The 56,932-nt window shown below is 67.9% G+C and carries 56 protein-coding genes and 1 pseudogene (1 of these 57 cut by a window edge); 25 read left to right on the top strand and 32 right to left on the bottom strand.

The window, feature by feature from the left end:
* The 3 genes in view from AC0IX4_RS13620 to AC0IX4_RS13610 are tightly spaced (each overlapping or abutting the next) and all read left to right on the top strand, a layout consistent with a single transcriptional unit that may run on beyond the window.
* Positions 1-361: the end of a hypothetical protein gene (locus tag AC0IX4_RS13620; RefSeq protein WP_471829381.1), read on the top strand. It extends 1,967 nt beyond the left edge of the window; only the last 361 of its 2,328 coding nucleotides appear in the window; its start codon lies off the left edge, out of view; it ends in the stop codon at positions 359-361.
* The gene (locus AC0IX4_RS13615; protein WP_471829379.1) at positions 361-1,020 is read left to right on the top strand and encodes a phage upper tail fiber protein; all 660 of its coding nucleotides are present in this window, start codon (positions 361-363) and stop codon (positions 1,018-1,020) included. Before AC0IX4_RS13620 ends, AC0IX4_RS13615 begins: the two co-directional genes overlap by 1 nt.
* Complete coding sequence (locus tag AC0IX4_RS13610) at positions 1,020-1,520, top strand: hypothetical protein (RefSeq protein ID WP_471829377.1); 501 nt, start codon at positions 1,020-1,022, stop codon at positions 1,518-1,520. Before AC0IX4_RS13615 ends, AC0IX4_RS13610 begins: the two co-directional genes overlap by 1 nt.
* On the opposite strand, the gene AC0IX4_RS13605 is transcribed toward AC0IX4_RS13610, so the two are convergent.
* From AC0IX4_RS13605 to AC0IX4_RS13585, 5 genes are all read right to left on the bottom strand, one after another.
* Positions 1,517-1,954, bottom strand: a complete 438-nt coding sequence (locus AC0IX4_RS13605) for a hypothetical protein (RefSeq protein WP_471829375.1) — start codon at positions 1,952-1,954, stop codon at positions 1,517-1,519. The genes AC0IX4_RS13610 and AC0IX4_RS13605 overlap by 4 nt on opposite strands.
* A gap of 9 nt (positions 1,955-1,963) precedes the next feature.
* Positions 1,964-2,803, bottom strand: coding sequence for a tyrosine-type recombinase/integrase (locus AC0IX4_RS13600; protein ID WP_471829373.1), 840 nt, complete (start codon positions 2,801-2,803; stop codon positions 1,964-1,966).
* 198 nt (positions 2,804-3,001) lie between these two features.
* Positions 3,002-3,754 carry an AIM24 family protein gene (locus AC0IX4_RS13595; protein WP_471829371.1) on the bottom strand — a complete coding sequence of 251 codons (753 nt, stop codon included), beginning with the start codon at positions 3,752-3,754 and terminating at the stop codon, positions 3,002-3,004.
* Between the two features lie 16 nt (positions 3,755-3,770).
* Positions 3,771-4,448, bottom strand: a complete 678-nt coding sequence (locus AC0IX4_RS13590) for an AIM24 family protein (protein WP_471829917.1) — start codon at positions 4,446-4,448, stop codon at positions 3,771-3,773.
* Entirely contained in the window at positions 4,445-5,092 is a 648-nt protein-coding gene (locus tag AC0IX4_RS13585; protein WP_042573869.1) for an AIM24 family protein, read from the bottom strand. Before AC0IX4_RS13585 ends, AC0IX4_RS13590 begins: the two co-directional genes overlap by 4 nt.
* Before the next feature lie 282 nt (positions 5,093-5,374).
* Here AC0IX4_RS13585 and AC0IX4_RS13580 point away from each other — a divergent pair, with 282 nt between their 5' ends.
* From AC0IX4_RS13580 to phoU, 4 genes are all read left to right on the top strand, one after another.
* Positions 5,375-6,340 carry an acyl-ACP desaturase gene (locus AC0IX4_RS13580; protein ID WP_042573870.1) on the top strand — a complete coding sequence of 322 codons (966 nt, stop codon included), beginning with the start codon at positions 5,375-5,377 and terminating at the stop codon, positions 6,338-6,340.
* A 126-nt stretch (positions 6,341-6,466) separates the two neighbouring features.
* Entirely contained in the window at positions 6,467-7,606 is a 1,140-nt protein-coding gene (gene dusB, locus AC0IX4_RS13575; RefSeq protein WP_042573916.1) for a tRNA dihydrouridine synthase DusB, read from the top strand.
* A gap of 60 nt (positions 7,607-7,666) precedes the next feature.
* On the top strand, positions 7,667-9,637 hold the full coding sequence (locus tag AC0IX4_RS13570) for an LCP family protein (RefSeq protein WP_471829369.1): 1,971 nt from the start codon (positions 7,667-7,669) through the stop codon (positions 9,635-9,637).
* Between the two features lie 75 nt (positions 9,638-9,712).
* Entirely contained in the window at positions 9,713-10,390 is a 678-nt protein-coding gene (gene phoU / locus AC0IX4_RS13565) for a phosphate signaling complex protein PhoU (RefSeq protein ID WP_042573872.1), read from the top strand.
* 75 nt (positions 10,391-10,465) lie between these two features.
* Here the strand turns inward: phoU and pstB are convergent, their stop codons facing one another.
* The 6 genes from pstB to AC0IX4_RS13535 all read right to left on the bottom strand — a co-directional run bounded on the left by pstB (position 10,466) and on the right by AC0IX4_RS13535 (position 16,321).
* Positions 10,466-11,242: a phosphate ABC transporter ATP-binding protein PstB gene (gene pstB / locus AC0IX4_RS13560; RefSeq protein ID WP_042573873.1), complete on the bottom strand. Its 777-nt coding sequence runs from the start codon at positions 11,240-11,242 to the stop codon at positions 10,466-10,468.
* Between the two features lie 17 nt (positions 11,243-11,259).
* Positions 11,260-12,183 (bottom strand): phosphate ABC transporter permease PstA, encoded by a 924-nt coding sequence (gene pstA / locus AC0IX4_RS13555; protein ID WP_042573874.1) that lies wholly within the window; start codon positions 12,181-12,183, stop codon positions 11,260-11,262.
* 3 nt (positions 12,184-12,186) lie between these two features.
* Positions 12,187-13,224 (bottom strand): phosphate ABC transporter permease subunit PstC, encoded by a 1,038-nt coding sequence (pstC, locus tag AC0IX4_RS13550; protein ID WP_471829367.1) that lies wholly within the window; start codon positions 13,222-13,224, stop codon positions 12,187-12,189.
* Positions 13,225-13,303: 79 nt separating this feature from the next.
* Positions 13,304-14,401 carry a phosphate ABC transporter substrate-binding protein PstS gene (pstS, locus tag AC0IX4_RS13545; protein ID WP_056070404.1) on the bottom strand — a complete coding sequence of 366 codons (1,098 nt, stop codon included), beginning with the start codon at positions 14,399-14,401 and terminating at the stop codon, positions 13,304-13,306.
* Between the two features lie 212 nt (positions 14,402-14,613).
* A complete protein-coding gene (gene mshD / locus AC0IX4_RS13540) occupies positions 14,614-15,519 on the bottom strand; it encodes a mycothiol synthase (protein ID WP_471829365.1) in 906 nt (301 codons plus the stop codon).
* Between the two features lies 1 nt (position 15,520).
* Positions 15,521-16,321: a winged helix-turn-helix transcriptional regulator gene (locus AC0IX4_RS13535; protein ID WP_056070410.1), complete on the bottom strand. Its 801-nt coding sequence runs from the start codon at positions 16,319-16,321 to the stop codon at positions 15,521-15,523.
* Between the two features lie 170 nt (positions 16,322-16,491).
* Between AC0IX4_RS13535 and AC0IX4_RS13530 the strand changes: the two genes are divergently transcribed.
* The 5 genes from AC0IX4_RS13530 (at position 16,492) to AC0IX4_RS13510 (ending at position 19,646) form a co-directional block, all read left to right on the top strand.
* Positions 16,492-17,271: an LmeA family phospholipid-binding protein gene (locus AC0IX4_RS13530; protein WP_042573879.1), complete on the top strand. Its 780-nt coding sequence runs from the start codon at positions 16,492-16,494 to the stop codon at positions 17,269-17,271.
* The gene (locus AC0IX4_RS13525) at positions 17,268-17,714 is read left to right on the top strand and encodes a TlpA family protein disulfide reductase (protein WP_471829364.1); all 447 of its coding nucleotides are present in this window, start codon (positions 17,268-17,270) and stop codon (positions 17,712-17,714) included. Before AC0IX4_RS13530 ends, AC0IX4_RS13525 begins: the two co-directional genes overlap by 4 nt.
* 278 nt (positions 17,715-17,992) lie before the next feature.
* Positions 17,993-18,460, top strand: a complete 468-nt coding sequence (locus AC0IX4_RS13520; RefSeq protein WP_471829363.1) for a DUF4395 domain-containing protein — start codon at positions 17,993-17,995, stop codon at positions 18,458-18,460.
* A 40-nt stretch (positions 18,461-18,500) separates the two neighbouring features.
* Positions 18,501-19,334, top strand: coding sequence for a sulfurtransferase (locus AC0IX4_RS13515; protein WP_042573882.1), 834 nt, complete (start codon positions 18,501-18,503; stop codon positions 19,332-19,334).
* Positions 19,335-19,337: 3 nt separating this feature from the next.
* Positions 19,338-19,646: a DUF1416 domain-containing protein gene (locus AC0IX4_RS13510; protein ID WP_471829361.1), complete on the top strand. Its 309-nt coding sequence runs from the start codon at positions 19,338-19,340 to the stop codon at positions 19,644-19,646.
* A gap of 63 nt (positions 19,647-19,709) precedes the next feature.
* Here the strand turns inward: AC0IX4_RS13510 and AC0IX4_RS13505 are convergent, their stop codons facing one another.
* Positions 19,710-21,188: a cutinase family protein gene (locus AC0IX4_RS13505; protein WP_471829360.1), complete on the bottom strand. Its 1,479-nt coding sequence runs from the start codon at positions 21,186-21,188 to the stop codon at positions 19,710-19,712.
* Between the two features lie 283 nt (positions 21,189-21,471).
* Between AC0IX4_RS13505 and AC0IX4_RS13500 the strand changes: the two genes are divergently transcribed.
* Positions 21,472-22,149 (top strand): heme-binding beta-barrel domain-containing protein, encoded by a 678-nt coding sequence (locus AC0IX4_RS13500; protein WP_056070418.1) that lies wholly within the window; start codon positions 21,472-21,474, stop codon positions 22,147-22,149.
* Positions 22,150-22,152: 3 nt separating this feature from the next.
* Here AC0IX4_RS13500 and AC0IX4_RS13495 read toward each other — a convergent pair whose 3' ends face one another.
* The 6 genes from AC0IX4_RS13495 to AC0IX4_RS13470 form a co-directional block, all read right to left on the bottom strand.
* Complete coding sequence (locus AC0IX4_RS13495) at positions 22,153-22,458, bottom strand: hypothetical protein (RefSeq protein ID WP_471829359.1); 306 nt, start codon at positions 22,456-22,458, stop codon at positions 22,153-22,155.
* 300 nt (positions 22,459-22,758) lie between these two features.
* Entirely contained in the window at positions 22,759-24,489 is a 1,731-nt protein-coding gene (gene cydC, locus AC0IX4_RS13490; protein WP_471829358.1) for a thiol reductant ABC exporter subunit CydC, read from the bottom strand.
* On the bottom strand, positions 24,486-26,162 hold the full coding sequence (gene cydD, locus AC0IX4_RS13485; RefSeq protein WP_471829357.1) for a thiol reductant ABC exporter subunit CydD: 1,677 nt from the start codon (positions 26,160-26,162) through the stop codon (positions 24,486-24,488). Before cydD ends, cydC begins: the two co-directional genes overlap by 4 nt.
* Positions 26,159-27,193, bottom strand: coding sequence for a cytochrome d ubiquinol oxidase subunit II (gene cydB, locus AC0IX4_RS13480; RefSeq protein WP_042573919.1), 1,035 nt, complete (start codon positions 27,191-27,193; stop codon positions 26,159-26,161). The genes cydD and cydB overlap by 4 nt, the downstream gene beginning before the upstream one ends.
* A gap of 12 nt (positions 27,194-27,205) precedes the next feature.
* Positions 27,206-28,681, bottom strand: a complete 1,476-nt coding sequence (locus tag AC0IX4_RS13475) for a cytochrome ubiquinol oxidase subunit I (RefSeq protein ID WP_056070428.1) — start codon at positions 28,679-28,681, stop codon at positions 27,206-27,208.
* A 106-nt stretch (positions 28,682-28,787) separates the two neighbouring features.
* Positions 28,788-29,648, bottom strand: coding sequence for an aminodeoxychorismate lyase (locus AC0IX4_RS13470; RefSeq protein ID WP_471829356.1), 861 nt, complete (start codon positions 29,646-29,648; stop codon positions 28,788-28,790).
* A 54-nt stretch (positions 29,649-29,702) separates the two neighbouring features.
* Between AC0IX4_RS13470 and ygfZ the strand changes: the two genes are divergently transcribed.
* The 3 genes from ygfZ (at position 29,703) to AC0IX4_RS13455 (ending at position 31,809) form a co-directional block, all read left to right on the top strand.
* Entirely contained in the window at positions 29,703-30,839 is a 1,137-nt protein-coding gene (gene ygfZ / locus AC0IX4_RS13465) for a CAF17-like 4Fe-4S cluster assembly/insertion protein YgfZ (RefSeq protein WP_471829355.1), read from the top strand.
* 38 nt (positions 30,840-30,877) lie between these two features.
* On the top strand, positions 30,878-31,498 hold the full coding sequence (locus AC0IX4_RS13460) for an MOSC domain-containing protein (RefSeq protein WP_471829354.1): 621 nt from the start codon (positions 30,878-30,880) through the stop codon (positions 31,496-31,498).
* Between the two features lie 122 nt (positions 31,499-31,620).
* Positions 31,621-31,809, top strand: coding sequence for a DUF3073 domain-containing protein (locus AC0IX4_RS13455; RefSeq protein WP_042573921.1), 189 nt, complete (start codon positions 31,621-31,623; stop codon positions 31,807-31,809).
* Between the two features lie 162 nt (positions 31,810-31,971).
* Here the strand turns inward: AC0IX4_RS13455 and purM are convergent, their stop codons facing one another.
* The 7 genes from purM to purF form a co-directional block, all read right to left on the bottom strand.
* The gene (gene purM / locus AC0IX4_RS13450) at positions 31,972-33,057 is read right to left on the bottom strand and encodes a phosphoribosylformylglycinamidine cyclo-ligase (RefSeq protein ID WP_056070442.1); all 1,086 of its coding nucleotides are present in this window, start codon (positions 33,055-33,057) and stop codon (positions 31,972-31,974) included.
* 71 nt (positions 33,058-33,128) lie between these two features.
* The gene (locus AC0IX4_RS13445; protein WP_471829352.1) at positions 33,129-34,793 is read right to left on the bottom strand and encodes an ABC transporter ATP-binding protein; all 1,665 of its coding nucleotides are present in this window, start codon (positions 34,791-34,793) and stop codon (positions 33,129-33,131) included.
* Positions 34,790-35,749: an ABC transporter permease gene (locus AC0IX4_RS13440; protein ID WP_042573893.1), complete on the bottom strand. Its 960-nt coding sequence runs from the start codon at positions 35,747-35,749 to the stop codon at positions 34,790-34,792. Before AC0IX4_RS13440 ends, AC0IX4_RS13445 begins: the two co-directional genes overlap by 4 nt.
* Positions 35,749-36,837, bottom strand: coding sequence for an ABC transporter permease (locus AC0IX4_RS13435; protein ID WP_082042958.1), 1,089 nt, complete (start codon positions 36,835-36,837; stop codon positions 35,749-35,751). Before AC0IX4_RS13435 ends, AC0IX4_RS13440 begins: the two co-directional genes overlap by 1 nt.
* Positions 36,838-36,840: 3 nt before the next feature.
* The gene (locus tag AC0IX4_RS13430; RefSeq protein WP_082518331.1) at positions 36,841-38,466 is read right to left on the bottom strand and encodes an ABC transporter substrate-binding protein; all 1,626 of its coding nucleotides are present in this window, start codon (positions 38,464-38,466) and stop codon (positions 36,841-36,843) included.
* A gap of 113 nt (positions 38,467-38,579) precedes the next feature.
* On the bottom strand, positions 38,580-39,164 hold the full coding sequence (locus AC0IX4_RS13425; protein WP_471829350.1) for an ASCH domain-containing protein: 585 nt from the start codon (positions 39,162-39,164) through the stop codon (positions 38,580-38,582).
* A gap of 14 nt (positions 39,165-39,178) precedes the next feature.
* Positions 39,179-40,750 (bottom strand): amidophosphoribosyltransferase, encoded by a 1,572-nt coding sequence (gene purF, locus AC0IX4_RS13420; RefSeq protein ID WP_471829348.1) that lies wholly within the window; start codon positions 40,748-40,750, stop codon positions 39,179-39,181.
* 163 nt (positions 40,751-40,913) lie between these two features.
* On the opposite strand from purF, the gene AC0IX4_RS13415 reads away from it, so the two are divergent.
* Both AC0IX4_RS13415 and AC0IX4_RS13410 read left to right on the top strand, forming a co-directional pair.
* Positions 40,914-41,429, top strand: a complete 516-nt coding sequence (locus AC0IX4_RS13415; RefSeq protein ID WP_471829346.1) for a DUF427 domain-containing protein — start codon at positions 40,914-40,916, stop codon at positions 41,427-41,429.
* Positions 41,429-41,752 carry a hypothetical protein gene (locus AC0IX4_RS13410; RefSeq protein WP_056070453.1) on the top strand — a complete coding sequence of 108 codons (324 nt, stop codon included), beginning with the start codon at positions 41,429-41,431 and terminating at the stop codon, positions 41,750-41,752. Before AC0IX4_RS13415 ends, AC0IX4_RS13410 begins: the two co-directional genes overlap by 1 nt.
* A gap of 3 nt (positions 41,753-41,755) precedes the next feature.
* On the opposite strand, the gene AC0IX4_RS13405 is transcribed toward AC0IX4_RS13410, so the two are convergent.
* Both AC0IX4_RS13405 and AC0IX4_RS13400 read right to left on the bottom strand, forming a co-directional pair.
* Positions 41,756-42,142 carry a sterol carrier family protein gene (locus AC0IX4_RS13405; RefSeq protein ID WP_042573898.1) on the bottom strand — a complete coding sequence of 129 codons (387 nt, stop codon included), beginning with the start codon at positions 42,140-42,142 and terminating at the stop codon, positions 41,756-41,758.
* Between the two features lie 99 nt (positions 42,143-42,241).
* Positions 42,242-43,948 (bottom strand): helix-turn-helix domain-containing protein, encoded by a 1,707-nt coding sequence (locus tag AC0IX4_RS13400; protein WP_471829344.1) that lies wholly within the window; start codon positions 43,946-43,948, stop codon positions 42,242-42,244.
* A 127-nt stretch (positions 43,949-44,075) separates the two neighbouring features.
* Between AC0IX4_RS13400 and AC0IX4_RS13395 the strand changes: the two genes are divergently transcribed.
* From AC0IX4_RS13395 to AC0IX4_RS13365, 7 genes are all read left to right on the top strand, one after another.
* Positions 44,076-45,569, top strand: a complete 1,494-nt coding sequence (locus tag AC0IX4_RS13395) for an aldehyde dehydrogenase (RefSeq protein ID WP_222641151.1) — start codon at positions 44,076-44,078, stop codon at positions 45,567-45,569.
* Positions 45,570-45,616: 47 nt separating this feature from the next.
* Positions 45,617-47,002 (top strand): MFS transporter, encoded by a 1,386-nt coding sequence (locus AC0IX4_RS13390; protein ID WP_308014264.1) that lies wholly within the window; start codon positions 45,617-45,619, stop codon positions 47,000-47,002.
* Entirely contained in the window at positions 46,999-48,189 is a 1,191-nt protein-coding gene (locus AC0IX4_RS13385; RefSeq protein WP_471829342.1) for an FAD binding domain-containing protein, read from the top strand. Before AC0IX4_RS13390 ends, AC0IX4_RS13385 begins: the two co-directional genes overlap by 4 nt.
* A 32-nt stretch (positions 48,190-48,221) precedes the next feature.
* Entirely contained in the window at positions 48,222-48,659 is a 438-nt protein-coding gene (locus AC0IX4_RS13380; protein ID WP_222641146.1) for a cupin domain-containing protein, read from the top strand.
* Positions 48,656-49,666, top strand: a complete 1,011-nt coding sequence (locus AC0IX4_RS13375; protein WP_471829341.1) for an amidohydrolase family protein — start codon at positions 48,656-48,658, stop codon at positions 49,664-49,666. Before AC0IX4_RS13380 ends, AC0IX4_RS13375 begins: the two co-directional genes overlap by 4 nt.
* The gene (locus AC0IX4_RS13370; protein WP_471829339.1) at positions 49,663-50,784 is read left to right on the top strand and encodes an NADH:flavin oxidoreductase/NADH oxidase; all 1,122 of its coding nucleotides are present in this window, start codon (positions 49,663-49,665) and stop codon (positions 50,782-50,784) included. The genes AC0IX4_RS13375 and AC0IX4_RS13370 overlap by 4 nt, the downstream gene beginning before the upstream one ends.
* A gap of 141 nt (positions 50,785-50,925) precedes the next feature.
* Positions 50,926-51,339, top strand: coding sequence for a VOC family protein (locus AC0IX4_RS13365; protein WP_471829337.1), 414 nt, complete (start codon positions 50,926-50,928; stop codon positions 51,337-51,339).
* On the opposite strand, the gene AC0IX4_RS13360 is transcribed toward AC0IX4_RS13365, so the two are convergent.
* The 5 genes and pseudogenes from AC0IX4_RS13360 to AC0IX4_RS13340 all read right to left on the bottom strand — a co-directional run.
* Positions 51,308-51,658 (bottom strand): lysostaphin resistance A-like protein, encoded by a 351-nt coding sequence (locus AC0IX4_RS13360; RefSeq protein WP_471829336.1) that lies wholly within the window; start codon positions 51,656-51,658, stop codon positions 51,308-51,310. The two genes, AC0IX4_RS13365 and AC0IX4_RS13360, sit on opposite strands and share 32 nt — an antisense overlap.
* Positions 51,655-53,448 (bottom strand): alpha/beta hydrolase, encoded by a 1,794-nt coding sequence (locus AC0IX4_RS13355; protein ID WP_471829334.1) that lies wholly within the window; start codon positions 53,446-53,448, stop codon positions 51,655-51,657. Before AC0IX4_RS13355 ends, AC0IX4_RS13360 begins: the two co-directional genes overlap by 4 nt.
* Before the next feature lie 22 nt (positions 53,449-53,470).
* Positions 53,471-55,780 (bottom strand): phosphoribosylformylglycinamidine synthase subunit PurL, encoded by a 2,310-nt coding sequence (gene purL, locus AC0IX4_RS13350; protein ID WP_471829332.1) that lies wholly within the window; start codon positions 55,778-55,780, stop codon positions 53,471-53,473.
* Between the two features lie 114 nt (positions 55,781-55,894).
* Positions 55,895-56,446, bottom strand: coding sequence for a dihydrofolate reductase family protein (locus tag AC0IX4_RS13345; RefSeq protein ID WP_042573902.1), 552 nt, complete (start codon positions 56,444-56,446; stop codon positions 55,895-55,897).
* A gap of 78 nt (positions 56,447-56,524) precedes the next feature.
* Positions 56,525-56,932, bottom strand: a pseudogene (locus AC0IX4_RS13340) (hypothetical protein); the annotation flags it as partial.

Below are 56,932 nucleotides of genomic sequence, written 5' to 3'. Positions count from 1 at the left end.
CGAGTATTCGGTCGAGCGGCAGTCCGTGAACCGGCTGCGCCTCACCGCGACCAAGCCGCTGCATCGCGTGCTGATGGCGAAGTTGCAGCCGCTCGACGCGGTGGTGGTGCGGTTCGGTTCCGATGCGCAGGTGTGCCGAATCCGCAAGGTGGAGCACAAGATCGCGCCGAACAAGTGGACGGTGGACCTGTCGTTCGGTGCCAGCCGCGACCAGACGTACTGGCTGCCCGCGACACCGCTGCCGGTCCTCACCCTCGGGGACACCGACGCCGGCACCGTTGCCGAGCCGTCCCTCACCATCATCGACGGCGGCGCACCCGGCGACACCGTGACAGCACTTCTCGACGGAGGCGAAATCTGATGGCAGCACGCGCACGAATCCAACAGCTGCGGGGTACCGCCGCGGAGTGGGCGCAGAAGAATCCGGTGCTGATGGCCGGCGAGGTCGGCGTCGAACTGGATACCGGGTTCCAGAAGGTCGGCAACGGCGTGCAGGCGTGGAACGACCGCCCCTACCAGCGCGGTCCGATCGGACCCACCGGGCCGGCCGGACCCACCGGCCCTGCGGGGGCGACCGGACCCACGGGGCCGACCGGCGCGACCGGGCCGAAGGGCGACACTGGCACCAAGGGCGACACCGGTACCGGCCTCCAGCTCACCGGACGAGTCGCCACGTATGCGGCACTACCCGCGGGCGCGGCCAACGGTGCGCAGTACCTCGTGGACGCGGACGGCCTGGTCTACATCAAGGCCAACAACGCCTTTCCAGCCAGCGGTGCCGGCGTGCAGTTGCGCGGCCCGAAGGGCGACACCGGAGCGGCCGGCGCGACCGGACCCACCGGGCCGAAGGGCGACACCGGCGCGACCGGCGCGACCGGACCCACCGGGCCGGCCGGCACGGTGCCGAACAACGTTGTGCTGAACGGTGCCGGCGTTGCCACTCTCGTGAGCCTGACTCAGGCGCAGTACAACGCGCTCGCGTCGAAGGTGGCGACGACTCTCTACGTGATCGTCGGCTGATGGCGCTCGCACTCGGCGGCAGTGCCGCGGCGCGTGCCTACCTCGGCGCTGCCTCAGTGGCGCGCCTGTACCTCGGGACAGCGATGGTGTGGGCGGCGCAGTTCCCGCTCGGCATCACCAAGTCGACGGCGCAAGAGCTGCCGTCCAACACGACCGCGGCGACCGCGGCGCTCATCACGGGCTGGACTGTGGACCCGGCCGCACCGGGCACGCCTCTGGTGAGCGACGGCATACAGCCGCCGTTCACCGCGGCCGGCACGATCACGGCGTCGATGACGCTGAGCTTCTCGTCGGTGAACCACCTGCGCGGGTTGCAGCTCGTGATCGACGGCGCGGTGGTGGCCACGGACAGCATCACCGGATCGCGGACAGCGTTCACCATCACCTACCCGGCGACGGTGACCACGACGACGCTCGTCCAGCTACGGGCGTTCGCGAACGCCGGCCAGGTCGGCAACCGCACGGTGACGGCGGCATCGCTGGCGTTCACCCCGAGCTAGCGCATTCCGAAGCCGAGGCCGAAGCCCTTGGTGCGCACATCGGCAGCAGACTTCGTGACCGGATCTCGGCCGGCCACGGTGATCGAGTAGAACGGGCTGCCTGGTGTCAGCTCGGCGGTGGCGGGGAACGAGCATGCGCCCGACCCGTCCAGGTATCCGGTGCCGAGCGTCGTCGCCCCGGCGGTGGTGCCGGTCGCGTCGGTGAACGACACGAACGTGTTCGCGCCGAGGTCCGAATACGGGAACAGGGTGGTGCAGCTGCTCCCCTGCGGCACGGTGAAGCGAGCGTCGACTTGGACGAGTATCTGCGTCACGAGTGCCGGCGGGGCGGCCGGTGTCGTGGTCGTGGTGTCCGGAGCCGCGACGGGTGTGCCGCCGCTTGCGCCGCACCCGGCGGCGAGTAGGGCGGCGAGGACGATGAGAGCGGCGCGCATGCGCCGATGTTAGGCGACCGCCCGGTATGGGTCGAGTGTCCGGATGGCGGCGTGCATGCGGGCGTCGGTCGCCTTGGTGTAGATCTGCGTCGAGATCAGTGAGGCGTGGCGCAGCAGCTCCTGGACGACGCGAATGTCCGCGCCGTCCTCCAGCAGCGTCGTGCCGTACCAGTGCCGCAGTTGGTGGGCGGTGGCCTCGACGCCGGATCGGCGGATGGCGGTGGCGACCATGTCGGAGACGGACTTGCTGCGCACGCATTGACCGGGCCGCGACGAGTTCGACGGGAACCAGTATCCGCGGGCGGGCATGGTCTCGGCGGTGGTGGCGAGGATCGGATGCAGCGGAACGTATTTGACCGACTTGTGCTTGCCGGCCACGAGGAATCGGCCGCGCTCGAGGTCGATGTGTTCGCCCTTGAATCGGGCGATTTCTGAGCAGCGCAGGCCACCGAGGCCGGCCAGCAGGATCATGACGCGGGTGCGGTGGTGCATGTTGGACTTGAGGATGGTGAGCATGGCGGTGTCCGCGATCGGGCGAGCGACACGCTCGGGTGCACGCGGCGAGCCGACCTTCAGGAGCGGGTTGTCGAGACGGAGATCCTGGAGTTGGAGCCACTTGAAGAACACCGACAGGTACGAGTGGTAGGTGGCATGCGAGCTGTCCGACCAGTCGCCCGAGTGGGAGGCGTACCAGCGCACGATATCGAGCGGCCGGATGCTCACGAGGCTGCACTCGGATTCGGTGGCAAGGAGGTTGAGCACGCGCACACGCTCGACGATGGTGCTCTCGGACAGACGGGCGGCGTACTGCCAGACCTCCCACTCTTCGACCAAACCGTTCGTTCCCATATGTCCCATTAGTAACACATCGCTGGTCAGAGGTCCGCAGGACTGCACGCTGAGCAGATCACGCTGCGGCAGGAGACGCAGCAGCGAGGACCGGTCGGAGGGGTCGAATCGCCGGACTTGTAATCCGCAGGTCGTAGGTTCGAGCCCTACTGGGGGCACCACGCGCGAGTACCGACGACGCACCGCAGGACGATCCGGTCACGGATTCTGCGAGAGCCTCGACCCGATGCTCTGATGCAGCGCACGCAGGGCGTTCTGCCCCAACGCGGCAGTCTCGGATTCGATATGTCGCAGCAGGTGCGTGTCGCTGACCACCTTCTCCGACGACTGGATCAACACGGTTCCCGCACCGGTGAAGTCGAACTGCCGCTCCTCCCCCGTGTTCGCGCCGAGCAGCATCCCCTGAGCCGCGCCGAGGAAGCTCTGCATCCACGCAGCGTCGAAATGATGCGACGGCGCCGGGCAGTCCGCCCACCCCACCAGCGCCTGCGGGTCGACTCGCACGGGCGGTTCGGCGAAGACCACCGCACCGTTCGACGACGCCAGGAACTTTCCGGTGCCCAGCAGGGTCAGGAAACCGGGGACGATCGACTGTTTCAGCTCCAGCCCCGGCTCGAACGCCAGCAGATTGGCCGCACGAATGGTGAGATTGCCGTCGTCCAGGTCGTAGGAGTTGATTGCGAACCCGCGATCTCCCAGGATCACCTTGCCGTGTCCACTCGCCAGGACCCAGTCGTCCGCGTACAGCGGAGACGAGAATCGACTGGCCACGATCGCCGCCATGGACGTCCGACCGAGGGGCTCGAACTGGATGGTCCCGTAGTAGGCGATCATCGCCCCCTTGGCGGTGAACCACGGTCGGCCGTCGAGTTCGATGCAGAACGCGTAGTCGTTACCGGGCACGTTGTCGTTCACCGGCAGCGTGTAGGGGTTGTGGACGACATCGGTCATGATCTGCGTACTCCTGTCAGAACTTCTGCTCGGACGCCTGGACCCAGACCGTGCCCTGCCCGCCGACGGCGAGCTGCACCGCTTCGCCGGACCCACGACCCACCGCATCCCGCCACCCGACGCTCGCCGAGATGTCGATGGTCAGATGTCCGCGATGGCAGACGTAGGCCTGCGGATCCACCACCACCTGCGGCCGGTCCGGCCCCACCTCGAGCGCCGTCATACCTCCGTGGGACAGCACTGCCACCTGCCCCCGCCCGGCGACCTGCGTCGTGAACATGCCCTGACCGGTCATCGCGCCACGGACGACGCCTCGGGCGCCGCCCTGCTGGGTGAGCGGGACGACGGATGTGGACAGGTGCCCGATGTGCACCAGCAACCGCGACGCCTCGACCGACAGCGGCATCGACCCGTCGAGGTCGATGACCGCCACGTGCAACCCGGCGTGGCCGTAGTGGACGGTGCCGGACCCCTCCGCGGCCATCGTCGCCACGTGCTCGCCGGACATCATCCGACCCGCCATTCCCGCGAGAGCGCCGACGCCCGGCATCGCGCCTGCCGCGCCGCCCATGCTGTGGGGGACGAATCGGACGTCGCCGGTATAGAACAGCATCGATCCTCGTCGGGCGAAGGCCGGAAGTCCCGGCGTCAGCGTCGCGGCGACGACCTTGCTGTTGACGACCTCGAGCATCAGCGCTCCTCGGGCTGGACGTAGACGACACCCGTGCCGTCGAAACGCAGGGAGAACGCCTCGCCGCTTCCGCCGCCGAGGGCGGACCGCCACGTGACGTCGGTGACGAAACTCTGGGTGACCTGTCCGCGGTGGGCGACGAAGGCGTCGGGATCGACGACCAGTGGGAACTGCGGCGATACCTCCAGCGCTATCAACGGCCCACCGGCCGACAGCAGTGCGACGTCACCCTGCCCGCTGACCACGGTCGTGAACAGGCCCTGACCCGACGATGCTCCGCGCAGTCCGGCGAACGCGACGTCCGACCGCAGCGAACCGGACAGCGCCAGGAGTTGGGACGACTCGACGTGGATGGCGTCGCCCGACAGCGGGACGACCGACACGTGCTGGGCATCCACCGCCAGTCGGGCCACACCCGAACCGCCGATCTCCATCAGCGACAGGGACTCCCCCGTCACCTTCTGTTTGAGCGCAGCGCGCAGACCGCCGCCACCGCCCACGCCGGCGTTCTTGAACGTCAACCGGCCCTCGTAGGCGACCATCGATCCCGTGATCGCGCGTATCGTCTCGTCGCGCAGTTCGACGACCAGAACACGGTGTCCCTCTGTTCTCAGGTGAGCCACCGGGACAGGATGGCAGAACGACATCGGAAACGGGGGCCGTCCGGTGATCCGGACGCCCGTCGTGCACTCGAGTGACGTACAGAACATCCATACCGTTTCGCCCACAACTCACAAAGCCCGTTCCCCGGTCGCTGCGGCATATAATAGGAACCAGTCCACGTCTGTGGAGGTAACGAACTTTCACCCCTGTTCGATACTCGTTTACCGGACGGTACGTCAGCAGCCCCGGCGCGCATCGAAGCGATTCACAACAAACTTACGGTGCCGTAGGCTCGAACGAACCGACATCATTCTTGGAGGACACGCATGGCACGGGATCTGACACAACTCGAGCTGCTCGACGAGCTGCAGCCGGTTGCGGAAGAAAATCTGAACCGGCATCTCTCCATGGCCAAGGAGTGGCACCCCCACGACTACGTCCCGTGGGACGAGGGTCGCAACTTCGCTGCTCTCGGCGGCGAGGACTGGTCGCCGGAGCAGTCTCGTCTCGACGAGGTCGCCAAGGCCGCGATGATCACCAACCTCCTCACCGAGGACAACCTGCCCTCGTACCACCGCGAGATCGCGGAGAACTTCTCCCAGGACGGCGCCTGGGGAACGTGGGTCGGTCGCTGGACCGCCGAGGAGAACCGCCACGGCATCGTGATGCGCGACTACCTCGTCGTCACCCGTGGTGTGGATCCCGTCGCTCTCGAGCAGGCCCGCATCGAGCACATGACCAACGGCTTCTCCTCCGCCGCCGCCGGCGGTCACGACGAGATGGGCTTCCTCCACTCCGTCTCGTACGTCACGTTCCAGGAACTCGCCACGCGCGTCAGTCACCGCAACACCGGCAAGGTCTGCAACGACCCGATCGCCGACCGCATGCTGCAGCGCATTGCCGCCGACGAGAACCTGCACATGATCTTCTACCGCAACCTGTGCGGCGCGGCCCTCGACATCTCCCCCGACCAGGCGCTGCGTGCCATCGCCGACATCGTGCAGAACTTCCAGATGCCCGGCGCCGGCATGCCGAACTTCCGTCGCAACGGCGTCCTGATGGCCAAGCACGGCATCTACGACCTGCGTCAGCACCTCGAGGACGTCGTCATGCCCGTCCTGCGCAAGTGGAACATCTTCGACCGCACCGACTTCACCGCCGCGGGCGAGCAGACGCGCGAAGAGCTGGCAGCCTTCCTCGAGAAGCTCGAGAAGGACGTTCTCAAGTTCGAGGAGCAGCGCGACCGGATGCTCTCGCGCGAGGCCGCGAAGCGTCAGGCGCAGGCGTCCTGACACCGCTCACGCCGACGGCGTGATTGGCCGAGTTCCGACTCGGCGGATACTCTCGATGTGCCCGGCAACCGTGTCTGCGGATGCCGGGCACATCGCTGTTTCCACTACTGACGGGTGACACTGGCCATGACTCTGCAGATCGGATCTCTGACCCTGCGCAGTCCCGTCGTGCTCGCCCCGATGGCCGGGGTCACCAACGTCGCGTTCCGCACGCTGTGCCGCGAACTCGAGGAGCAGCTGACCGGAAGCACGTCCGGCCTCTACGTGTGCGAGATGGTCACCGCGCGCGCCCTCGTCGAGCGCCAACCCGCCACGCTGCACATGACCACCTTCGGGCCCACGGAGACACCGCGCTCGCTGCAGCTCTACACCGTGGACCCCGACACCACGTACGACGCCGCGAAGATGATCGTCGACGAGAACATGGCCGATCACATCGACATGAACTTCGGCTGCCCGGTGCCCAAGGTCACCCGCAAGGGTGGCGGTGCCGCTCTTCCGTACAAGCGCTCACTGTTCGGGCGGATCGTCGCAGCTGCGGTCAAGGCGACCGAGGGAACGGACATCCCCGTCACGGTCAAGTTCCGCATCGGCATCGACGACGAGCACCACACCCACCTCGATGCCGGCCGGATCGCCGCCGGCGAAGGCGCCGCGGCGGTCGCCCTCCACGCACGCACCGCCGCTCAGCGGTACTCCGGCACCGCCGACTGGTCCGAGATCGCCCGACTCAAGGACCACGTCCGGGACGTGCCCGTCCTCGGCAACGGCGACATCTTCGATGCCGGCGACGCCGCGCGCATGATGACGGAGACGGGCTGCGACGGAGTCGTCGTCGGCCGTGGATGCCTGGGCCGCCCATGGCTTTTCGCGGAGCTGTCCGCCGCGCTCCGGGGCACCACCGCGCCGACTCCGCCCACCCTCGGCGAGGTGTCGGTCATCATGCGTCGTCACGCGCAGCTGCTCGCCGATCACCACGGCGAAGGACGCGGTCTGCGCGAGATGCGCAAGCACGTCGCCTGGTACATGCGCGGCTTCCCGGCCGGCTCGGATCTGCGGGTCCGGATGGCGACGGTGTCCACGCTGACCGAGCTCGACGACCTGCTCGCTCGACTCGACCCGACGGTTCCGTTCCCCGCCGACGCCGAGGGTCCCCGCGGCCGCCAGGGGTCGCCCGGGACGGTATCGCTCCCGGACGGATGGCTCGACGATCCGGACGACTGCGCGGTGCCCGCGGGCGCCGATCTGATGCACTCCGGCGGATGATCAGTAATATGGCGTCAATCCGTCGACCGCTCGTCGACGCGCGGACGATGGGAACGACAAGTGGGTGACGACGACGACTCGGGGTCACCCACACCCGGACGTCGAGCCCCCTGGGAACGGCCCATTTCCCGCGTTCCCCGTTCGGATCAGGATTCGGGTCCCCGGCCCCCGGTCGAGCCCGTTCGACCTGACAGCCCGACCCCCCCGGACTCTCGGCCACGGCCGGACGACCCGAGGCCGGTAGCACCCACCCCCAGCCCTCCTTCCGACGACGAGGACAAGCGCCTGTCCGTCGCCGAGCTGGTGGACAAAGTGTCGAAGATCGCGTCGTCCCGGAATCGACGGACCGACGAGCACCCGGCGCGCTCAGCTCCGCCCGAGCCCGACGCCGAGACCGACCCGCCGACCGTCGTCATTCCGCCGGTACCCGCCCCTTCCCGGGAGAGCTCGGACAAGGATCGGCCCGCCCCGGAAGCCGTGGGCCCGATCCCACCGCCCGCGTTGACCAGGCTCGCCTTGAGCCGGGCCCGCAAGCGCCGACGCGTTCGCGTGTTCGGCCGCATCGGAGTATCGATGGTGTCGATCATGGCGCTCCTCGTCACGGGTGTCGTCTGGGGTTATCTGCGAGCCACCGACCGCGGATTCGAACAGGTCGCCGCGCTGGACACCGAATCGACGGACGTGGTCGACGCCCCCGGCCAGTACGGCGACGAGACGTACCTCATCGTGGGTACCGATACTCGCGCAGGTGCCAGTGGTGAGATCGGTGCCGGCACGGAGGCCGACGCCGAGGGTGCGCGCTCCGACACCGTCATGCTGATCAACATCCCCGCCGACCGCAGCCGCGTGGTCGCGGTGTCGTTTCCCCGAGACCTCGACGTCGAACGCCCGGAGTGCGAGGGATGGAACAGCACGACGGGCGACTACACCGGTGAGATGTTCCCGGCCGCGGACGGCGACAAGCTGAACGCCACCTATGCCCTCGGGGGGCCGAAATGCCTCGTCAAGATCATCCAGAAGATCTCGGGACTCCGGATCGGACACTTCGTCGGCATCGACTTCGCCGGCTTCGAGTCGATGGTCAACGAGGTCGGTGGCGTCGACGTCTGCACGCCCGTTCCGTTGGTCGACGACGAACTCGGGACGGTCCTGGCCACGACGGGTGAGCAACGCATCGACGGACGCACCGCGTTGAACTACGTCCGCGCCCGCAAGGTGGAAGCCGAAGGCACCGGCGACTACGGACGCATCAAGCGTCAGCAGCTGTTCCTGTCGTCGTTGCTCCGCTCGGTGCTGAGCAATCGGGTGCTGTTCGATCCGGGCGCGCTGAACGGCTTCGTCACCGCGTTCACGAGGGACACGTTCGTCGAGAACGTCAAGACCTCGGACCTGCTCACTCTCGGCAAATCGTTACGGGGCGTGGCCGCCGGCGCGGTCACGTTCCTGACGGTGCCGACGTCGGGAACGACCGATTACGGCAACGAGATCCCGCGGACCGACGACATCAAGGCCATCTTCCAGGCCATTATCGACGACCAACCGCTGCCCGGTGAAGAGCGCGCCGCGGAGGTTCCCGGGGCTCCCGTGACGACGGCGCCTCCCATCACGTCCGAGCCGCAGATCGCGGTCGATCCCTCCACGGTGTCGGTGCAGATCTCGAACGGGTCCGAGATCAGCGGACTCGCTGCCACCACGGCCGACGAACTCGCCGCGTACGGGTTCCAGATCATGGGCACGGGCAACGCCGAGGTGCCGGGATCTGCCGCCACCGTCGTGCGCTACGGCACCGGGTCGATCGCCGAGGCCGAGACCGTCGCGAGCGCCATTCCGGGAGCGGTGCTCGAGGAACTCCCGAGCCTCGGAGGCATCGTCGATGTGGTGCTGGGATCGGAGTACCAGGGGTTCACGTCCGTTCCCACCGCCGTCGGCGAGGTTCTTCCGACCTTCCAGGTAGGAACATCCGGGGCCACCGAGGTCGCTCTCCCGAGCGATCTCACGGTCACGAACGGCGCCGACGACGCCTGCGTGTGAATCGATAACCCGCATTCACCGCCCGTTCACCGCCTGCATGCCCGTTGCCCATGTCGAGCCGAGTAAAATCGGACCATGCGCGTGGCTTACAACGAACAGATGACAGAACTCGCCGACCTGCTCGGCGAGATGGCCGCATTGGCCGGTAGTGCGATGGAGCGTGCCACGCAGTCCTTGCTGCAGGCCGACCTCCGTATCGCCGAGCAGGTGATCGGCGAACACGAGAGGATCACCGATCTCAGCTCCCAGGCCGAGGAGCGTGCGTTCGCCCTCCTCGCCCTCCAGGCCCCCGTCGCCGGCGATCTCCGATCGGTGGTCTCCGGCATCCAGATCGTCGCCGACATCGACCGCATGGGCGCCCTGGCTCTCCACGTCGCCAAGATCGCGCGTCGTCGCCATCCTCAGCACGCTCTGCCCGAGGAAGTGAACGGCTACTTCGCCGAGATGGGCCGCATCGCCGTGGCTCTCGGATCGTCGGCACGCGAGGTGCTCGAGACCCGTGACCCCGAGCGCGCCGCGAAGCTCCGCGAGGAGGACGAGGCGATGGACGACCTGCACCGTCACCTCTTCAGCGTCCTGATGGACAAGGAGTGGAGCCACGGAGTCGCTGCGGCCGTCGACGTCACGCTGCTCGGACGCTTCTACGAGCGTTTCGCCGACCATGCCGTGGAGGTGGGCCGTCGAGTGATCTTCCTGGTCACCGGCAGCCTCCCCAGCGACCTGCCGACTCCCCCCGCGCAGCACGTCTCCTGACCCACACGCACACGGACGAAAGGGCGCCCTCCTGACCGGAGGGCGCCCTTTCGTCTGTGCGGAGGTTGTCGGTGTTTATCCGAAGCGGCCGGAGATGTAGTCCTCGGTGGCCTTCTGCGTCGGGTTGGAGAAGATCTTCTCGGTGTCGTCGATCTCGATGAGGTTGCCGGGCTTACCGGTGGCCTCGAGGTTGAAGAAGCCGGTCTGATCGCTCACACGCGCAGCCTGCTGCATGTTGTGCGTGACGATCACGATGGTGAAGTCCTTCTTCAGCTCGCCGATCAGGTCCTCGATCGCGAGCGTGGAGATGGGGTCCAGCGCGGAGCACGGCTCGTCCATGAGCAGCACGTCCGGCTGCACCGCGATGGCTCGTGCGATGCACAGGCGCTGCTGCTGACCACCGGAGAGACCACCACCGGGCTTGTCGAGGCGGTCCTTGACCTCGGTCCAGAGGTTCGCGCCCTTGAGCGACTCCTCGGCGATCTCGTCGAGCTGCTTCTTGTTCTTGCCGCCCTGGAGCTTGAGGCCGGCGACGACGTTGTCGCGGATCGACATCGTCGGGAACGGGTTGGGACGCTGGAACACCATGCCGATGGTGCGCCGGACGCCGACGGGGTCGACACCGGAGCCGTAAATGTCCTCGCCGTCGAGAAGCACGGAGCCTTCGACGCGGGCACCGGGGGTGACCTCGTGCATGCGGTTCAGCGAGCGCAGGACGGTGGACTTGCCGCAGCCCGACGGTCCGATGAAGGCCGTGACACTACGAGGGGGGACGGAGAGCGTCACATTGGATACGGCGTGGAACTTGCCGTAGAAGATGTTGACGTCTTTCAGATCGAGTCGCTTGGCCATGTCGAGAATCCTTCAGGTCAGAAGTTCTTGGGGGCGAAGAAGCGGGACACCAGCTTCGCGCCGATGTTGAGGACCGCGACGATGAGGATGAGGGTGAGAGCTGCTCCCCACATCCGCTCGCTGGTCAGCGCGGCCGTACCGGCCTTCTGCAGATCGACCATCATCAGCGGCAGCGAGGTCTGCGGGCCGGCGAAGAGGTTGAAGTTGATGGCGGTGGCGGATCCCACGAGGATCAGCACCGGCGCGGTCTCTCCCATGACGCGGGCGAGAGCGAGCATGATTCCCGTGACGATGCCCGAGAGTGCCGTCGGGACGACGATCTTCGCGATGGTCTTCCACTTGGGCACACCGAGTGCATACGACGCTTCGCGGAGATCCTGCGGAACGATGCGCAGCATCTCCTCCGCGGACCGCACGATCACCGGGATCATCAGCAGCACCAGGGCGAGGGAGACGGCGAGACCGGAGCGGTCGAAGCCGAACGTCGCGATCCAGAGACTGTAGATGAACAGAGCCGCGACGATGGACGGGACACCCGTGAGGATGTCGACCATGAAGGTCGTGGCCTTCGCGAGCCGCGTTCCGACGCCGTACTCCACCAGGTAGATGGCGACGAAGATGCCGATCGGGATGGAGATGACCGCGCAGAACAGTCCTTGCAGGAGCGTGCCGACGATGGCGTGGTAAGCGCCGCCGCCCGGCTTGAAGGGGGTGACTCCGGCTTGCGAGAACTGCCACCAGTCGGCCGTCGCGACGGCGCCGATGCCCCGTGAGACGACTGTGTAGAGGACCCACACCAGCGGGATCAGAGCGATCACCACGGCCAGGGTCACCAGCACGGTGGCCAGGGAGTCGGACACCTTGCGGCGGGAACTGACGCCCTGGAACGTCGGCTGCTTGACCGGCCGATCCATGGTGGCCGTCGAGGCGTTGTCGGCCATGGGTCAGTCCTTCTTTCCGGCGATGGCGGCGCGGGCGCCGGCGTTGACCACGAAGGTCAGGACGAAGAGAACGAGTCCCGCGGCGATGTACGCACCGGCCTGCAGCTGGTTGTTGAACTCACCGGCTGCCAGTGCGATCTTGGTGGCGAAGGTGTTGCCGCCGTCGAAGAGCGTCCACCCGAATGTTTCCTGGGTGCTGCGGATGATGATGTAGAGCGCGATGGTCTCACCGAGCGCGCGGCCGAGGCCGAGCATCGAACCGCTGACGAATCCGGACTTGCCGAACGGAATGACGGTGGTGCGCACCACTTCCCAGCGAGTTGCACCGAGTGCGAGCGCAGCTTCGATGTGGCCCTTGGGTGTCTGGACGAACACCTCGCGGGTGACCGCGGCGATGATGGGCAGAATCATCACGGCGAGGACGATGGCACCGGTGAAGATGGTGCCGCCGCCGGCGATGGACACCGAGCCGGTGGCGAACAGCGGGAACCACGCCAGGTTGGTGTTGAGCCACTCGGCTGCCGGGGAGATGGCCGGCGCGAGGACGTAGAGGCCCCACAGGCCGAACACGATCGACGGCACCGCGGCCAGCAGATCGATGACGTATCCCAGAGGACCCGCCAACCGCTTCGGCGCGTAGTGCGTCAGGTAGATCGCGATACCCAGCGCCACCGGCATCGCGAGGATCAGCGCGACGATGGACACGGTGGCGGTCACGAGGAATAGGTCGCGGACGCCGAACAGCATCGCCGACGTGTCCGACGTGCTCCACTGGCCGTCGTACGTGAAGAAGTTGACGGTGTTGTTCTGCAGCGCGGGGATGGCCCGCCACAGGAGGAACCCACCGATCGCGGCGATCAGAACGATGACGAAGACACCGGACCCGGTGGCGAGCGTCGAGAAGATCCGGTCGCCCGGGCGGGTGACCGTACCTGTGGCTTTCTTGTCGGGCACTGGTGTCGGCGCTTCCGTCTTACGAGCGGCGTCGACGGCTGGGCTGGTAGCCGGGGTGACGCCGCTGATCGAATGGGTGTCGCTCATACCGCTCACTGTCTCGTGTGGTGGGGTACTTGCGTCGCCTGCATCACTCCGAGGAGCGATGCAGGCGACGACCAGTGTGTCAGGAAATGGCGTTGATCGCCGTCACCAGACGCTCCTTGAAGCTGTCCGGGAGCGGCACGTAACCGGCAGCCTCGAGGCCTTCCTGGCCCTCGTTGGCAGCGCTGAGCAGGAACGACTTGACGCCCGCGGCGGTCTCCGCGTCGTAGCCCTTGGAGCAGACGATCTCGTAGGTCGAGAGCACCAGCGGGTAGGAATCGGCGTCCTTACTGGCGAACAGTGCGTCGGTGTCGAGCGCGAGGTCGTTTCCGTCACCGGAGAAGGTGACCGTGTCGATCGCCTTGGCGGCGGTCTCGGTGGTGAGCTCGACGGCACCGGCGCCGAAGTCGATCTGCGCCGCGGTCAGGTTCTCCTGATCGGCGAAGCCCTTCTCGACGTAGGTGATGGCGCCCGGGGTGGCGGCAGCGGCCTGAGCGACGCCCGACGAACCGTTGGCGCCCTCGCCCACTCCACCGGCCCAGTCGGAGCTGTGGTCCAGCGTCCAGGACTGCGGTGCGGCGTCGGACAGGAAGCGCTGGAAGTTGTCGCTGGTGCCCGAGGAATCCGAGCGGTAGATCGGCGTGATAGCGGTGGTCGGGAGCGTCGCGCCCTCGTTCAGCGCGGCGATGGCCGGATCGTTCCAGGTGGTGATCTTGCCGGTGAAGATCTGGGCGATGACGTCGGGCGTCAGGACCAGGTCGTCGACACCGTCGAGCGTGTAGGCCACGGCGACCGGGCCGAACACGAGGGGAAGGTTCCACGCCGGGTTGCCGGCGCAGCGCGTGGCAGCCGCGTCGGCCTGCTCTTCCTTGATGGACGAGTCCGAGCCCGCGAAGTCCACGAGACCGGCGACGAACTGGGTACGGCCGTTACCGGAACCGCTGACCGTGTACTCCACTGCCTTGCCGGAGCACACACCCGAGTAGACGGACGTGAAATTGGACATCGCGTTCTGCTGCGCCGACGACCCTTCGCCGGTGACGGGACTCTTGCCCTCGCATGTCGCGGCGGAGTCACCACTGCCGGTGGCCTCGACGTTCGCGTCGGAACCACATGCAGCCAGCGTCAATCCGCCGACAGCCAGTACGCCCATGAGGGCAATGCTGCGCTCGAGCTTCACCTGTCTCCTCCAGAAACAGCCCGTCGCGACCGATCGGTCGGCGGGCGAGAAAAGGATGCGATCACTCGATCGCAACGGTTAGCGTGCGCTACCCGAGGGAGAACGTAAGCGCCGGTGGTGGACGGTGTGCCGCGCCTCCGTGAACGGAAGGTGAACAAGGCGACCGGATGCCCGGAAAGGCATGAGATATCGGTCTCGAGAACGCCGGACGATCAGGCGCGGGCGAACGCCGCATCGACGTGGAACGTGGTGAAACCGAGCTTGCTGTACGTGTGGACGGCGGCCGTGTTGTCCGACTCGACGTAGAGCAGTACCGCGGGCAGTTCGCGATCGGCGAGGTAGCGCAGGCCGGCCAGGGTCAGCAGTGCGCCCAGACCCTTGCCCTGCGCGTTCGGGTCGATGCCGACGACGTAGACCTCCCCGAGTTCGGGGTCGTCGCCGGTCGGGGGGTGGACCTTGGTCCAGTGGAAACCGAGAATCGTGTCGGGATCGTCCGCGGACGTGGCGACGAACAGACCCTCCGGGTCGAACCAGTCCTCGGCTCGACGCTCGTCGATGTCGGCGCCGGTCCAGCCGCCCTGCTCCGGATGCCACGCGAAGGCGGCGTTGTTGACGCGCAGGATCTCGGCGTCGTCGCCGTCGCGATAGGTGCGCAGTGTGATGCCCTCGCGTACGGGCAGTTCCGGAAGTGGGGTGTCCGAGTCCAGGGGGCGACGCATCTGCAGCAACTCCCGGACGACGGTCAAGCCCAGCTTCTCCGCGACGCGATCCGCCGACGGCAGCCTGCCGTGTGCCCACACGCGTGCAGTAGGTGACGGCAGAGCTCGCTCGACCAGCTGCGTTCCGACGCCTCGACCGCGCGCATCGGGGTGGACGACGACCTCGGCCATCGCCGGGGTGTCGCCGTGCTCGGGCGCCAGCGTGGCGTAGCCGACGAGTGAATCCCCGTCGAGAGCGAGGAGATGCTCGTCGTCACGGGGTGACTCGACGGCCCGTTCCGCCTGCTCGGACAGCGGCGGAGTGCCGTCGACGACGGTGGCGCGCGCGATCGCGTCGCGGATCGATTGCGCTTCCTCCGGCGTCGGGCGACGGGAGTCGATCGAGATGTCTGCGGCCATGTCAGGAACCCGACCGATCGGACGGCGCGAACGAGCTCGAGGCGGAGGACGACACGGGCTGGGGAGCGTCGTCGACGGGCATGTCCGCGTCCAGGTCCGAGGTGTCGTCGGCAGACGACGACCCCTTGCCCGCGCGGCTGGGACGGACGGCCTTGTAGCCGACGTTCCGGACGGTACCGATCAGCGATTCGTACTCGGTGCCGAGCTTCGCACGCAGTCGACGCACGTGGACGTCGACCGTGCGGGTGCCTCCGAAGAAGTCGTATCCCCAGACTTCCTGCAGGAGCTGAGCCCGGGTGAACACCCGTCCCGCGTGCTGCGCCAGGTACTTGAGCAGCTCGAATTCCTTGTACGTCAAGTCGAGCGGACGGCCGCGAAGACGTGCGGTGTACGTGCCCTCGTCGATGACGAGCTCGCCGAGGGTGATCTTTCCCGACGCCTCGGGACTGCTCACTCCGCCGTGACGGCCGACGAGCAGACGGAGCCTGGCGTCGAGTTCGGCGGGCCCGGTGGTGGGAAGCAGGATGTCGTCCAGGCCCCACTCGGCGTTGACCGCGACCAGCCCACCCTCGGTGAGGACGGCGACCACGGGAATCGAGGAGCCTGCGCTGCCGAGGAGCCTGCAGAGGCCACGAGCGGCCGCGAGGTCGGTGCGGGCGTCGACGAGCGCGATGTCGGCACTGCCGGCTTCCAGGAGAGAGGAGACCTCCGTCGGCGCCGGGCGGACCGTGTGCGCGAGCAGGACCAGGGACGGCAGAACGGACTCCGGGTCCGGGTCGGAGGTCAGCAGCAGTAACTCCACGGGGCCTCCTCGTCTCGTCGGCGGGTCCCACGACCTGCGGTGGGCGGTTGTCGCTGGATCACAGACTAACCTGTCCGGAGTCAGGAACCCTCGCCCACGACGTGCGTCGCGCGGACGAGGGACCTCGATCCCCCGCTGTCATCGCCGTCCGACCGCCCGAGAGGAACTCCGTGCGAAAACTGATCGTCGGGCTCGTCTTCATCCTGGCGCTCGCCCTCGCCGCCGACTTCGGGACCGCTGCGTACTCCGAATATCGGGTTTCACGCGCGCTCCGTGAGGGTGGCGACCTGGTGTCCGACCCCCAGGTGACCATCCACGGGTTCCCGTTCCTGACCCAGGCGGCAGAGGGCAGCTATCGCCGTGTGGAGATCCGCGCCCAGGACGTCCCGACGGAGTATGTCGAGAAGACCACCATCGAGGCGACGCTGCGTGACGTGCGGATTCCGCCGTCGGACCTGCTGGACGGGTCGGTGCGCACGGTGCCGATGCGCCAGCTCGATGCGCGCGTCCGTATCGACGCGACGGACCTCGGGCGCTTCCTGCAGATCCCGGATCTGCAGGTGTCGACACCTCCCGCCGACCGATCGGACGGAACCGGCGGATCGGGCGGCTCCGGGGAGACCACGGCCGGGGCCGTCGTGCTCACCGGCACGGTTCCCGTCGGCCCGGTGGATGCGGCCGTCAGTGTCACCGCGGAGCTGGTCCTCGACGGGGACGGCGTCTCGATCGTCGCGTCCGACCTGTATTTCGGCCCGGAGGGTGAGGCGGATTTCACCATTCCCGACTTCCTGAAGCCCGCGGTTCTGGGTCTGTTCACGAAGAAGATCGATGCGCAGCAGCTCCCCTTCGGCATCCTGCCGTCGACGGTGTACGCCGAGGGCGGCCAGATCGTCATCGAGGGCAGCGCTCAGGACGTCACGATCGATCTCGACGAGATCCGCGCACCGTGACCGCCGTTCTCGTCCTCGTCGTCGCACTGGTGCTGGCCGGAGTGGTCGGACTGTGGCTCAGGCGGCGCGAAGGCGCCGTCCGGTCGACCGAACCCGGCACCGCGTCCGCGAGTCGCGCGCACGCCCTCCGCGCCGTCGGCGTGCGCGACGGCGCGGTGACGGTGCTGCACTTCTCGGCCACGTGGTGCGGTCCGTGCGCGGCCGTGCGCCGGGTGGTGGCCTCCGTGGTCTCCGATCTCGACGAGTCCGGGCGCGCAGTGTCCGACGTCGAGGTCGACATGGACGAACAGCCGCAGCTCGCCCGGGAGTTCGGTGTCATGTCGTTGCCGACGACGTTCGTGCTCGACCCGTCGATGCGGGAGCGCTCGCGTGCGTCCGGGGTGCCGTCCGTCGCCGACCTGCGTACCGCGATCCTGGCTGCCTCCGGACCCACGACTTCGTGATCCTCGCCATCGTGCGTACGATGGCCTGCGTGACCGCCAGCCACGAGCTTCTGCTCACCCGACGCCGCACAGTCGATCTGTGCCGCCTCGGCGGCTGTTGCTGCCGTTGCCGCTGACGACGGTCCTTCCCCAGCGCTGATCCGCTCCCGCGCCGCGTGCACCTCACGCCGCCGGTAGAGACGTATCCCGAGGAAGACCATCGGCCGCCCGCGTATCCCGCGTGCCCCGGCCTTCCGCGCCCGGTCCCACCACTCTTTCCTCACCGCAGGAGCATCTCGATGCCAACTCCCACCGCGAGTCCCACACAGGTCGACGTACGGGGTCCCCGGTTCGTCGCCTGGGTCACCACCGTCGTCCTGGTCGTCACTCTCCTCGTCTCCACCGTGTCCCTCCCCGCAGCCGCGATCATCCTGGGTGTGCAGACTCTCGTCTTCGCCTACGGCGCTGCCGCAGGTCCGGCCGCGCACCCCTACGGCCGCGTCTACGCCGCAGTGGTCGCACCACGGCTCGGGCCGGTGCAGGAGAAAGAACCGGCGACACCTCTACGGTTCGCGCAGGGCCTGGGATTCGTGTTCGCGGTCGTCGGCACGGCAGGCTTCGCTCTCTCCTCCACCGCCGTCGGGACGATCGCTACCGGACTCGCCCTGTTCGCAGCCGTCCTGAACGCCGCCTTCGGTATCTGCCTGGGCTGCAAGATCTACCCACTCGCGAGCCGGCTCATGCCTGCTCGACAAGCCATCTCCTGATCCACCCGTCACCTGTAGAAGAAGAATCGAAAGGAACCACATGGCTCGCTCCGACGTCCTGGTCACTGCCGACTGGGCCGAGCAGAACCTGCATGCTCCCAAGACCGTGTTCGTCGAGGTCGACGAGGACACCAGCGCCTACGACACCGGCCACATCGAGGGTGCCGTGAAGCTCGACTGGAAGTCCGACCTCCAGGATCCGGTCCTTCGCGACTTCCTCAACCAGGAGCAGTTCTCCGACCTGCTGTCGACCCGCGGCATCGCCAACGACGACACCGTGATCCTCTACGGCGGCAACAACAACTGGTTCGCCGCGTACGCGTACTGGTACTTCAAGCTGTACGGCCACAAGGACGTTCGTCTGCTCGACGGCGGCCGCAAGAAGTGGGAACTGGACGGTCGTCCGCTCAGCACCGACGCCGTTTCGCGGGAGACCACGTCGTACAAGGCCGAGGCTCCCGACCTGTCGATCCGCGCGTTCCGCGACGAGGTCATCGCCGCCATCGGCACCAAGAACCTCCTCGACATCCGCTCCCCCGACGAGTACTCCGGCAAGATCCTCGCGCCGGCGCACCTTCCCCAGGAGCAGAGCCAGCGTCCGGGCCACATCCCCGGAGCCGTCAACGTTCCGTGGAGCAAGGCTGCCAACGAGGACGGCACCTTCAAGTCCGACGAGGAACTGAAGGAGCTCTACGACGGTGTCGGCATCGATCCCGCCAAGGGCACCATCGCGTACTGCCGCATCGGCGAGCGTTCGTCGCACAGCTGGTTCGCACTGACCCAGCTGCTCGGCTACGACAACGTCAAGAACTACGACGGCAGCTGGACCGAGTACGGCTCCCTCGTCGGAGCACCGATCGAGTTGGGAGCGTAAGACATGTGCGGAGCACCAGTTCAGGGACAGACCCTTCCGGCCGGCGTCGACATCGAGAAGGAAACGGTCATCACCGGCCGCGTCCTCGCGAAGTCGGACGGCCAGCCCGTGGGCGGCGCGTACGTGCGTCTGCTCGACAGCACCGGTGAGTTCACCGCCGAGGTCGTTGCATCGGGAACCGGTGACTTCCGGTTCTTCGCTGCGCCGGGCACGTGGACGCTGCGCGCCCTGTCCGCCAGTGGCAACGGCGACATCACCATCTCCCCCGAGTCCGCCGGACTTCACGAGGCAGAGATCGCCATCGGCGCCTGACCGCCTCCGATCGACGAGAGCCCCGCCCGAGCAGTTCTCGGGCGGGGCTCTTCGCGTTCGTCTCTACTTGCCGGGTTCGGGCGGCAGTCCGAGCGACTTCAGCACTTCTTCCCATGTCGACGGCACGGTCTCCGTCGGCGTGGCCGGCGGTGCGAGGTACCCGGGGGCCACCGGGGGGATCACCCGGGGAGCCCCGACGCCGTCGGCTGCCGGCGGGACGGCCGGCTCGGTCACCGGCGGCTTCCCACTCTCGTCCCTCGCGATGTCCGTGATCCACCGGATCAGCTTCTCGCTCTCCCAGTCCCTACCGTTGTCCGGGAAGTTGTCCCAGTAGTAGAGGTGCTGGAGGAACCCGAGCTCGATGTACGGCTTCTCCCACAGCTGCGGGATGTCCGCGTTGTCCGCGGCGAAGCCCTTCGCTTCGGCCGCCAGCTTCGCCTCGACGACACTGCGGCCCGGTCCCATGGCCCACTGCGCGGCGTCGAACATCTCCTGCGGCGACGGCGCAGGCTCGTCGGCGGTGGGTTCGGTCCGGTCGGACACGCGCAGCATGACGTCGAGAACGGACTCGTCGGACGTCGCGAATCCGGGGTCGGAGAACACGTGCGCGATGGTGCGCGCAGCCACGTCGGACGACACGGCGGCGAACTCGGTGACCGTCCGTGCGGGGTCGAGAAGTGTGAAGTGCATGCGCCCGAACACGTTCAGCGCCAACGGAAGTACGCCCAGATTCTCGGGGGCGTCGCAGGCGATGTCCATCGGACGGCAGGCCCACCGGATCTTGTCGGTCAGCGTGCCGTAGTCCTTCGGCTCCGAGGACATGAAGCCGCCCCCGGGAGGTCCCGGCTTGTCCAACGACGCGGTGCCCGCGGGTCGGTAGGGATCGCCGACGAGGGCGACCCCGGCGATGTCGTCGGACGTGACGTGGGCCGTCGACGGGCGTGACCCGATGTCGACGGCCAGACGTTCGACCGCTTCGGCGCCGACGCTGTAGCCGAGCAGGACGTACTTCGTCGACGTCCCGCAGGCAGTCTTGTTCTCGTCGATCATCCGGGTCATCGTGCTCAGGCCCTCGCGCACCGACTCCTGGTAGGTGGGCACCGGATCGGCCACCGCGACGCCGTACTCGGAGGCGTAGGGGACGTAGACCCACCCGACGCGTCCGGGGTACTCGGCGTTGGCCTCACCCGTCGGAACGGTCACGTTGCCGACCCAGTTCGACCACGGCAGTCGGTCCACCTCGTCGACGGGATTCCGGTCCGATTCCGAGTCGGTCGCTCCCGTGATCGCGACGATCAGGACGTCGGGGCAGTCGTAGGCGTAGTTGTTCGGATCCTGGTCGACCTTGTTTCCCAGGCCGAACGTGTCCAGTACGGACTCGACCGGGTCGTCGCCGAGGCCGAGCGGATCCGACGGTGTGATCGGGGCGGCCGCGGCGACGGACGTCTGCAGGACACTCACCGCCAGCAGGGCCGTCGCACACACGGCGAACACTCGTGTGGCGGCTCCACCGGGCGACATCCGCCCCGTCCTCGACTCCATGACCCTCTTCACCGGCACCTCTCCGACCACGTATCTCCAGTTCCGACATCGGAACGCTCCGACCCTATGCAACCCGGCGGCCGTTCGGACCGACGCGAGCTTGTCATCGGTCACAAGGTCTGCGGCCCGAACAGTCGGGCGCCCGGGCCAGGAACGACGACCGACGCGCCGCGGTCTACACTCGATACGTGGTCATCTTCTTCGAGGTACTCCTGGTGCTGGCGTCGATTCTCATCGCCTGGTTCTCCCTGTACGTGGTCTACCGCTTGGTCACCGACGAGTCGTGAGCAGTCCGTTCGACGACGGCCGGTCCGGCAGCGCATCGCCACGCCTGAGTGGTGACGAGGCAGTAGCGCGCGCCGAGGATCGGGCCAAGGAGACTGCGGGTCGCAACATCCCGGTGCTCCCCGACCTTCCGGCGACCGACGACACCGCCAATCTGCGACTCGGCGTCGACATCTCGCATTCCGTTCTGGCCCTCCTCCCCCTCGTGGGCGTGTGGCGGGGCGACGGTGAAGGACATGACGCCGACGGCGACTACACCTTCGGCCAGCAGATCATCGTGAGTCACGACGGCGGCCCGTACCTGACGTGGGAGTCCCGGACCTGGCGCACCGACGCCGACGGCGCCTACACGGCCGAGGATCTTCGCGAGTCCGGCTTCTGGCGCGTCAGCGGATCCGGCATCGCGGGTGCCGAGGACGAGGAAACTCTCGAGCTTCTGCTGACACACGCGACCGGCCTCATCGAGCTCTACTACGGGCGCGCGCTGACACAGTCGTCGTGGGAGTTGGCCACCGACGTCGTCATCCGCACCACCTCCGCCGCGCTCGTGGGCGGCGCGAAGCGTCTGTACGGCATCGTCGACGGCGGCGATCTGGCGTATGTCGAGGAGCGCGTCGGACCGGACGGCGATCTCGCCCCCCGATTGTCCGCACGCCTCGCCCGCTACGTCGGCTGACCTCTACTCAGCGCTCGCTTCGGCATCGTCCTTCGAGGACGACTCGTCGTCGGAGTCGGCCTTCTCCGGATCGAAGTCGGCGAACGCGGTTCCCGACACGGTGCCGTTGGTGCCCGGCAGTGTGACCGTCTCGCGGGCGCCCGTCTTGTACCGGTCGTTCAGTCCGTCCATCTTCTCGCCGGCGCGGTCGAGGTCCTCCTGCGTCAACTCGGGGCCCACCGTGTCCTCGTTCGACGTGGTCGTGTCGGCATCGTCGGACTCTGTGGTCTCGGTGGTCTCGGTGGTCTCGCTGCTGCGGTCGTCAGTCATGCACCCACACTGACACACCGTCGGCGTCGCCTCGGCAGAACGGGAAAGACCGACGTCGGTGATGGTCCCGATCGACCCCGGACATGACGCGACCCCCGAGCCCTACCGGTACACCCTTGCGGGAGTACGGGTCTCGGTCTGGACGGACCGAGGGCTCGGGGGTCGGGTAGCTGCCTGGTATTCGCCCGCCGCTCGCGCGGTGAGTGATATCCGTCAGCGGGTGCGGCTAGCGGGCAGCCACCTCACGCGTCCAAGAGTCATACAATTCCAGACCACCTCCTCTCTCGTGTACTGACGACGCTACGCGTGGAACAGCGCGCTCTGCAACGGCTTTTTCTCGGAGCGAACAGACGATGTCCGGACCGCGCCGGCAGGGGCCTCGCCGCGGACGTGGAGTGTGCGCACACCATTCGGTACCGGACTGTGCGTCACGACCACGACGGACCGCTCCGGCTCGAACAGTCCGCCTGCGGGGTCGAGCGCCGCGGAGAGAAGCCGAGCCGACGATGCGTCGTCCAGGTGCTCGGTGGGTTCGTCGACGACCAGCACCGACGCTCGCGACACCACCGCCCGCGCCAGGAGCAGTCGACGACGCTGCCCGCCGGATATCGCTCGATCCCCGCCTTCCAGCAGGGTGTGCAGTCCCCCGGGCAGGGTCTCGACCCAGTCACCGAGACCCACTCGCTGCACGGCGTCCAGAGCGTCGCGCTCGGTGAGGTCGCCGCGCACCACCCGAAGATTCTCCAGCACGGTCGTCTCGAAGACGTGTGCGTCCTCGGCGAAGTAGGTCACCTCGGCGCGCAACCAGTCCTCGGGCACGTCGTCGATCGGGTGACCCGCCACGCGCACCTCCCCCGAGATCGCCGGCACGAGCCCGGCGAGTGTCATGGCCAGAGTCGACTTGCCGATGCCGCTCGGGCCCACGATCGCTACGCGCGCACCGGGTTCCAGACGCAGCGACACCGGCGCGGTGTGGGCGCGCCCGCGGCCGGCGACCACGGCGTCCACCTCGAGACTCACATCCCCGGTGGGGACCGACCGATCGGCGGCCGCGTGTCCGGGGCCCGCCGAGTCGACCAGAGCCATGATGCGCCGGGCCGCCGCGGAGCCTCGCACCAGAGCGACAGCCGCCGCAGGCACGGCCCCTGTCGCCTCGAAGGCCGCGAGGGGCACGAGGACGACGACGGCCAGGCCCGTCGGATCGGCACCCCCGGAGAATCCCGTTCCGCTCCCGTAGGCCGCGATGCCCGTGATGAGCGCTCCGAGAACGGCGGCCCCCATCGACAGGGGCGTCGCCGCAGCGGACAACGCGGACCACGTTCCGGCGCGATCCTGCGCTGCGGCGGCGGCCGCGTCCGCCTCGTCCGCCCGGCGTCGGACGTCCGCCAGACGGCCCGAGACGCGCAATTCGGCGGCGTGGTCGACGGCCGTGACGGCATGTCCCGCATAGTCGGCCCGCGCGAGAAGCAGGGCCTGCGCCGACGCCGTCTCGGCCCGACCCGCGAGCCACGGCGCGACGACACCGGACACGAACAGTGCCGCGGCGAGGATCGTCGCGGCTGCGGGCGACCACACGGCGACCACACCGACCGCCGCGACCGAGATCACCGACGCGACCGCGACGGGGACGAGGGCGCGCACCACCACGTCTCCGACGGCGTCCACGTCGGCACCGGTTCGCACGAGGAGATCTCCCCGTCGCAGCGTCACGGAGGCCGACGAATCTCCCTGCGCAAGAATGCGATACAGCGAGGAGCGCGCCGTCACCATTCCTCGCAACGCGACGTCGTGGGTCGCCAACCTCTCGAGGTAGCGGCACAGGCCGCGAGTGATTCCGAGGGCGCGCACCGCGACGACGGCGACGGACAGGTGCAGCACCGGGGGCATCTGCCATGCCCGCGTGATGAGCCACGCCGACAGCGCCGACAGCGCGAGCGCGCTGCCGAGCGTCGCGACTCCGGCCAGGACGGCGCGGATCATCCTGCGCGGCTCGAGGTCGAGAAGACGCACAGCCCTCACGAGGTCGTTCATGCCGGCACCGCCGGTCGGCTCGCCGTCACGACACTGTCCGCGACCGCGAGAATCTCGGGCGCGTGCGCCACCACGACGACGGTGCGGCCGGATCGGGCCGCCGCGACGAGCGACTCGAGTACGCGTGCAGTACATTCCGGATCCAGGTGAGCAGTCGGTTCGTCGAGGAGCAGCACGGGCGCGGCGGACGCGAGAGTCCGCGTCACAGCCAGTCGTTGCGCCTCCCCGAGGGACAGGCCGGCTCCCCCTGCACCCAGCACGGTCGAGCGTCCGTGCTCCAGCGTGGCGAGGACACGGTCGAATCCGGTGGCGCGCGCCGCCGCGTCGAAATCTCCACCCGCCCCAAGGTCGAGGTTGTCCGCGACAGTTCCGGCGACGATCGCCGGCCGCTGCGGGAGCCATGCGACACGGTCCCACCAGGTCTCCGGCTCCACCCTCGACAGGTCGAGACGTCGACCGTCGGACGAGATCAGCTCGACGCGGCCCTCGTCGGGTTCCACGAGACCCAGGATCGTCGCGAGAATCGTGGACTTGCCGGTGCCGTTCGCACCGGTCAGGACGGTCACCTCGCCGGGCCGGAACGTCGCGTCGACACCCGAGGGGGCCCACCCGTCGCGGCCGCGCACCGAGACTCCGGTGAGCTCGACGGTGAGGGCACCGGTCGGCGGTACCTGCGTGCGGACGCCCGGACGTGCAGAGCCCTCGGTGGATTCGAGCAGGGCGAAGGCGCGACCGGCGGCCTCGGTCCCGTCCTCGGAGGCGTGGAACGCACTGCCCAGCGCACGGAGAGGGAGGTAGACCTCTGGTGCCAGGACGAGGGCGATGATGCCGGCGGTCAGGCCCATCTCGCCGTACACGAGTCGCAGGCCGATCGTCACCGCGACGAGGGCCACACCGAGCGTCGCGAGCAGCTCGAGGACCATGGACGACAGGAAGGCGACGCGCAGCGCCGACATGGTCCGACGTCGGTGGCTCTCTCCCAGCTCGCCGATCCGCGCGGCGGGTCCGTCCTGACGGCCCAGTGCGCGCAACGTCGGGATGCCCGCCAGCAGATCCATCGTCCGAGCGGACAGTCGCGCCATCGCATCCAGCGTCCGACGCGAGCGACCTCGCGTCAGGAGCCCGATGAGAACCATGAACACCGGGATCGTCGGCAGGGTCACCACGACGATCAACGCGGACAGGGGATCGACGGCGGCGATGACGAGAACCGTTGCGGGAGTGACGATCGCTGCCAGCACCAACGCCGGCAGATAGTCGGTGAGGTAGGGGGCCAGCCCGTCGAGTCCCCGCGTGAGCACCGTCGTCCACTCACCACGATCGTCCGCCCCGCGGAGGTCGCGACGAGTGGTCGCGGCATCGAGAAGGTCGGCCTTGAGACCACGCACGACCCGGAGCGCGGACCGTTGTGCGTACCGGGACCTCGCCCACGTCGCGAGGCTGCGAACGACGACGGCGCATCCGAGGACGACCAGCTCGGCAGTCCAGGCGCCGGGATCCCGACGCGACGGGTCGGTGATCGCTCCGCCCAGCACGGTGCCGACCGTGACGGCGACGACGATGACGCAGGCGGTGGTCACCGAGGAGAAGACCACCGATCCGACGAGGTAGCGACGGACCGGTGCGGACCGCGTCCACAGGCGGGGATCTATCGGACCCGACCGCGTGCTCACGGTGCCCTCGTCAGACCGATCGACGGCGGGATGTGCTGTGACCCGATGCGGCGGCGGAACACCCAGTAGGTCCACCCCTGGTACGCGAGCACGACCGGCGCGACGATCGCCGACAGCCACGACATGATGCGCAACGTGTAGGCCGAGGACGATGCGTTGTCGACGGTCAGCGAGAACGCGTCGTCGATCGTCGACGGCATGACATCGGGAAACAGCGAGCAGAACAGCAGCAGCACCGCGCTCGCTATGGTCACCGTCGTTCCGACGAACGCCCACCCGTCACGCCCGCGAGCGAGAGCGGACGCAGCCGCCGCGAGCCCGGCGACCGCCGCGAGGACCAGCCACCATGTCCACCCCTTGCCGTGTGCGACCTGGGTCCACAGCGCGAACACCCCGGTGACCGCGGCGACCGGAAGGAGCAGCCGGGCAGCAAGAGTCGACGCGTCGTCGTGTACCTCGCCGGCAGTCTTCAGCGCGATGAACACGGCGCCGTGGAACGCGAACAGCAGCGCCGTCGTCGCGCCGCCCAGCAGGGCGTACGGCGAGAGCAGGTCGAGCAGTCCGGACGTCACCTTCTTGTCGGCGTCGATCGCGACACCACGGACGATGTTGGCGAAGGCCACGCCCCACAGCACGGCAGGCACCCACGACCCGATACCGATACCCAGGTCGCACCGCCGACGCCACACCGGATCATCGATCTTGCCGCGGTACTCGATAGCGCAGATGCGGAGGATGAGCGCCACGAGGATCAGCAGCAACGGCAGGTAGAAGCCGGAGAAGAGCGTCGCGTACCACTCGGGGAAGGCCGCGAACAGCACTCCTCCCGCCGTGATGAGCCAGACCTCGTTGCCGTCCCAGACCGGACCGATGGTGTTCAGCACGACTCGCCGCCGGGTCTCGCCGTCCTCTCGCCGCGACGACCCCAGGATCGGCATGAGCATGCCGACGCCGAAGTCGAAACCCTCGAGGACGAAGTATCCGACGAACAACGCGGTCACGACGACGAACCAGAACTCGGGTGTACCCATGTCCATCTCCTCCTAGTAGGCGAACGACAGGGGACGCGCGTCGGCGTCGTCGCTGCCGTCGTCGTCGCGGTCGTCGTCGTGTGGATGCCGGTCGTGCTCGAGAGGTCCCGCCTGCACGTAGCGCTTCATCAGCAGGAACCAGACCGCGCCGAGTCCCGCATACAGAACCGTGAAGGTGATCAGGGATGTGAGAACGAGGCCGACCGGGTGGTCGGAGACGCCCTGGTCGACCGTCAGACGGATCATGTCGACACCAGTAGGATTCGGCGCGACGATCCACGGCTGGCGTCCCATCTCGGTGAAGATCCATCCCGCGCTGTTGGCCAGGAACGGCGTCGGGATCGCCAGGATCGACAACCGGGAGAACCACCGCTGATCCGGGACCCGGCCCCCGCGAGTAACCCACAGACCGGCGAGGGCGAGCACGGCCGAACCCGCTGCGAGACCGATCATCATGCGGAATGCCCAGTAGGTGACGAAGAGGTTGGGCCGGTAGTTGCCGGGGCCGTACTGCTGCTCGTACTGCTGCTGCAGCTCCGTCACTCCCTGCACCGTCGCGTTCAGGTCGCTCTCGGCAAGGAAGGACGTCAGTCCCGGTATCGCGACGATGTGCTGGACGCTGTCGCAGTTGTTGTGGGTGCCGATGGTCAGGATGGAGAACGACGCACCGGTCTCGGTGTGGCACAACGATTCGGCGGACGCCATCTTCATCGGTTGCTGGTCGAACATCAGCTTGCCCTGGATGTCGCCGGTGATCGCCAGCGCGGCGCCGGATGCGATCATGACCACGAACGCCATGCGCGCGGCCGGACGGAACATGGTGCGCGCCTGCGATGTCGGGCCGGTCTCACCCTGCCGTGCACTGCGGACCATCCACCACCCGGCGATGCCGGCGACGAACGTCGCTGCGGTGAGGAAGGATCCGGCGACCGCGTGCGGGAAGGCTGCCAGCGCGGTGTTGTTGGTGAGCATTGCCCAGATGTCGATCAACTCGGCACGGCCCGTGTCCGGGTTGTAGACGGCGCCGACGGGATGCTGCATCCAGGAGTTGGCCGCGATGATGAAGTACGCGGACGCGTTGACGCCGATGGCCACCAGCCAGATCGTGGCCAGGTGAACGACTTTCGGCAGGCGCTGCCACCCGAAGATCCACAGACCGAGGAAGGTGCTCTCGAGGAAGAAGGCCACCAGGCCTTCGAGAGCGAGCGGGGCACCGAAGACGTCGCCGACGAAGCGCGAGTACTCCGACCAGTTCATACCAAACTGGAATTCCTGGACGATGCCGGTGGCGACACCGAGAGCGAAGTTGACCAGGAAGAGCTTGCCGAAGAACTTGGTCAGCCGATACCAGGAATCCTTGCCGGTGATCACCCACATCGTCTGCATCGCCGCGACGATCGGAGCGAGTCCGATGGTCAGCGGAACCAGCAGGAAGTGGTAGACGGTAGTAATTCCGAACTGCCATCGTGAGACATCGAGTGCGTCCATGCCCAGCTTCTTCTCGTCGGCGGCGAGGCGGGACTCCGCCTACGACGCCGACGCTACTACTACGCGTAGTAGTAGGCGATGGAATGTGTGCACCGTTACCCGGGCGTCAGCGCATGACGGCGGTGTCCACGAGGTCCCGCACGATGCGGTCGGTCGGCCGCTCGCGGTAGGTCGTGGAATCGAGCGTGTGCACGCGCGCGGCGAGCGTCACCGACGACACCAGCCAGACACTATCCGCGAGAATGAGATCCGCGACGCGCAGCGGTGCGTGCTCGGTGCTGAAGCCGGCGTCCCCGGCGATCTCGAACAACGCGTCGACGGTGGTTCCGCGCAGCACACCGTGCTCGACGGGCGGCGTCACCATGCGGCGACCGGTGATCGAGAGCACCGTCGACCGCGGCCCCTCGAGCACGTGTCCCTCGGTGCTGCGGAACACCACGTCGTCGACGCCGGCACGGGCCGCGTGCCGCAGAGCCGCCATGTTGGTCGCGTAGGACAGTGTCTTGGCGCCGAGGAGCGTCCACGGCGACGTCTCCCCCGCATCGATGGAGTATCCGCGAGACAAGGTCATCGCCGACACGCCCTTCGCGCGCGATCGCGCCACTCTCTCCGAGACCTCGGACACCGTCACCAAGCCGGTGGGCGCTCCCCCGGAATCCGACTCCCGGCCGCGGCTCAGATAGAGGCGCATGGCACCTTCACCGGACCCGGTCCGTTCCCACTCCGCCACGGCCGCCGCGACTGCCGCGCGCCAGGCCTCGGCGTCGGGCTCGTCGAGATCGAGCATGTCCGCCGAACTGGCGAGGCGCGCCAGGTGGGCGTCGAGTCGACACGCTTTCCCGTCGCGGATCAGAATCGTCTCGAAGACGCCGTCACCACGGACCGCACCGAGATCGTCGGCATGCAGAACGGGGGCGGTCGGGTCCTGTACGACGCCGTCGAGGGTCACCACAACTCGTGAAGTCATGACCCCGAGGGTAGTGCCGTGGTAAGAAACCGGACGCGCTCCTAGACTGGGTGCGTGTCCGAGATTCCCGCAGTGACGTCCTCATCCGTGCTCGCTCGACCGGGCGCCGTCCGATCTCCCGACGACGGACCGGACCGCGGAACTGCATGGCACTACGGTGACCCGTTCGGCGAGCAGCGCGCCGCGGCCACCACGGCAGCCGTCATCGACCGCTCGACCCGCTTCGTCATCGCCATCATCGGCGAGGAGCGCCTGACGTGGCTGAACACGATCTCCAGCCAGCAGGTCGCGACGTTGACCGACGGCTCGTCCGCCGAGAATCTCAGCCTGGACGTCAACGGTCGAGTCGAGCACCACATGGTCATGACCGACATCGACGGAACCACGTGGATCGACACCGAGGCCGATCGGGGGCCCGATCTGCTGGCGTTCCTCACCAAGATGGTGTTCTGGTCGAAGGCAGCCCCGCGCCGCGGCTCCGAACTCGTCGTCCTCTCCCTGCTCGGACCGAAGGCACCGTCGATCCTGCGCGCCGTCGGCACCGAGGTTCCCGATGCCGCGTACCAGGCAACGCTTCTGGTCCCCGGGGATCCGTCCTCGGGATTCGTCCGGCGGATGCCGTGGCCGGCGCGCGTCGACTCGTTCGACGTGCTGGTCCCCGCGGCCTCGCTGGACGAGTGGTGGGCCAAGTTCGTCGTCGCCGGTGCGCGCGAAGCCGGCAGTTGGGCGTTCGAGGCACTGCGGGTCGAGTCCGGACGTCCGCGCATCGGCCTGGACACCGACGACCGCACGATCCCGCACGAGGTCGGCTGGATCGGCGGTGTCACCGAGTTCGGCGCGGTGCACCTGGACAAAGGGTGCTATCGCGGCCAGGAAACCGTCGCGCGCGTCCACAACCTGGGCAAGCCACCCCGTCGCCTGGTGCTCCTGCACCTCGACGGATCCGCCGACGGCCGCCCCGAGACCGGTGACGACGTGACGGTCGGTGGACGCGCAGTGGGCCGTCTCGGCACCGTCGTCGACCACTTCGAACTGGGCCCGATCGCCCTCGCGCAGATCAAGCGGGCCGTTCCGGTGGACACGACGCTCGACGCGGGTCCGTGCGCGGCCTCGATCGATCCCGAGTCGTACACGGCCGACACCGCCGTGCAGGCGGGCCGCGCTGCCGTGGATCGGCTGCGGGGGCGGTGACGGGCGCTACGACAGGACGGGTCCTGTCGGTGTGCGTCGTGCACACCATCCATCCCATCTCACGGCCCGCCGTCGTGGACTCGGCCATCGACAAGCGCGCGGTCGAGGGTCCGGTCGCCGTCGACGAGAACGGGCTGCACGGCGATCGTTCCTGTGACACGAAGTTCCACGGCGGCGCCGATCAAGCCGTGTACGCCTACGACGAGTCCGAGGCGGCGCGCTGGGCGGTGGATCTGGGTCGCGACGTTCCGGCCGGATACTTCGGCGAGAACCTCCGGGTCAGCGGCATCCCGGTGACGGACGCGGTCGTCGGCACGCTGTGGTCGGTGGGTACCGCCGTCCTCGAAGTCACGATCCCTCGACGTCCGTGCGCGGCGTTCGCTCGGTGGACGCAGGAGAAGACGTGGGTCAAGCGTTTCACCGAGCGCGCCGATGTCGGTGCATACCTGCGCGTGGTCCGGCCGGGCGTCCTCACCGCGGGTGATGCGATCGAGATCACGATGGTGCCCGATCATGGCGTGACCGTCCGCGATCTGTTCGTCGGGGACTCCGCGGACGCGATGGCGACCCTGCTCGAGACCCCCGGCCTGGCCCCCAAGGTGTATCGGGAGGCTCGGGACATGGCGGCGCGAGCGGCGCGGCGCACATCGTCGGTGTGACACCGGATCCGGTGGAAGCGCAGACCCGATTCGCACGCTAGAGTGTGGTCAGGAAGAACACACAATCAGACGGGGCCGCCAAAAAATCCCAGGCCGCCCCGCTATTCGCGAGGGGGTTAGCCATGGGCCGCGGCCGGGCTAAGGCAAAGCAGACCAAAGTTGCACGTGAGCTCAAGTACAGCTCACCGTCCACGGACTTCGAGAGTCTCCAGAAGGAGCTCGCAGGTTCCCCCGACTCGCACCGCAACGGCATCGCCGACCGGGAGCCATCCCGGCACGACGATGACGAATACGACGACTGGCGGCGCTGACCGCACCCCCTGATCGGGGATCATCCGCTCTTCACACCGCAACCGTGCGGGGCGTTCCGAATCCGGGACGCCCCGCACGGTTGCGCGTGGTGCGTGTAGTCGTCATCGGACACACAGAATCGCCCGGGGCAGGAATCCTGCCCCGGGCGATCTGTTCGTCTGTCAGAAGCGCGGGTGGTTGCCCATCAGCACTGCGCGCTCGTCGGTCCCGGTGTCGGCCGACTTCTTCACGGTGCCCAGCGTCCAGCATTCGATGTGGCGTGCGGTCAGCACCGCGAGTGCCCGGTCGACATCCTCGGGCGCCACGATCGCGACCATACCGACGCCCATGTTGAACGTCCGGTCCATCTCTTCGCGCTCGACGCGGCCGCGCTGCGCGATCATCGCGAAGACCGGCGCGGGGCTCCACGTTCCACGGTCCAGTTCCGCGACCAGACCCTTCGGCATGACGCGCGCGAGGTTCGCCGCGAGTCCGCCGCCGGTGACGTGGCAGAACGTGCGCACGTCGGTCTCCGCGGCGAGCGCGAGGCAGTCCTTGGCGTAGATGCGCGTCGGCTCGAGCATTTCCTCGCCGAGCGTGCGGCCGAACTCCTCGACGTGACCGGTCAGGGACATACGGCTGATGTCGAGAAGAACCTTGCGCGCCAGCGAGTAGCCGTTGGAATGCAGACCCGACGATCCCATCGCGATGACGACGTCGCCCGGGCGGACCCGGTCCGGTCCGAGCACCTGATCGGCCTCGACGACGCCGACGCCGGTGGCGGACAGGTCGTACTCACCGTCGGCCATCATGCCGGGGTGTTCCGCGGTCTCTCCGCCGAGCAGGGCGCATCCCGCGAGGATGCATCCGTCGGCGATTCCCTTCACCAGCTGCGCGACGTGCTCCGGAACGACGCGGCCGACGGCGATGTAGTCCTGCAAAAACAACGGTTCCGCTCCGCAGACGACGAGGTCGTCGACGACCATGGCGACGAGGTCGAGCCCGACCGTGTCGTGCTTGTCCAGAGCCTGGGCCACCGCGATCTTGGTACCGACTCCGTCGGTGGAGGCAGCGAGCAGCGGCTCCCGGTAGCCACCCTTGAGGGCGAACAGACCGGCGAACCCTCCGAGCCCACCCATGACCTCGGGCCGCGACGCGCGCTTGGCCAGCGGCGCGAACAGCTCGACAGCGCGATCACCGGCTTCGATGTCCACTCCCGCTGCTGCGTACGAGGCGCCGGCGCCGTGCTGGTGGGTGTCATCGGTCATGGGTGTACTGCTCCAGCCTGATCTGAGGGATGCCCGTGCGGGTCGAGTGCGGCCCTAACGGTACCGGAGGACTATCGGTCCCCACGGTCTCGTGTCACCTCGGGGCGAGGAATGGCCGCGATGAGGCGCTTGGTGTACTCCTCCGCCGGATCACGCAGGATGCGTCTCGGTGTGCCGAGTTCCACGACGGCGCCGCCCCGCAGCACCGCCACCCGGTGTGCGAGACGGTCGACGACAGCGAGATCGTGACTGATGAACAGGCAGGCGAAACGGAGTTCGGTCTGCAGTTCCTCGAACAGGTCCAGCACAGCGGCCTGCACCGAGACGTCGAGCGCGCTGGTGGGCTCGTCCGCGACCAGCAGATCGGGCTTGAGCACGAGTGCGCGGGCCAGAGATGCTCGCTGCCGCTGACCACCGGACAGCTCGTGCGGGTAGCGCTTCTCGGTGCCCTTCGGCAGCTGCACCGCATCCAGCCACTCGGTCACCGTGCGTGCGATCTCTGCTTTGGACCCGCTCTTGTGCACGATCATCGGTTCGGCGACGCACTGGCCGACCGTCAGCCGCGGATTCAGCGATGTCGACGGGTCCTGGAAGACGAACCCGAAACGCTTGCGCAGACTCTTCAGCGCCGATCCTCGGAGCCGGCCGATGTCCTGCCCGAGCACGTCGACCTCGCCGGACGTCGGCTTCTGCAGCGCTGCGACGCACCGGCCGATCGTGGACTTGCCGGAGCCCGACTCCCCCACCAGCCCCAACGTCTCGCCGCGGTGCAGGTCGAACGTCACCGAGTCGACGGCGCGGAAGACGGACTGTCCGATACCGCCGGGGAACTGCACGACCAGGTCGCGCACGGACAGGACGACCTCGTCCTCGATGGTGCGGTCCGAGATCTGCGGGTCCAGCGTCGGGACGGCAGCCAGGAGCTTCTTCGTGTAGTCGGCCTTCGGTGCCTCGAACAGATCGTGCACCGAGGCTTCCTCGACGACTTCGCCGTCCTTCATCACCACGACACGGTCCGCGATGTCCGCGACGACACCCATGCTGTGGGTGATCAGCACGATCGCGCACCCCAGCCGGTCCTTGAGGTCCCGCAGCAGGTCGAGGATCTCCGCCTGCACCGTGACGTCGAGAGCCGTCGTCGGCTCGTCGGCGATGATGACCTTCGCCTCGCACGAGATGGCGATCGCGATCATCACGCGCTGCTTCTGACCACCGGACAGCTCGTGCGGGTAGTAGCCGAATCGCCGCTCGGGGTCGGGCAGACCGACCATCGTGAGCAGTTCGATCGCACGCGCTCGGGCGGCCTTCTTGTCACGGGTCTTCCCGTCGGAGCCGGCGTGAGCTCGCAAGGCCTCGACGATCTGGTAGCCGACGGTGAAGAGCGGGTCGAGTGCGCTTCCCGGTTCCTGGAAGACCATCGCGATCGCGTTGCCGCGGAGGTCGGCCCACTGCTTGTCGCTGAGCGAGGTGACCTCGCGCGTACCGACGGTGACGGACCCCCCGACCTTCGCGGTGTCGGGAAGCAGTCCGATGGCGGACCGCACACTGACCGACTTCCCGGAACCCGATTCACCGACCACGGCCAGCACCTCGCCGGGGAACACCTGGAAACTCACGCCCTTCACGGCGTCGACGGATCCCGCGTCGGTGGCGAAGCTGACCGACAGGGCCTCGAGTGTCAAGGCGGCCGGGGAGGCCGGAGGCCGGCCGGGATCAGACGGAGTCGACGCTGTCATGAGGCGTCCTTCTGCTTGCGACGTGTACGGAGAACGGGATTGAGTGTCTCGCTGACGGATTCGCCCACCATGGTCATGCCGAGCACGACCAGGACGATGGCGGTTCCGGGGAAGATCGACGTCCACCAGATGCCGTTGGAGATGTCCGGCAACGCTTTGTTGAGGTCGTATCCCCACTCGGACGCAGACGTCGGCTCGATGCCGAACCCGAGGAATCCGAGACCGGCGAGCGTGAGGATGGCCTCGGCGCCGTTCAGCGTCAGGATCACCGGAAGCGTCTGGGTGACGTTGGCGAGAATGTGGCGGAACATGATGCGCAGCGGACTGGCTCCGGTCACACGAGCGGCGTCCACGTACGGCTCCGTCTTGACCGACACGGTCGCGTTGCGCACCACCCGGAAGTACTGCGGCACGAAGACCGCCGTGATCGCGATGGCGGCGGACAGGACACCGCCGAAGCTGGAGGACTGACCACCCGCCACGACGATCGAGACGACAACCGCCAGAAGCAGACTCGGGAACGCGTACATCGCGTCCATGAACAGCACCAGCACGCGGTCGACCCATCGACCGATGTATCCGGAGATCAGACCGAGCGGGACACCCACCACGATCGAGAGCACCAGCGACGTCACGATCACCAGGAGTGCCGTGCGCGCGCCGTAGACGACGCGGGAGAACACGTCCTCGCCGCGGACCGACGTACCGAAGATGTGATCGGCACTCGGCGCCGCCTGACGTGCGAATTCGACTCCGTCGGAGGAGGTCTGGGAGAAGCTGTACGGCGCGATCAGCGGCGCGAAGACGGCCATGATCACGAACAGCGCGACCAGGACGAGGCCGATGACGATGGTCGCCTTCTGCAGCCCGGCGCTGGATCGGATGATCGACAGACCCGGTACACCGCGGCGTCGTTTCGGGGTCTCGATTGCGCCGACGGTGACCTCGATACTCATCAGAACCTCACTCGTGGGTCGACGATCGCCACGATGGCATCGGTGAGGAAGCTGATGACGGCCACGACGATCGCCAGGAACGTCACGATGCCCTGCACGGCGATGAAGTCACGGGCTTGCAGGTAGCGGGCCAGCTGGTAGCCCAACCCCTGCCATTCGAAGGTGGTCTCGGTGAGCACGGCACCGCCCAGCAGCATGGCGATCTGCAGTCCCATCACCGTCACGACGGGAATGAGTGCGTTGCGGAAGGCGTGCCGACGGGCGACGACGCGCGACGAGAGTCCGCGCGCACGAGCAGCTTCCACGTATCCGGACTGCAACGTCTGCAGCAGGTTGACTCGGACGAGGCGCAGGAACACACCGGCCGTCAGGAGCCCGAGTGCGACGGCGGGGAGGACGGCGTGCTTCAGCACGTCGACCGTGTAGCTCGGCTCGCCGTAGAGGATCGAGTCGATCAGCAGGATGTTCGTCTTCGGTGACACGTTCTGCAGAGCGAGTTCGACGTTGGTGCTTGCGCGGCCGGCGACGGGCAGCCACCCGAGTTTCACGGCGAAGACCAGCTTGAGCAGCATGCCGACGAAGAACACCGGGGCCGCGTAGAACAGGATCGCGAGGATGCGGAGCGTGCCGTCGGAGATCGAGTCCCGACGCGTCGCCGCATAGAAGCCGAGTGGGATCCCGACGGCGAAGGCGACGAGCAACGCCCAGAACGCGAGTTCGAGCGTGGCGGCACCGTTGGTGATCAGCACACTGCTGATCTCCTGGTTGCTGGTGGCGCTACGGCCGAAGTCGCCGCGCAGCAGTCCCGAAAGGTACTCCCAGTACTGCACCAGGATCGGCCGGTCGTAACCGGCCGCGGCGCGTCGTTCGGCGATCTGATCGGCGGGCAGTCGTCCACCGAGGGCAGCACTGATGGGATCGCCGAGAACGCGCATGAGGAAGAAGACGACCGTGACCAGGATCCATGCCGTGGGAATGATCAGCAGGAACCGGATCACGAGATAACGGGCGAGCGCGCCGTAACGTGACGACGCGCTCGCCCGTGACTGCTTCCCCACCGACGCCTCGTCGGGCGTGGTGGTGACCATGGATCAGCCCTTCGTGAGCGGGGTGAAGCGGAACTTGAAGGAGGCGTCGAGCGTCTCGTCGACACCCTGCACCTGGTCCGTGGAGATGGCGATCTGCTTGCCCTCGAGAAGCGGCAGCGTCGAGACGAAGTCCTGCGCCATGCGGGTCTGGATCTCACCGATGATCTCGAAGCGCCGGGCCGGGTCGGTCTCGGTGCGCTCGGAGTCGATCAGCGCGGTGATCTCCGGGTTCTCGAAGTGGTTCTGCAGGAAGTTGTCCGGCGCGAAGAACGGCGTCAGGTAGTTGTCGGCGTCCGGGAAGTCCGGGAACCAGCCGAGCTGGTACACCGGGTAGGTGTCGGCGACGCGTTCCTTGTTGTAGGTGTTCCACTCGGTGGACTGCAGGTTGACCGTGAACAGACCCGAGCTCTCGAGCTGGCCCTTGACCGCGGCGTACTCCTCCGACGAGGACGAGCCGTAGTGATCGGGGTTGTACTGCAGGTTTACGGCGACAGGGGTCTGAACGCCGGCGTCGGCCAGGAACTTCGCGGCCTCGTCCTTGTTCGGCGCCTCACCGTAGACGTCCTTGAACGCGGTGTTCGCGCCCTCGAGTCCACTGGGGACCACCGACCACGCCGGCGTGAAGGTGCCCTTGTAGACGTTCTCCGACAACGCATCTCGGTCGACCGACGCGGCCATGGCCTTGCGGATCGCGAGCTTCTGCTCGGGGGTGCCGCCGGGCATCGTGTTCTGGTTGAAGACGATGTAGCGGAGCTCTCCACCGGGGCCCTCGTGGACGGTGAGACCGTCGACCTGGTCGAGGGACTCGATGTCGGTCGGGGTCAGCGAACGCCACGCGACGTCGATGGACTTGTTCTGCATGTCGAGCTTGAGGTTGTCCGCACTGGTGTAGGTGCGCAGAGTGACCGAGCTGGTCTTGGGAGCACCGAGCACACCCTTGTAGTCCGCTGCGGCCGAGAAGCTGACGAGCGAGTTCTTCTCGTAGCTGTCGATCGAGTAGGGGCCGGCGAAGGGCTTGGCCGCCACGACGGCGTTGTCGTCCATGATCGAGTCGGCCGGGAACACCTCGGAGTCGATGATCGGGCCGGTGTTGGTCGCGAGCACCTGCGGGAAGGTCTGGTCGTTCGGGGCCTTCAGGGTGAACTCGACGGTCTTGTCGTCCGGAGCGGCGACCGAGTCCAGGTTCGCCAGCAGCGACGACGGACCGTTGGGATCGTTGATCGACACGATGCGATCGAACGAGAACTTCACGTCCTCGCTGGTCAGCGCGTGTCCGTTGGAGAACTTCAGGTCGTCCTTCAGCGTGCACGTGTAGACGGTCGGCTGGCTGAACTCGCAGCTCTGCGCGGCGTCCGGCTGCAGCTCGTCGCTGCCCGGCGCGTAGTTCATCAGGAACGGGTAGACCTGGTTCATGATCGTGAACGAGCCGTTGTCGTACGACGCGGCGGGATCGAGCGAGTAGACCTGGTCGGTGGTGCCGACGATCAGGGCCTCACCGCCGCCCTCGCCGCCACTGCCGCCGTCATCGGTGCGGCCGGAACCGCAGGCCGCAGCGGTGAGAGCCGCGACGGACAGGATGGATACGGCCGCGGTACGCCGCGCCGTGCGTCCTCGTGAGGGCACGCTCATGGTGTGGATGTCCTTCGTGAGTGTGGACCGGGATGATTCGGTGAACGGCACGTTACCGAGTTCGCGTGTCGTTCATGTGTCGAACCACACGATATTTTTAACATGACCGGTACTTACCTGTCCGACGGCCTGACGTCCAACAGCTTCTCGCCTCGCGGAGACAGCCGGTACCCCACGGCGAGACTCTCGGTGAGACCGAGTGCTTTGAGCCGTCGCACGCGCGGCTTGAACACGTCGCGCTCGAGGCCCAGCACGGCGCCGAGATCGGCAGCCAGCACGGCGGGGCGGTCCCGGATCAACTCGAGCGTGCGCCAGGCCCACGGCACATCGGCACGGTCGTCCATGCGGTCGATCTTGCCGATCAGTACGGCGAACTCGTCGTCCGACAGATCGTCGTCGGCACGAAGAGCGATACGGGGATCCTCACCACCGAAGGAGACCTCGACGCGCCATACCGGATCACCCTCGGACCCGCGAAAACCTTTGCGCAGAGCGACGATCGACGTTTCGCCGGCGGCAACGGCGTCGTCGTCGGTCAACGAGTCCGGATCGACCTCGGTGATCGCGTCGACCACGATCACTCCGGCAGGAGTGTGAATCCACGTGCCGGGCTTGACGCGCCGCTTCGACCACCGGCGGTACTGGACGCGCACCGTTCCGGCGGCGATTGCCTGCGCGACGGCGAGACGGATCAACATCGGTGTGCCGGACGTCAGGGCCGGGAGAGCGCGCTCACGTTGTCGTCCGTGACGGGCATCGCGATACCGGCCGTCGTCGCGAGCATCCCCTCGAGCACGTTCTTGCCCATGGCGGTCTCCTTGGGGAGCTCGATCGGGTACTTGCCGTCGAAGCACGCCGAGCACAGACGGCTGGCGGGCTGCTCCGACGCGGCGATCATGCCCTCGATCGAGATGTAGCCCAACGAATCGGCGCCGATGGCCTGCCGCACGCCTTCGAGCATGCCGTCCTCGGAGTCCATGCCGTTGGCGATCAGCTCCGCCGGCGAGGCGAAGTCGATGCCGTAGAAGCAGGGCCACCGGACGGGCGGCGACGCGATCCGCACGTGGATCTCGAGCGCGCCGGCCTCCCGCAGCATCCGCACGAGCGCGCGCTGGGTGTTTCCGCGGACGATGGAGTCGTCGACCACGATGAGCCGCTTGCCACGGATGACCTCGCGGAGAGGGTTGAGCTTGAGGCGGATGCCCAGCTGACGGATGGTCTGCGACGGCTGGATGAACGTGCGCCCGACATAGGCGTTCTTCATCAGACCCTGGCCGTACGGGATGCCCGAACCCTGCGCGTACCCCACGGCGGCGGGGGTACCGGATTCCGGAACGGGGATGACCAGGTCTCCCACCGCGGGGTGTTCCTCCGCGAGGCGGCGGCCGATCTCGACGCGTGTCGAGTGGACCGAGCGACCACCGATGACACTGTCGGGACGAGCGAGGTAGACGTACTCGAAGATGCAGCCCTTGGGCTCGGGAGCCGCGAATCGCGACGACCGCACGCCGTCCGCGTCGATGGCGAGCAGTTCGCCCGGCTCGATGTCGCGCACGAACGAGGCGCCGACGATGTCCAGGGCGGCGGTCTCGGAGGCGACGACCCAGCCGCGGTCGAGGCGACCGAGCGACAACGGGCGCACGCCGTGAGGATCACGCGCCGCGTAGAGGGTGTGCTCGTCCATGAAGGTCAGGCAGAACGCGCCCTTCAGCGTCGGCAGCAGTTCCATCGCGGCCTGCTCGATGGTGCTGTCCGCTGCGCCGTGCGCGAGAAGAGCGCCGACGATGTCGGAGTCCGACGTGGCACCGGTCCCACGGGGACGGCCCATGATTCCCGCTTCGCGGGCGCGCTCCGACAACTCGGCGGTGTTCACGAGGTTGCCGTTGTGGCCCAGAGCGATGCCGCTGCCGGCCGCGGTGGTGCGGAAGATGGGCTGCGCGTTCTCCCACGTCGTCGATCCGGTGGTGGAGTACCGGCAGTGCCCGATGGCGATGTGGCCGCTCATCGCGCCCAACGTCTGCTCGTCGAACACCTGGCTGACCAGGCCGAGATCCTTGAACACCAGCACCTGCGAGCCGTCGGCGACGGCGATGCCGGCAGCCTCCTGACCGCGATGCTGCAGAGCGTAGAGACCGTAATAGGTCATCTTGGCGACGTCCTCGCCCGGAGCCCACACACCGAAAACGCCGCATTCCTCGCGCGGGTCGTTCTCGTTGATGTCCAGTTCCGGACCGGATGTGTCATCGAGCAGATTCGGGCTGTGGACCGATGGTTCACGAGTCACGACGCGCTCTCCTTGACTACGGCGAGGGGTGGGGTGCAGAAGATGCGCTGCACACACACTGCGTGAGTCTACGGCCATCACGACCTCGAACCAGCCCCCGGCGGCAATCGATACCGCCGCTCGGTGTGATCCCCGACTCGTTCATCGGTGCCATGATGGATGCATGGCCAGCAGACTCCCGTACGGCGTGACCCCCGAACAGCCCGGCGAGGGCCAGGAATCGGTGTGGGACTACCCCCGACCGCCCGCGCTCGAAGCGTCGGACAAGCGACTCGTCGTCCGTTTCGGAGACGTGGTCGTCGCCGACAGCACGTCTGCGTACAGGGTGCTCGAGACCAGCCACCCGCCCACCTGGTACATCCCTCGCGCCGACATCGACGAGAGCCGACTCCGCCGATCCGGCGCCCGATCCACCATGTGCGAATGGAAGGGTTCGGCGACGTACTGGGACATCCTCGGCGAGGACGGCGCCGTCCTCGAGGCCGGCGGATGGAGCTACGAGAACCCCACACCGTCGTTCGCCCCCATCTCCGGCGCGCTCTCCTTCTCCCCCGTCTCCCTGACCTGTGAGCTCGACGGCGAAGTCGCACGTGCGCAGGAGGGCGGCTTCTACGCCGGCTGGATCACCCGCGACGTCGTCGGACCCTTCAAGGGCATCGCCGGGAGCTGGGGCTGGTAGTGGCCGAGAAGAACTTCTACAGCCACTCCGACGCGGCCGAGAAGTCCCGCCGCGACAAGGCCGTCGCTCTCGCTCGATACCTGTGGGACCGCGACATCTCCGCAGACGACCTCGCGGCGATGGCCGCGGACGTCCGACGCAAGGTGGCCCGTGCCGCGGACATCAATCCGCCCAGCTCCGACGAGACATGGACGGTGGTGTCGACGCTGTTGCGCGAGAAGGCCGAATGGGCGCGCGATCACCCCGATCACGACGCGGCCCGTCGAGCACACTCGGACGAGAAGATCCTGTGGGTGAAGCCGCCGGTACAGCCCTGGCGGTGAGGGTCAGATCCGGACGAGTGGGAGCCAGTGCGCCACCTCGCCGGCGCGGCCACCCGATGCCGTGACGCCCGCTCCGCGCACGGCGTCCTCGAACGCCACGCGCCCCGTCACCATCAACAGCCATGTCCGAGGGTCGCATTCGACGACGTTGGGGGGCGTACCTCGGGTGTGACGCGGTCCGACGATGCACTGCACCGCGACGAACGGCGGTACGCGCACCTCGACACTCGAGCCGGGCGCCGTCTGCTCGATGGTGCGCGCACTGAGCCGCACCGCGGCGGCGAGATCGGCGCGCGGCGGCTTCGGAAGGTCGGGATCGTCGAGCCATGCCGACACCGCCTGGAGGGATGAGCGGAGTTCGGCCGGGTCGACGGGTTTCGAAGGTGCCACGCCGTTCAGTGTTCCACCGCGCGGTGCCTCACGGTCCAGAAGTCGCCCGGATCGACGGGATCCCGTCGATTCCCGCGACTTGTGGACGCTGAGGCACGGTCAGGGCGCAGCGATGTCGCGGAGGGTCAGCGCCATGGCGACGTCCATCGCATGGTCCGGTCTCGCCAGGTCCAGCCCCGTGAGCGCCTGGACGCGACGGAGTCGCTGGCCGACGGTGTTGGGGTGCACGTGCAGGGCCGCCGCGGTGTCCCCGACGTGTTGCCGGTGGCCGAGATACGCACGGAGCGTTCCGACGAGGTCGGTGCCGCGCGACGCGTCGTGCTCGCGCACCGGCCCCAGCGTGCGATCCGCGTAGCGCGCCACCTGGTCCGGGTCGTTCAACTGCAGCAGCAACCCCGGAACGCCGAGCTGGTCGAGTGACACGGTGGCGCCGGTCCTGTCCCACAGGATCATCAGCCGCACGGCTCCTCGCACCGCGCGGTGAGCCGCCCGGTAGTCGGCCACCTCCGTGCACGGTGACCCCACTACCGCGGTGACCGGGCCCTCGGCGACCGTGCCGGCGCGCACGCGGTCGATCTCGGCGACCACCGAGTCCATCGGCGTCCCCGCACTCACCGGCCACAGCACTACAGCACGATGCTGATGCGCGGCCACCAGCGGACCGGTTCCCGCGCGGGCCGCGATCGACCGCACCGCGCGCGACAGCGACGCGTCGACGTCACCGGTCGACGGCAGGTCGATCACGGCGACGACGTGCGGCGTCGTCAGGTCGTGGCCCAACCGGTCCGCGCGCTCGACCGCGGACGCGGCGGCCACCGGGTCGTCACCGAGCAGGTCGCCGACCACCTCGCCCTGCAGTCGCCACTGCACGTCCTCGGCCGTGCGCGCACGGAGCAGCTCCAGCGCGGCGACGACGGCGGTGTGCTCGACGGCGCGGCGATCGAGCGTCGACAGGGTTGCCGGATCCCCCTCCACGACGAGGCGGGCCACCCGCTCCCCCGACAACAGAACGTCCTCTCGATGCGCGGACGTCGACGTCGGCCCGCGCGAGGACTGTGCGAGCACCCCGCCGTGCACGTCCTCGATGGTGACCGACCGGCCGACCAGCAGCGAGAGTGCCGTCGCGATGCCGTCAACCCCACCACCTCGTGACGCAATGGTGGTCAGGCGCCGGTGGATCTCCTCGGACTTCTCGAGCAGGGTCCGCCGACGCTGCAGTTCGGCGTTGAGCGTCCGCAGGTCGGAGGTGCGCTGCGCCTCCTCGGCGCGCAGGCGCGTAATCGTGACGGAGATCGATGCCTGCGTCGCGAGCATGCTGAGGAGCTGAATCTCGTTGTCGTCGAACACGTGTACGCCGCGCCGGTAGCAGTTCAGTGTTCCGATCGCAGCCCCCGTCGATCCGATCAGCGGGACCGACACCATCGAGCGGTATCCCTGCTCCCGCGCCACGCCGCCCCACGGACCGAAGTTCGGTGCGGCGACGATGTCGTCGATCGCGACGGGCTCACCCGTCCGGAACGCCCTGCTCGACGGTGCCTCGACGGACGGATCCTGATCGAGTCGCACCGGACGGTCCGCGTTGATCCGGGCGACGTAGTCGGCCGACAATCCGTGCGATCCCTCGATGGTCAACATGCTGCCGACGGCGTCGGAGAGGAAGACGCCGCAGAAGTCGTAGTCCATCAGGGCGACCGCGATCCCGGCGATGGTGTCCAGCACGACGGACGGTGGGTCGTCGGACGCGACAGCCGCGGTGACGTCGTGGATGCCGGCCATCCACCGTCGAAGCTCCGACAGCTCGGTCATACGGCCCTCCATGTCCCGCGCCACATCGCACGGCGCCCTTTGTGTCTCCTCGAACATATCGCGAACGTGACGCAGATCGCAGACTTCTTTCATCGAGGCACTGCATCACGACGAGAAGCGAGAAGACATGACAGAGCACCTGATGTTCATCGACGGCAAATCGATGCCGTCCGAGTCCGGCGACACTCTCGCCGTGGTCGACCCGGCCACCGGCGCGTCCTTCGCCGAGGTTCCCGACGGCGGCGCGGTCGACGTCGACCGCGCGGTCGCCGCGGCGCGCACAGCGTTCGAGAACGGCCCCTGGCCGCGGACCACCCGCACGGAGCGCGCTCGCATCCTGCTGCGCGCCGCGGATGCCATCGAGAACGCGTCCGAGGAACTGTTCACGCTCGAGACCCGCAACAATGGTCGGCCCATCACCGAGACGCGCGCCCAGCTGTCCCGCGTACCGGAGTGGTTCCGCTACAACGCGGGCCTGCTCGCCGCCCAGCGCGACGGTGTCCTGCCCAGCGACGGCCCGTACCTCACCTACCAGCGACGCACCCCGCTCGGCGTGTGCGGCATCATCACCCCGTTCAACCACCCGGCGCTCATCCTCGCGCGCAGCCTGTCGGCGGCCCTCGCCACCGGCAACACCGTCGTGATCAAGCCGTCGGAACTCACTCCGCTCACCACGCTCGCCATCGCGCGGATCGTCTCCGAGGCCGGGGTGCCGGACGGTGTCGTCAACGTCGTCACCGGCGGACGCGAGGCCGGCATCCGGCTCACCCAGCATCCCGACGTCGCGAAGATCACCCTGACCGGTGGCACGGAGGCCGGCCGGTCCGCGGCCGTCGCGACAGCGGGCCGATTTGCCCGCATCACAGCGGAACTGGGTGGCAAGACCCCCGTCGTCGTGTTCGACGACCAGGACCCCGTCGTCGCCGCGGAGGGCGCAGCGTTCGCCGCCTTCGTCGCATCCGGTCAGTCGTGCGTCGCCGGCGCCCGGTTCCTCGTCCAGCGAGGAGTGTACGACCGGTTCGTCGAGGCACTCGCGGCTCGCGCCGACGCGATCCGGCTGGGCGATCCGGCTGACACCAGCACCCAGATGGGTCCCCTGATCAGCGCCGTGCAGCGTCAGAAGGTGTTGTCCTACATCGACATCGGACACCAGGACGGCGCCCGACTGGTCGCGGGAGGCGGCGTGCCGGAGCTGCCGGACGCACTGCAGGGCGGGTTTTTCCTTCGCCCCACCGTCTTCGCCGACGCGACCAACTCCATGCGGGTCTCGCAGGAGGAGATCTTCGGGCCGGTGGCGGTGGTGGTGCCCTTCGACACCGAGGCGCAGGCCGTGGAGATGGCGAACGACAACAGGTTCGGGCTCGGAGCAGCCGTCTGGACCCGCGACCTCGCCCGCGCGCACCGCGTCGCGGACGCACTCGAATCGGGCATGGTCTGGATCAACGACCACCACCGCCTCGAGCCGTCCCTGCCCTGGGGCGGCACCAAGGAGTCGGGCACCGGCAAGGACGCCGGCACCGAGTCCTTCGACGACTTCACCTGGATCAAGACCGTCGTGGTCCGCATCGCCGAGTCCGACGTCGACTGGTACGGCTCCGACACCCCCGGACGTCTCAATTGAGTACCCCGCCGGTCGACCACAACCCCACGCACAGAGGAGAACACACCGTGCACGACACCACTGCCACGGAGCCGGGCTGGAGAACGCAGATCACGCGTGTCCAGTGGCTCGTACTGCTGGGCACCACGATGGGATGGGCGCTGGACGGCTTCGCCGGCAGCCTCTACGCGTTGGTGCTCGGACCGGCGATGACCGAACTGCTCCCGAACTCGGGACTGACGGTCGACGCCGATCACATCGGACTCTACGGCGGTCTCACCGTCGCACTCTTCCTGGCGGGATGGGCCACCGGCGGCATCCTGTTCGGCGTCCTGGCCGACTACTTCGGCCGGGTGCGGGTGCTGTCCATCGGCATCGTCACCTACGCCGTCTTCACCGCCCTGGCAGCCTTCGCCGACACGTGGTGGCAACTCGGCGTCCTGCGCTTCATCGCCGGCCTCGGATCGGGCGTCGAAGCTCCCGTGGGTGCCGCGCTGGTCGCGGAAGTGTGGCGCAACAAGTACCGGGCTCGTGCCTGCGGCGTGATGATGTCCGGCTACGCCGGCGGATTCTTCATCGCCGCACTGGCATACGGACTTCTCGGCACCCACGGCTGGCGTTTCATGCTCGTTCTGGCCGTCGTCCCCGCCTTCCTCGTGTGGTTCCTGCGTCGCTACGTCCCGGAGCCCGAGGAGATCACCACCGTCATCGCCACCCGCAAGGAGCGCAAGCGGCAGTCGTCCACCCGCCCGGAGGACCAGTTCGTGCTGAAACGGCTCCTCTCCCCGCCGCACCTGCGCGCCACGCTCATCTGCACCGCGCTGGCCACCGGGTCGCTGCTCGCCTTCTGGAGCGTCTCGACGTGGTACCCGCAGATCATCCGCACGATGGCCACCGCCGAGTCGCTGTCGGCCGACGTCGCCAACCACCGGGTCGCCATCACCTCCATGCTGTTCAACGCCGGCGGCATCATCGGCTACGCGACATGGGGGTTCCTGGCGGACGCCATCGGCCGCCGCAAGGCATTCATGGTGAGCTTCGTGTGCTCCGCCGTGAGCATCGCCTACCTCTTCCCGTTCGAGCACAGCTACACGACTTACCTGCTCGTCATCCCCCTCGTCGGATTCGGACTGTTCGGAGCCCTCTCCGGCAACTTCGTCTACGGACCCGAGATGTTCTCGCCCAGCATGCGTGCATCGGGAATCGCGTTGGCCAACAGCATCGGTCGCTACATCACCGCGGCCGGCCCACTCGTGGCCGGCGTCATCGCCACCTCCTGGTTCGGCGGAGACCTCGGAACAGCAACGGCCGTCCTCGCCGCGACGGGTGTCATCGCCCTCGTCGGCCTGTGGTTCGCACCCGAGACCCGTGGCGCCGCACTCCCCACCGACACACCGACCGAGTCCGCCCCCGAGGCGACCTCCGCACCGATCATGAAGGGAACGTCCGCATGAACCACTACCAGGGAGCCCGCGCCGTCATCATCGGCGGCTCCATCGGGGGCCTCACCTCCGCACTCCTGTTGCGCGACCTCGGCTTCGAGGTCGACGTCTTCGAACGCACCCCCTCGGACCTCGACGGGCGCGGCGGTGGCATCGTCCTCCAGCCCGACACCCTGCGGTGGTTCCGCGAGCGCAGCACCCAGCGCCCCGAGGACGTCAGCACCACAACTCGCTGGGTCCAGTACCTCGGATCCGACGACGAGATCGTGCACCGGGACGAGCGAACGTGGTCCCACACCTCGTGGGGCACGTTCTACCGCGCACTGCTCTCGGACTTCGGCCGCGAGCACTACCATCTCGGTGAATTCGCCTGTGGCTTCGACCAGACCGACGATCATGTCGACGTGCGGTTCGTCAGCGGCCGGCGCGAACGAGCCGACCTCGTCGTCATCGCCGACGGAGTCACCTCGGCGAACCGTCTGCGGATCGACCCCGACGTGACGATGGAGTACTCGGGGTACATCGGGTGGCGCGGCACCGTCGACGAGCGGGTGCTGTCCACCCGCACCGCGGACCTGCTCCACGACGCGATCACGTACGACGTGATCCCGCACTCGCAGATCACGATGTATCCGATCCCGAGCTCGCGAGGCTCTCAGGTGGGCGACCGCCTCATGAACTACGTCTGGTACCGCAACGTGGCGGAGGGCCCGGATCTCACCGAGATGCTCACCGACAAGCGCGGATTCGTCGGCAAGGTGTCCGTACATCCCGGCCAGGTGCAGGATCGCTACGTCGACGAGATGCGGGAGACCGCGCGGCGCAGTCTGTCGCCGGCCGCCGCCGAGGTCGTCACCGCGACCGAGGAGCCGTTCATCCAGGTGGTGTGGGACTCGCGGGTGAACCGGATGGCGTCCGGACGCGTCGCCCTGATCGGCGACGCGGCCTGTGCCGCACGCCCTCACGCCGCCGCCGGAACCGCCAAGGCCGCTGCCGATTCGTGGGCGCTCGCCGATGCACTCACCTCCGCTGCCGGGAACATCGCGGAGGCACTGGAGAAGTGGGAACCGGGGCAGCTCGAACTGAGCAGCGCCCTGCTCGCCCGAGTCCAAGCGATGGGCGAACGGTCGCAGTTCAGCAACACCTGGACGCCCGGGGATCCGGACCTCCGCTTCGGCCTGTACGGCCCCGGCCGCTAGTCCCTTCCCCCACAACCACGAAAGGCACGGTCATGTCCGACACGTTCCTCCAGGACCTCCCTCTCGCCGGCACCGTCGTCGGCACCGACTTCGACGGCTGGTCTCCGGAACTCCGCGCGGAGTTCGAGTCTCACGCTTTCGACGGTGCGGTGGGGTCGCGCCTGCTGAGCAGCACCGACCGGGTGCGGGTCTGGGAGATCAGGCTCGCACCGGGTGAGCGGTGGCACGCGCACCGCCACGTTCTCGACTACTTCTGGACGGCCGTGAACGCTGGCACCTCTCGCCAACACACGTTCGACGGAACCACTCGGGACGTCTCCTACGACGCCGGCGAGACGCGCCACTTCACCTTCGGACCGGGCGAATACCTGTTGCACGACATCGAGAACGTCGGCGACACACCGCTCGTCTTCACCACGGTCGAGCACCTCGATTCCGCCAACGACGCTCTGCCGGTGGTGACCTCGTGACCGGCATCGACCTCGTGGACGTCCACGCGCACTGGCTGCCGGCCTCGCACTTCGGTCTACCGCCCGGATCGCCGTTCGCACCGATGCAGGATCGGGACGGGCGTCTGCATCTCGGAGATCTCCCGCTGTCCATTGCCACCGAGGCTATGAGCGACGTCGATGCCGTCTACGCCGACATGGATGCTCAGGGCATCGGGGTCCGGGCGTTGTCACCCCCGCCGTTCGCCTTCCCGACGACGTCCGACGCCCGCGCCGACGAGTACATCGGCAGCTTCAACGTCGAACTCGCGGGTCTGGTCGCGAACTCCGGTGGTCGACTCGCCGGCCTGGGCCTCGTGCGTCTCGACGATGCGGAGGCGGCGACGAAGGAGATGACACGCCTCGCCTCCGAGGGCGTGGTGTCCGGGGTCGCGATCCCGCCGCTGGTGGGCAGCACCTCGCTCGACACCGGTGTCCTGCGCGGCATCCTGCGCTCCGCGGCGCGGCTCGACCTGGCGGTCCTGGTGCACCCGATGCAGCTGCCCCGCCCCGAGTGGAACTCGCTCTACCTGGCCAACCTCATCGGCAATCCCGTCGAGACGGCAACTGCCGTCGCCGGCGCCGTGCTGGGTGGTGTCCTGGACGAACTACCCTCGCTGCGAGTGTGTTTCGTGCACGGCGGCGGGTGCGCGCCGGCGCTCCTGGGTCGCTGGAGTCATGCATGGGGAGCGCGGCCGGACGTCCACCACACCGACACGCACCCTCGGGATGCGTTCCGTCAGTGCTGGTTCGACACGGTCACCCACGACGTGGCCGCTTTGACACTGCTGGGGGAGCACGCGTCGAGCGATCACGTCCTGTGCGGTACCGACTACCCGTTCGACATGGCGGAGTCGGCGCCCTCGGCCTTCCTCGAGTCGGCCGGCGTGGACCGTCGCACGCTGCACGACAACGGACTCGCGTTCCTGGGCGGACCGCGGCGCGGCACCGAGCAGTCGGCTGCAGCGTCGGTGGCGGTGTCGTCGTGAGCGCATTGTTCGAGCCGCTGACCCTGCGCGGGAGAACGATGCGCAACCGGATCTGGATGTCGCCGATGATGCAGTTCGCCGCCGAACCGTCCGGTCCCGCCGTCGGCGCGGCCACCGATTGGCACTTCCAGCACCTCGCCGCTCGCATCGTCGGTGGCGTGGGACTGGCCATGATGGAGGCCACCGCCGTCTCTCCCGACGGGCGGAGCAGCGAGTTCGATCTGGGCCTGTGGACGTCGGCGCAGGAGCACGCGCTCGAGCGCATCGTGCGGTTCGCCCGTGGCAACGGCGCCGCACTGGGTGTCCAGCTCGTGCACGCCGGACGCAAGGCCGCCACCGGCAGGCCCTGGTCGGGGCCGTCGTGGGACGGCACCCACCACGTCGAGACTCTGTGGGACCGCGTCGGTCCCAGTTCGGAATCGTTCGGAACCCTCCCTCTCCCCTCGTCGCTGAGCACCACGGAGATCGCCGAGGTGGTCGCCGACTTCGCAGCCGCCGCCGCACGCGCCGCACGCGCGGGCGTGGACGTCCTCGAACTGCACGGTGCACACGGCTATCTGATCCACCAGTTCCTGTCCCCGCACGCCAACACGCGGACCGACGAGTACGGCGGAGACTTCGACGCGCGAGCTCGCTTCGCCCTCGAGGTGGTGGACGCGGTGCGCGCCGCGTGGCCGGAGAACCGGCCGCTGTTCTTCCGGCTCTCGGCGACGGACTGGCTCGCCGGCGACACGGACGACCCCCGACCCGGCTGGACGATCGAGGACAGTGTGCGACTGGCCCCGCTGCTTCGGGATCACGGCGTGGACCTGATCGACGTGTCGACCGGCGGCATCGCCGCCGACGCACCGATCCCCGTGGGCCCCGGCTACCAGGTGCCGTTCTCGAAGCGAGTGCGCGAGACCGGCATCCCGACGGCGACAGTCGGGCTGGTGACCGATCCGGCCGAGGCTGATCTCCTGGTCTCTTCAGGTCGCGCCGATGCGGTGTTCCTCGCGCGCGAGTTGCTGCGCAATCCGGTGTGGGCGCAGCGCGCGGCGGCCGAACTCGGTGATCAGGTGCCCTACCCGCCCCAGTACACGCGGGCATTCACCGGGCGGTCGGCAGTGCGTCGATGACACGGCCCGGAGGCCGTGCCTCACCGTCCACAGGTCGCTCTGATCGACGGGATCCCGTCGATTCGTGAGAGTTGTGGATGCTGAGGCACGGCCCGATCAACGAGGACCGCCGCTGTCCGCGATGGACGCTTCACTGTTTCCATGACACCGAACCCTTATCAAGGATCGACCATCGACCACCTCAACGTGACGGTCACGGATGTCGATCGCTCACTCGCGATCTACGTGCCGGCTCTCGGCGTACTCGGGATCGAGAAATTGCTCGACTTCACCGGCGGGCCGGACGACGACTACATCCGCATTGTCGGATTCGGCAGTGGCCGCAAGCCGTTCTTCTGGCTGGTCCAGGGAAGCACCGTCGATCCCGAACTGCACGTGGCGTTCTCGGCACCGACCCGTGACGCCGTCCGGGAGTTCCACGCCGCGGCCCTTGCGGCGGGCGCACGGGACAAGCTGTCTCCGCGAGTCTGCCCCGAGTACCACGAGAACTACTTCGGCGGCTTCGTGTACGACCCCGACGGGATCAACCTCGAGGCGGTCTGTCACCTCGAGTAGAGCGCCACCACGTCGATGCGATCGCACCGACCGAGTTGGCAGCCCAGTGCAGGGCCATGGGCGTGAGAATGGTTCCGGTTCGCCGCTTCGACTCGACGAACAGCGCGCCGGCCGCCCCGGTGAACAGGACGACGGGCACCGACCTGCCCGAGTCGTACCAGTGCCAGACCCCGAATGCCGTGGAGCCGACCAGGAGTGCGGCACGCGGACCCACCACGGCAGTGGCCACGGTGTCGACGACGCCGCGGAACAGGAACTCCTCGGGAAGCACTGTCCCGATGGGGATGTCGAACAGTACCCATCGGGCCAGTCCGGTCACTTCTCGGGACCGTCGGCGTCCGCGTACTCGTTCATGACGACGCGGATGCGCTCGGTGTCCGCCTGCGTCCACCCCTCGGGTGCCGCCACCGCGGCGAAGCCGTCGAGCACCGTCGTGCCGTAGTTGTGGCCGTGTCCGTCGGGCACTCCGGCCGCATTGGTGAGGTCGGCGCTGACCTGCCAGAAAGTGACGAAGGGGAACCACCGCATGCTTGGCAGTCGGTCGTACCCGGGCGGCTCGGCGAGCCAGTCGGGCCGTTGGAACAGCAGGTCCGGTGTCCACCACACGATGGGGTCGGACGGGTGCTGGATGTACAGCACACGGGGGTCGGGCCACTCGCCATCGAGGGCGTCGACATCGCGCGTGCTGTCGGCGAACCTCATGAGGAGGCCACCGGCATAGACGGGTTCGACTTCGGTGCTACCGGGATCGCGGCGGCTCACGTAGGTGTCCCAGATGCGGTTCGAGTTGGGCGGCCCCACCCAGAGAACGCCGTCGACGGTGTCGCGGATGTCCGCGATATCGGCGAAAGCTCCCTCACCCGCCTGTGTTCCGAGACTTTCGCCGTAGACGTAGAACTTGGGCCTGGTCGCCTCGGGCTCCTGCTCCCAGCGCTCGTGCACGCTGTCGATGAGCAGTTTCCCTGCCGCGGCGGCCTTCTCACGGTCGGCGAGGAACGAGATCCAACTGGGAAGGTACGAGTACTGGGACGCCACCAACGTGACGTCGCCGTCGTACATCAGCTCCACCGCACGCGCTGCTGTCGGATTGACCCAGCCGGTTCCCGTGGTGGGTATGACGACGATGGCCTTGCGCGAGAACGCATCCATGCGATCGAGCTCGCGCAGGAGCAGATCCATGCGCTGGTCGTCGGTCTCGGCGCTTTCCAGACCGACGTACGCCCGGATAGCCTCCTTGCCCGTGCGGCCGGTCGCTCGTGTCATCTCGTCGGCGGACAGCCCGCCCGAGACGAAGTTACGACCCTCGAATCCCAAGGTGTCCCAGCCGACCAGCGACCCGGAGCCACCCGACCTCTCCGGCACGGTCGGCTGTTCCGCACCCTCACGGGTATCACCGTTGGCGGTACTGAACACCGAGTTGGCGACGCTCATCGTCCCGCGCAGCAACACACCCTGCACCAGCGTGATCAGCACCGTCAGCACGAGAACGAAGCCGACGAGGTTGGCCACCCACTGCGGGAGGCGGATGAGTCGTAGGAGCGACCGCACGACGAAACGACGGATGTCACGGATGACGCGCCACAGACCGATCAGCACCGCACACACCGCGAAACTGATGATGCCGGTGCGGATGAACCCGGTCGACGTCAGACCTTCGGCGCCCATCAGCGCGGCAAGCTGACGCTGCCAGTCCGCCGAGGCGTACAGCATGACCGCACCCGAGACGGTGGAGATTACCGGGACGGCGACCAGAAGCGCACGCTCGACGCGGATCGGCAACGGCCACCACGGTTGTTGGCGCAGCACCGTCCGCAGCATGATCCAGCCGACGGCGACACCGACTCCGTAGCCGATGGCCGCCGTGATGCCGCTGACGATTCCCTGGAACAGCCACCCACGCGGAAGCAACGACGGTGTCAACGACCAGCAGAAGAACAACGCGCCGAACGCGATACCGGTGACGTCCAGGCGCAGAAGCCCCCACGCCCAGACCCAGGCAGGGTGCTTGCGCACCGTGCGCGTCGCAGACGCGAGGACGTAGGCCGGCAGTTCCTCGAAGCTGTGCGGTCGCTCCAGCTCGTCCGACGGCCGAGTATCAATCTCGGTCATCGGACGGCGCCGGAAACCTCGGTCAGCCGAACAGCGCTGGGAGCGTCCCCTCGTACGCCTCGCGGAGTTCGGTCAGCGGGACGGTGAACAGCCCCTGGAACTCCACCTCGTCCGACCCTTCGTCGGCTACCCCGATACGCACCCATGGCATCCCCCTTGCACTGCACATCCCCGTGAACCTGGTCTCCTCGGTCCGAGGGACTGCAACGAGTACCCGCCCGGACGACTCCGAGAACAAGGTGACAAAAGGATCTGTTCCCTCCGGCGGCAAGATGCGGCACCCGGTTTCACCGGCCAGCGCGACCTCGACGACCGTCTGCGCGAGTCCGCCCTCGGACAGGTCGTGCGCTGCGGTGACCAGACCGTCGCGGCTCGACGCGGTGAGGATGTCCGCCAGCAACTGCTCGCGGGCAAGGTCGACCTTCGGCGGAACACCGCCGAGATGGTCGTGCACGACCTGCGACCAGATGGATCCGTCCAGCTCGTCGTGGGTCTCCCCCAGCAGGATCAGAGTCTCGCCCGGTTCCAGGCCGATCCCTGTCGGGATGCGGCGATGGACGTCGTCGAGCACACCGAGCACGCCGACCACGGGCGTGGGCAGGATCGGCGTCGATCCGGTCTGGTTGTAGAAGCTGACGTTGCCGCCGGTGACCGGAATACCCAGTTGCACACAGCCGTCCGCCAGACCTCGCACGGCCTGCTGGAACTGCCACATGACACCCGGATCCTCCGGCGAGCCGAAGTTCAGGCAGTTCGTCACGGCCTTGGGTGTGGCGCCCGTCGTCGCGACGTTGCGGAACGCTTCCGCGAGAGCGAGTTGCGCGCCGCGGTACGGATCCAGCGCCGTGTAGCGACCGGACGCATCGGTCGCGAGAGCGATTCCGCGACCGGTCTTCTCGTCGATACGGATGACACCGGCATCGGCGTGCTCCGCCAGAACCGTGTTGCCGCGGACGTAGCGGTCGTACTGCTCGGTGATCAGGCGACGGCTGCACAGCTGCGGCGACGAGATCATCGTCAGGAGCGTCTCGCGCAACCCCACACCCGTCGTCGGACGCGGGAGTCCCTCGGTCGTGTTCGCGACCAGAGCGTCCTGCGACGCGGGCCGCTGAACCGGGCGCTCGTAGACGGGGCCGTCGTGCGCCACCGTCTTCGGCGGAACGTCCACGACAGTGTCACCGTGCCAGGTGATCTGGAGGTTGTCGCCGTCGGTGACCTCACCGATGTCGGTCGCCAACACGTCCCACTTCGCGCAGACAGCCATGAAGGCGTCGACGTTCTCGGGGGACACGACGGCGCACATACGTTCCTGCGACTCGCTCGAGAGCACCTCGGCGGGCGTCATCCCGGTAGCACGCAACGGAACGCGGTCCAGCGCGATGTGCATGCCGCCGTCGCCGGCGGATGCGAGCTCCGATGTGGCGCAGGACAATCCGGCACCGCCGAGATCCTGGATGCCGACGACGAGCTTCTGCTGGTACAGCTCGAGGCAGCACTCGATTAGCACCTTCTCGGTGAACGGGTCGCCCACCTGAACAGCCGGGAGCTTGCGCCTGCCCTGTGTCTCGTCGAACGTCTCCGACGCCAGCACGGAGACACCGCCGATACCGTCGAGGCCCGTGCGGGCACCGAACAGAATGATCTTGTTGCCCGCGCCCGACGCGAACGCCAGATGCAGGTCCTCGGTGCGCATGACACCGGCACACAGCGCGTTCAGCAGAGGGTTGCCCGCGTACGACGCGTCGAAGACCGTCTCGCCGCCGATGTTCGGCAGACCCAGCGAATTCCCGTACCCACCGACACCGCGGACGATGCCCTCGAGCACGCGACGAGTGTCGGGGGCATCCGCAGCGCCGAAGCGCAGCTGATCCATCACCGCGATCGGTCGGGCGCCCATCGCCATGATGTCGCGGACGATTCCGCCGACGCCGGTCGCAGCGCCCTGGTAGGGCTCGATGTACGACGGGTGGTTGTGGCTCTCCACCTTGAAGGTGACCGCCCAGCCGTCGCCCACGTCCACCACGCCGGCGTTCTCACCGATACCCGCGAGCATCCCCGAACGCATCTCGTCCGTCGTGGTCTCACCGAAGTACTTCAGGTGCACCTTCGACGACTTGTACGAGCAGTGCTCGCTCCACATCACGGAGTACATCGCCAGCTCGGCATCCGTCGGGCGACGCCCGAGGATCTCCTTGATCCGTGCGTACTCGTCGTCCTTCAAACCCAACTCCGCGTACGGCTGGGCGGTGTCGGGCGTCTCGGTGGCGGTGGTGACGGTGTCGACCGGAGGCACGGAGACCGCCTCGACCTGAGGAGTGGACTCGACAGACACGGTGGATGGGGTCCTTCCCTCGGCAGAATGTCGAGGTCATTCTATGTCCACCGTCGACCGGCCTCCGACCGGCCTCCGGCCTGCCCGCTATCCCTCCGACCGGCCTCGGCCTGCCTACTCGGGGCGGATGCCGTAGTCGAGCACGGCGTTGCCCTTGCTGGTGATGGTGGCGTTCTTCAGCACCAGCCGGGTCAGGGGGTCGCCGGGCTCGAACAGTCGCTGACCCTTGCCGACGACGACGGGGTGCGTCATCAGGGTCAGGGTGTCCAGGACGCCGGCCGCGAACAGCTGCCGGACCAGAGAGATGCCGCCCACGACGGCGATCTCACCACCGTCCGACTTCTTGAGCTCCCGCACGAACTCGACCGGGTCACCCTCGATCAACGTGGAGTTCTGCCACGACAGATCGCCCGTCAGGGTGCGCGACGCGACGAACTTCTCCACGGGGTTGATGAACCCGGCGAACGGGTCGTCGGCTCCGGCGTTGCCGAAGTGATCCGACCACGACTCGTACGCGACCCGCCCCATGATCGCCGTCGTTGTCCTGCCCATGAAACCGCCCATGGACTGACCGAGCTCGTCGTCGAAGCTGTCGAACTGCCACTGGTCCGGTGCCTCGACCACTCCGTCCACCGAATGGAACAGACCTGCTGTCACTGTGCGCATCGTGCCGACCCCTCGTGATGAACCGGCGCCGATCGCCGGTCGTCCTGCAGGAGTGACCGTAGACGGCGCCGGAACTCATCACGGGCAGTCACCGACTACAGCGGAAGCAGGACCTCCGACCGACTCGACGAGCACGGTGATGTTCTCGCTGTCCTGCCACTTGGATCCGATGGTGAGCTGTCCGGCGAACTCGTCCGGGGCGGCGGGAGCGTACGTCGAGGGTGCCCACCGCCGCCGCGCGCAGCGCCCGACCATGCGCGCAGGTTGCAAAGTGCGCTGACCGCCGCGCGCAGCGCCCAACTTCTGGCGCGCACCGCAATTGCCGTCGCGCACTGCCGATCGAGGGTGCTCAGCACTATCGAGGGTGCAGCCCGCCGCCGCCGCGCGCAGCGCCCGACCAAGCGCGCAGTCTGCACGCTCTTTGCCAGCATCGTTGTGAGACATGTCGGCGCGGGTGCGGGGAGATGAGTGATCATGATCGACGTC

This window comes from Rhodococcus sp. AC861 (assembly GCF_979256035.1).
Note: the sequence above shows the minus strand (reverse complement) of the source record. Positions and strands in the feature narration are given on the sequence as shown.

Excerpts from the sequence above, each read along its gene's own strand:
- AC0IX4_RS13615 (WP_471829379.1), top strand. The coding sequence starts at position 361 with ATGGCAGCACGCGCACGAATCCAACAGCTGCGGGGTACCGCCGCGGAG.
- AC0IX4_RS13610 (WP_471829377.1), top strand. The coding sequence starts at position 1,020 with ATGGCGCTCGCACTCGGCGGCAGTGCCGCGGCGCGTGCCTACCTCGGC.
- AC0IX4_RS13605 (WP_471829375.1), bottom strand. The coding sequence starts at position 1,954 with ATGCGCGCCGCTCTCATCGTCCTCGCCGCCCTACTCGCCGCCGGGTGC.
- AC0IX4_RS13600 (WP_471829373.1), bottom strand. The coding sequence starts at position 2,803 with ATGGGAACGAACGGTTTGGTCGAAGAGTGGGAGGTCTGGCAGTACGCC.
- AC0IX4_RS13595 (WP_471829371.1), bottom strand. The coding sequence starts at position 3,754 with ATGACCGATGTCGTCCACAACCCCTACACGCTGCCGGTGAACGACAAC.
- AC0IX4_RS13585 (WP_042573869.1), bottom strand. The coding sequence starts at position 5,092 with ATGTCGTTCTGCCATCCTGTCCCGGTGGCTCACCTGAGAACAGAGGGA.
- AC0IX4_RS13580 (WP_042573870.1), top strand. The coding sequence starts at position 5,375 with ATGGCACGGGATCTGACACAACTCGAGCTGCTCGACGAGCTGCAGCCG.
- dusB (WP_042573916.1), top strand. The coding sequence starts at position 6,467 with ATGACTCTGCAGATCGGATCTCTGACCCTGCGCAGTCCCGTCGTGCTC.
- phoU (WP_042573872.1), top strand. The coding sequence starts at position 9,713 with ATGCGCGTGGCTTACAACGAACAGATGACAGAACTCGCCGACCTGCTC.
- pstB (WP_042573873.1), bottom strand. The coding sequence starts at position 11,242 with ATGGCCAAGCGACTCGATCTGAAAGACGTCAACATCTTCTACGGCAAG.
- pstA (WP_042573874.1), bottom strand. The coding sequence starts at position 12,183 with ATGGCCGACAACGCCTCGACGGCCACCATGGATCGGCCGGTCAAGCAG.
- pstC (WP_471829367.1), bottom strand. The coding sequence starts at position 13,224 with ATGAGCGACACCCATTCGATCAGCGGCGTCACCCCGGCTACCAGCCCA.
- mshD (WP_471829365.1), bottom strand. The coding sequence starts at position 15,519 with ATGGCCGCAGACATCTCGATCGACTCCCGTCGCCCGACGCCGGAGGAA.
- AC0IX4_RS13520 (WP_471829363.1), top strand. The coding sequence starts at position 17,993 with ATGCCAACTCCCACCGCGAGTCCCACACAGGTCGACGTACGGGGTCCC.
- AC0IX4_RS13515 (WP_042573882.1), top strand. The coding sequence starts at position 18,501 with ATGGCTCGCTCCGACGTCCTGGTCACTGCCGACTGGGCCGAGCAGAAC.
- AC0IX4_RS13510 (WP_471829361.1), top strand. The coding sequence starts at position 19,338 with ATGTGCGGAGCACCAGTTCAGGGACAGACCCTTCCGGCCGGCGTCGAC.
- AC0IX4_RS13505 (WP_471829360.1), bottom strand. The coding sequence starts at position 21,188 with ATGGAGTCGAGGACGGGGCGGATGTCGCCCGGTGGAGCCGCCACACGA.
- AC0IX4_RS13495 (WP_471829359.1), bottom strand. The coding sequence starts at position 22,458 with ATGACTGACGACCGCAGCAGCGAGACCACCGAGACCACCGAGACCACA.
- cydC (WP_471829358.1), bottom strand. The coding sequence starts at position 24,489 with ATGAACGACCTCGTGAGGGCTGTGCGTCTTCTCGACCTCGAGCCGCGC.
- cydB (WP_042573919.1), bottom strand. The coding sequence starts at position 27,193 with ATGGGTACACCCGAGTTCTGGTTCGTCGTCGTGACCGCGTTGTTCGTC.
- AC0IX4_RS13475 (WP_056070428.1), bottom strand. The coding sequence starts at position 28,681 with ATGGACGCACTCGATGTCTCACGATGGCAGTTCGGAATTACTACCGTC.
- AC0IX4_RS13470 (WP_471829356.1), bottom strand. The coding sequence starts at position 29,648 with ATGACTTCACGAGTTGTGGTGACCCTCGACGGCGTCGTACAGGACCCG.
- AC0IX4_RS13455 (WP_042573921.1), top strand. The coding sequence starts at position 31,621 with ATGGGCCGCGGCCGGGCTAAGGCAAAGCAGACCAAAGTTGCACGTGAG.
- purM (WP_056070442.1), bottom strand. The coding sequence starts at position 33,057 with ATGACCGATGACACCCACCAGCACGGCGCCGGCGCCTCGTACGCAGCA.
- AC0IX4_RS13445 (WP_471829352.1), bottom strand. The coding sequence starts at position 34,793 with ATGACAGCGTCGACTCCGTCTGATCCCGGCCGGCCTCCGGCCTCCCCG.
- AC0IX4_RS13440 (WP_042573893.1), bottom strand. The coding sequence starts at position 35,749 with ATGAGTATCGAGGTCACCGTCGGCGCAATCGAGACCCCGAAACGACGC.
- AC0IX4_RS13435 (WP_082042958.1), bottom strand. The coding sequence starts at position 36,837 with ATGGTCACCACCACGCCCGACGAGGCGTCGGTGGGGAAGCAGTCACGG.
- AC0IX4_RS13430 (WP_082518331.1), bottom strand. The coding sequence starts at position 38,466 with ATGAGCGTGCCCTCACGAGGACGCACGGCGCGGCGTACCGCGGCCGTA.
- AC0IX4_RS13425 (WP_471829350.1), bottom strand. The coding sequence starts at position 39,164 with ATGTTGATCCGTCTCGCCGTCGCGCAGGCAATCGCCGCCGGAACGGTG.
- AC0IX4_RS13415 (WP_471829346.1), top strand. The coding sequence starts at position 40,914 with ATGGCCAGCAGACTCCCGTACGGCGTGACCCCCGAACAGCCCGGCGAG.
- AC0IX4_RS13400 (WP_471829344.1), bottom strand. The coding sequence starts at position 43,948 with ATGACCGAGCTGTCGGAGCTTCGACGGTGGATGGCCGGCATCCACGAC.
- AC0IX4_RS13395 (WP_222641151.1), top strand. The coding sequence starts at position 44,076 with ATGACAGAGCACCTGATGTTCATCGACGGCAAATCGATGCCGTCCGAG.
- AC0IX4_RS13385 (WP_471829342.1), top strand. The coding sequence starts at position 46,999 with ATGAACCACTACCAGGGAGCCCGCGCCGTCATCATCGGCGGCTCCATC.
- AC0IX4_RS13380 (WP_222641146.1), top strand. The coding sequence starts at position 48,222 with ATGTCCGACACGTTCCTCCAGGACCTCCCTCTCGCCGGCACCGTCGTC.
- AC0IX4_RS13365 (WP_471829337.1), top strand. The coding sequence starts at position 50,926 with ATGACACCGAACCCTTATCAAGGATCGACCATCGACCACCTCAACGTG.
- AC0IX4_RS13355 (WP_471829334.1), bottom strand. The coding sequence starts at position 53,448 with ATGACCGAGATTGATACTCGGCCGTCGGACGAGCTGGAGCGACCGCAC.
- AC0IX4_RS13345 (WP_042573902.1), bottom strand. The coding sequence starts at position 56,446 with ATGCGCACAGTGACAGCAGGTCTGTTCCATTCGGTGGACGGAGTGGTC.